We start from the raw sequence: 40,691 nt of genomic DNA, 5'->3' as shown, positions 1-40,691 counted from the left end.
AAGACATAGGTTCAGTACCGAAAATGCGGGTATTTCTATTTCAAGAGATAACATCAACCAACTAACAGGTAGGCAGCGATTAGATCCTAGCTTTGTAAATGATGTACATTATGAATTGATGCAGTATGGAATGGCATTTGTGACAGACACCGGCCGGGAAATTTTTATCTCGTACCTGTATCACAGTCGATAAATTGGCGAGAGCGACTCGAATATCAATTTGAAAAAGAGTTATTCTGCAACATTTATCCCATGGAGAAATCCGGATAAGAAAAAGGTTCAACTTATTGATTAAGTTGAACCTTTTCTTTATTAGGTCAAGCCTTGAATGATAACAAACTTTTCTAGCAGCTCGTCTTCAGTTTCAATATGATTTGGATCAGTGATGATGCACTTGGTAATTGGGCATACAGACTGACACGTTGGCTTCTCATAGTGACCTTTACATTCAGTACATAAATTTGGGTCTATTTCGAAGATGCTGTCACCCATCGTGATTGCGCCATTTGGACATTCAGGGTCACACATATCGCAGTTTATGCACTTGTCAGTGATTAACAGAGCCATTGCTTACTTCTCGGTTTTCTAAGTAAAGTTACTTCCCTGATGCATTGCGTGTGTCTTGGCCTTCGCTCAAGTTACGCATCAACAGGCCGAACTCTAAGTCTAGATCTGCTGGTACAGGAATAAATACAAAGTGACCGTTACCTTTTGCGTCTTCAACGGCTTCAGATTTACGATTTTCCATCATCTCTAGTGTGAAAACAACGTTACCTTTCGGTGTCATCATTTCTAAGCTGTCACCTACCAGGAACTTGTTCTTCACTTCTACTTCCGCTAGATCGCCACGGCGTTTACCTGTGAATTCACCAACAAATTGTTGAGTATCAGAGATAGAGTAACCGTACTCGTAGTTTTGGTAAGTGTCGTGAGTGTGGCGACGTAAGAAGCCTTCAGTGTAGCCACGGTGCGCCAGGCTCTCTAGTGTACCCATTAGGCTTTCATCAAATGGTTTGCCTGCTACAGCATCATCGATAGCTTTACGGTAAACTTGTGCAGTACGAGCACAGTAGTAGAAAGACTTAGTACGGCCTTCAATTTTCAGTGAATGAACACCCATCTTCGTTAGACGCTCAACGTGCTGGATTGCGCGAAGGTCTTTTGAATTCATGATGTAAGTACCATGCTCATCTTCAAACGCAGCCATTTTCTCTTCAGGCTTGTGTGACTCTGAAAGTAGAACCACTTCATCTGTTGGTTTACCTAGACCTAGTGTGTTGTCTGGACGTTCATCTTGAACTTCAACATCCTGAATCTCAACACCAGTAGGGTTTGCTTCAACGATTTGACCGTGTTCGTCTTCTTTTGCCGCTTCTGTTTTGTATTCCCAACGACAAGCGTTAGTGCAAGTACCTTGGTTAGGATCGCGCTTGTTCATGTAACCAGAAAGTAGACAACGACCAGAGTACGCCATACAAAGTGCACCGTGAACAAATATCTCTAGTTCTGTTTCTGGGCAGTATTCGCGGATCTCTTCGATCTCTTCAAGTGATAACTCACGTGATAAGATTACACGCTCAACGCCTTGTGTAGCCCAGAATTTTACAGTTGCCCAGTTTACAGCGTTAGCCTGAACTGAGAGGTGGATAGGCATTTCAGGGAATGCTTCACGAACCATCATGATAAGACCAGGATCAGACATGATAAGAGCGTCTGGGCCCATATCAACCACTGGCTTAAGGTCGCGAATGAAAGTTTTTAGTTTAGAGTTGTGTGGCTGAATGTTACATACAACATATAACTTTTTGCCTTGAGCATGAGCTTCATCGATACCGATTTGTAGGTTTTCGTGGTTGAACTCATTGTTACGAACGCGAAGGCTGTAACGTGGCTGGCCCGCATAAACTGCATCTGCGCCATAGGCGAATGCGTAACGCATGTTTTTAAGGCTTCCTGCCGGTGATAATAGTTCAGGTACAAATGGTTTTTGTGTAGTCATTGCTTCGCTCTCTAATCTGATCTCAAGTCAGGTTGATACCACCAAGTGATATCAAAGGGGCGCAAATTTTACGCTAAAATGAGTCTGGTTGATAGCCCTAAAGATAGCAATGATATTAAGAAGAGAGTGAAGGGATAAATATACAGCGGGAAATGCAGGGAAAATAAGCTCAGGCACGGAGTACCTGAGCTTTGGAGATACCGATTAAGCGTTCGGTTGAGTTAATCCACCTAGCGATTCGAATAGGTTCGGAAGGAACACGCTGAACTCACCACATAGCAATGAGAAATCTGCATCAAAGCGTGCAGCTTGGTCCTCACGAGGAATATCGTCGTTCTCATCTTTAAGTTCATCGCTGAACTTCAGGCGTTTGATACTGCCGTCTTCAGCCAGGATAAATTCAATGCGATCTTGCCAGTTGATAAGCAGCTTGGTTACCACTTTGTTCGCCTCAATGTGGTTTTTAATCTCGTCGGCTTCTAGCTCTTGTTTCTTAACTCGAACAATACCACCGTCTTCTTGGATTGATTTAAGCTCAGCTTCATCAAGCATTGTAATGCCTTGAGGCGTATCGCCTGACTTAACCCACTCGGTTAGTGTGGCTTCGATCGCTTGCTCAGGAATGGCAGGGACAACCGGTAGGCTACCCATTGTTTTACGCAGCAGAGCTAACACGTCTTCTGCTTTTTTGTAGCTGCTTGCATCAACCACAATGAAGCCCTCTTTTGGCATGATCAGCGCGTATGTGAAGTTACTGCGGCTAAATGCACGAGGAAGAAGGTCAATGATAATGTCTTCTTTTAGGCTGTCTTTCTCTTTCTTTTTAAGAGGTGTGCCAGACTCTGCTTCAAGTGTTTCAATTTTTGCATTCAGTGACTCTTTAATCACAGATGCTGGCAGCATTTTCTCTTCTTTCTTTGCACAGATAAGAATGCGGTTCTCTGATACGTGCGTCATCATATCGCCATGTTTACCCATTGCGTGCACCCAACCAAACTTCTGTTTGTCTTGGCTACCACAAGGAGTAAAGCGGAATTCTTCAAGTTGTTTCTCTAGCTGATCTGCGTTGAAATCAATATCACGGTTGAAGCGATAGACTAGGCAATTTTTAAACCACATATATTTTTCTCATACCTTTTTAGAAGTGCCTCATGATATGAGATCTAATTCGATTTGTCCTTAGCTCTGTATCAAAAGTTATAAAGTGAAACGTTTGAGACAGTTATATGAAAATTTGTTTTCAAAGGTCACAAAAGTGTCATAATTAACTCAGATAATGCAATGCGTTGATTAAATACAAAGGCTATTCAATTATGTCGAGAAGGATTCTGGTCGTTGAAGATGAAGCACCTATTCGTGAGATGCTGTGTTTTGTACTTGAACAAAAAGGCTACCAAGCAGTAGAGGCTGAAGATTACGATACAGCGGTAAACAAGCTATGTGAACCTTTCCCAGATCTAGTATTACTAGATTGGATGCTACCTGGTGGTAGCGGGATAAACTTTATCAAGCACATGAAGCGTGAAGAGTTAACTCGCAACATCCCAGTGGTGATGCTAACGGCTCGTGGTGAAGAAGAAGATAAGGTTCGCGGTTTAGAAGTTGGCGCTGACGACTACATTACCAAACCATTTTCGCCAAAAGAGCTTGTGGCTCGCCTGAAAGCGGTTATTCGCCGTGTAACACCAACGGCATTGGAAGATGTGATTGATGTTCAAGGTCTTAAATTAGACCCTGTATCACACCGTGTTACCGCAAGTGAAGGTCCAGTTGATATGGGACCAACAGAATTCAAAATGCTGCATTTCTTTATGACGCACCAAGAACGAGTATACAGCCGAGAGCAGCTGCTTAACAACGTTTGGGGTACTAATGTTTACGTTGAAGACCGAACGGTTGATGTACACATTCGACGCCTGCGTAAAGCGCTTGAGTCTGCAGGTCACGATAAGCTCATCCAAACGGTTCGTGGCGCTGGCTACCGTTTTTCTATAAAGGCTTAATTTGGCTTCGCTGCCCAGTTTACGGAGTCCTGAATGGTTGAAAAGTTAACCTGGAAAAAGCTGGCTTGGGAGCTGGCTTTTTTTTACGCACCATGGGTTTTAGTCGGATGGATATTCGGTTATCTACCTTGGTTACTGCTGGCTGCTACGGTATTGCAGCTCGGCTGGCACCTACACAACCAAATGCGTTTGTCCGCATGGTTGTGGGATGAGAAGCGTCTAACTCCACCTTCAGGCTCTGGAAACTGGGAATCTCTGTTTAACGGTATCTATCGTATGCAGCAGAGACAGCGTCGTAAACGTAAAGAGCTGACTAACCTTATCCGCCGTTTCCGTAACGGTGCTGAGTCTCTTCCCGATGCCGTTGTGGTATTTCGTGGTGAAGGCAATATCGTTTGGTGTAACAAGCTTGCTCAGTATTTGTTGGGCTTTCGTTGGCCAGATGATTCAGGTCAACCGATCTCGAATTTGATTCGTACTCCAGATTTTATTAAGTACCTTAATAAGCAGGATTTCTCTGAGCCATTAGAAATGCCTTCTCCTCTGAATGTGGAGCGTATGCTTGAATTGCGTATTGTGCCGTATACCGAGGGCGAACACCTGATGGTGGTGCGTGATGTCACCCAGCTTAAGCAGCTAGAGGGCATGCGCCGTAACTTCTTCGCTAACGTCTCCCATGAGTTGCGTACACCAATGACCGTCCTTCAAGGTTATCTTGAAATGACGGAAGACCCAGACATGATTGTTGGCCCAATGTGGACCAAGGCGCATGGCGTAATGACTGAGCAATTGAATCGTATGAACAGTCTGGTTAATCAGTTGCTCACACTTTCGAAAATTGAAGCAGCGCCGATGCATGAGCTGGATGAAGTAGTGAACGTTCCTGCGATGCTTGAAGTTCTTGAGAAAGAGGCGGTGAGCCTTAGCGGTGAGCGCGAACATAAACTTGAATTTGATATCGATAAGAGTTTGCGTGTTCTTGCTGATGAAGACCAATTGAGAAGTGCGATTTCGAATTTAGTTTATAACGCGGTTAAATACACACCCGCAGGGGCAACGGTCAAAGTTCGTTGGTATCAAACAAGTCAAGGCGCATGCTTAGATGTGTCAGATACCGGTGATGGTATTGAGCCTCAACACTTACATCGACTCACAGAGCGCTTCTATCGTGTAGATAAAGCCCGCTCTCGTGATACCGGTGGTAGTGGTCTTGGATTGGCGATTGTAAAGCACGCACTTAGCCACCACGATTCACACCTCGAAATTCAAAGTGAAGTGGGCGTTGGCAGTCGTTTTCATTTCACGTTGCCAAACCGGTTGACCGTGTCATGAGTGACTTAATACGCAGGATGCGTTTGCCGATTAGTTCTATGTTAGCGATGGTATTGGCGTGGCCCAGCTTCGCTGAGCAGAGTGTTGAATCACTGCCCGATTATTCCAAGGTTCCAGGTATATCTGGAAGCCTGTTGTCGGTCGGTTCTGATACTTTGGCTGGAATGTCGACACTCTGGGTAGAGGAGTTTAAATCCTATTATCCGAATGTAAATGCTCAGGTCCAAGCATCGGGCTCTTCTACTGCACCTCCTGCACTGACGGAAGGGACAGCACACCTTGGTCCTATGAGCCGACCAATGCGTTTACGTGAAGTGGAAGCTTTTGAAAGAGAGCATGGATATAAGCCAACTGCATTACGAGTCGCTATTGATGCAATCGGGCTGTTTGTCCACCGAGACAACCCTATTGAAGGGCTTAACTTTCGTCAGATTGATGGCATCTTTTCTGAGACCTTACGCTGCGGAGCAACGAAGCCCCTCAAAAACTGGCAAGATCTCGGAATCGATCAGCCATGGGCGAAACATCGATTCCAACTGTTCGGTCGCAATTCTGTATCGGGGACTTATGGATACTTCAAACAGAATGCACTGTGCAGCGGTGACTTTAAAAATCGTGTGAATGAGCAACCTGGCTCGGCTTCTGTCGTTCAGTCGGTCGCTTCATCCATTAGTGGGATTGGCTACTCAGGCATTGGCTACCGTGTAGCAGGTGTTAAGTTGATTCCTATTGCAGAGCACGGCTCTAATTATGTTGAGCCTACGCGTGCGAATATCTTGAGCGGTGATTACCCTCTATCTCGTTTCCTCTATGTGTATGTGAATAAGCATCCGGATAAACCACTTTCTCCGGTTGAAAGAGAGTTCCTTACTTTTGTATTCTCAAAGCAAGGGCAAGAGCTTGTAGAAAAAGATGGCTATCTAGCAATACCGTCTGAATTTGCAGAACAAGAGCTCGCAAAAGTTGGGTTATAGCTCAAACTCAAGATACAGATAGACTACTTGCGGTAGGCTATTTTCCTCAGTTCAAATCTAAACTCCAACCGGCATTTTTCCAGCGCTGCTGTTCTTCTTTTAATTCATAATCGAGTAGTTGGTTTGTATCTAACCAGTCACCATTTTTGCCAGTCAAACTCCAATGGTCATCCATTTTTATGGTTAGCTTTATATTGGGTACTGGTGCTTGGCTTCTTTGTCGGTTGAGTAAGATTGCCAGTCTGAGTATTCGGATCATCAGCGTCACTTGCTGCGACGAAAACAGTGATAATGTTGGCAAGTCTTGCAGCTTGATCGCTTTTCTCTGATATCGGACGATAAGGGAAATTAGACGTTGTTGCTCGGCATTAAAGCCGGGCATGGTGGTGTGTTTAATTAGATAGGCTGAGTGGCGATGATACCCCTGGAATGCCACGCTTTGGCCTACTTCATGCAACAGTGCAGACCAACCAAGTAGGTCAAATAACTCGGTGTCTAAAGCGCCTTTTAGTTGTGTTTTTGCTTGTAGTAATAGGGTTTGAGCTGTCTGTTTAACTTTTTCGGCGTGTGTTAAATCAACACGATAGCGAGAGAGTAATGTTTCTGCGGTACGAGACCTTATATCAAGGCTCTTGAACTTATCTTCCATATCATAAAGCACGCCTTCTCTTAATGCTCCATCAGAGACATACAGCTCATCTATACTTAGGCTATCCATAACAGCGGAAAGAATCGTTATACCTGCAGCAAACACGGGCTTCCGCTCATCGCTTAAACCTAACAGTTGGATACTTTCGATAGAGGAAAACTCCATTAGGTGGTTTTTTAGATAAGTAAGCCGTTGCGGAGTAATGTACTCATCGATAAAGCCTAGCCCCTTGAGCACCTCTTTGATTGATTTTGCCGTACCAGATGAGGCAAAAGCGATTTCCCAAGAGGCGGCTTGGTAGCGCTTAATGACAGGGGTTAATAGGTGAATCGCTGCGGTATAAGCGGTAGCAAAATGCTGTGAAGTTAAATGACCATCACTAAAGAAACGCTGAGTAGAGGTGACGCACCCCATCGGTAAGCTATGCACTACTTCGGGTGTGAAGCCCTGTCCGGTCACTATTTCAGTGCTTCCTCCACCAATATCGATAACGAGCTTTGATTTGGATGCGGTCTGAGTATGTTCAACCCCGTTGTAAATCAATCGCGCTTCCTCTTGCCCTGAAATGATCTCGATGGGAAAAGGAAAAATGAGTTTGGCTTGTTCTATAAAGGTATTTGAGTTCTTTGCCTTTCGCAGCGTATGGGTAGCAACGACTCTGACATTATCAATCTCAAAATCAGTGAGTCGCTCTGCGAAGACTTTTAGACAATCTAGCCCGCGATTAATCGCTTGATCTGATAGCTGATGGTACTCATCTAGCCCATTGCCTAACTGTACTTTCTGTTTATGTCGACTGACCAGTTGTAGATGTTTGCCAAACACTTGAGCGACCACCATGTGAAAGCTGTTCGAGCCTAAATCGATAGCTGCAATGCATCTTGATTGTTTGTCGTCACTTAGCGGCATGATTTTTTCTCTTGCTTGTACTTCTTACGAGCTTGCTTCTCTATATGTTTAATATAGTGGTAAGTAGCGAGTTGTGATGTGGAATGCGTAAGTTGAGCGTTGGGTGACGGCTTATACTGATTGCTCATCGCATGATCGATCATCCGAGCCTTACGTTTATCGTCAAAATGAAACTCGGTGATATCGATGATGGTTTGCTTGATCTTCGAGTCTAGGATTGGTGTTGCTACTTCAATCCTATGGTCAAAGTTGCGAGTCATCCAATCAGCGGAAGATATGTAAACCTTGGGCTTTCCTGCATTGTGAAAGATCATCACTCTTGGGTGCTCAAGAAAACGATCGACGACACTGATGACCTCAATGTTGTCACTTGCGTTTGGTATTCCCGGAACCAGTGAGCACATACCTCGAATGATCATTCTAACTTTGACGTTGGCTTGACTGGCTAGATAGAGCTTTTCAATGATTTCGCGATCCACTAAGTTATTGAGCTTTAGAGTTATACTCGCAGGCTTACCCTCTGAGGCATGCTGAATCTCTTTATCGATCAGTTGATACAGACGCTTTCTAGTATTTTTAGGTGAGACTATCAGCTGTTTGAACTGCGTTTTCTGGTATGGATTTTCGATGTATTTGAAGACTTGGCGAACTTCATGCGTGAGCTCTGAGTTTACGGTAAGCAAGGAGAAGTCTGTGTAAATACGAGCGGTGATTTCATGAAAATTACCTGTACCGATATGAACATAACTCTCCATAGCCTTGCCGTTCTTACGCCTGATGAGTAGTAATTTTGAGTGGATTTTTAGGCTGGGGATACCATAAACCACCTTCACTCCGGCTTCTTGAAGTGTCTTTGCCCACTGAATGTTGGCTTGCTCGTCAAAACGGGCTTGAAGCTCGACCACGACGGTGACTTTTTTACCATTGTGGGCCGCATCAATGATCGAGTTGAGTAACTTAGAACCTTCAGCAACACGGTAAACGTTGATCTTGATGACCGTTACTTTGGGATCAAACGACGCCTGCCTGACCAGTTCGGTAATGTGATCGAAAGTATGGTACGGGTAGTGCAATAATATATCGCGAGCTTTGATTGCTTCAAAATAGTTACTGTAATGAGCAAACGGCGCACACTTAATTGGTGAAAGAGGCGCATTAACGAGATCTTCTCGATTGAGGGCTGGAAAATCACAGAAGTGCCTAAAGTTTTGATAACGACCTCCAGAGAGTACGCTGTCATAGTCTGATAGCTTGAGCTTGACTCGTAAGAAATTCAGCATCTTTTGTGGCATCTCGGATTCATAGATCAAGCGTATCGGTAGTGCTGTTAAACGTTGCTCAATCCCTATCGACATCAATTCTAAAAGGCTGCAGTTACTGTCTTCTTGCAGGTCATAGTCTGCATCACGTGTCATTTTGATGGCGAAGCAACGCAGCGAATCGTATTCGAAGAAGCCTTTAAGTAAGTCGTCTAAGCAGAAGCGAACTATATTATCTAATAAGATCAGGGTAGTACGTTGTGAGTCTGACGGGCTCGGTAGTTTGACAAATCGAGGTAAAGCGTCAGATGGAATCTCTAACAGAGCGTATTGAGATGACCCATTGTGCTCAATATCGATAGCTAAATAACTTTGTTCGTCTTTGAGGATATTGAGTAGTTGACTATCTTCGTTAAGTAGCAAAGGCGTGAGATGCGGGAGTATTTTCTTTCTAAAGTATTTTTTAAGCCAATCACTCTGCTCGGCATTAATTTGCTGTTCATTAACCAAAAAAATACGATTACGTGCTAATTCGAGCAACAGCTCTTTGTAAAGTGAATGAAAACGAACATCCAGCTCATTCGCCTTCTGTTGCATCTGAGTCAGCAAGGTTTTTGAGGTGTTAGAGTTTGACTCAGGATCTTGCAATAAGATCTTGCGTTTTACGTCGGAAAATCGGACTTTGTAAAACTCATCGAGGTTTTTCGAGTAGATCCCTAGAAAACGAACTCTTTCGATCAAAGGGACAGACTTGTCAGCTGCCTCTTGAAGCACTCTTTCGTTGAACGCTAACCAGCTAAGTTCTTTTGCGACATAGTCTTTTTCCATCGTATTGTTGATCCTTGAATGCTGACTATTGGGGTGACTAGTTTAATTTATAACGTTAGCGCTCACAAAAGTAATGATCTTAGGATAATAAAAAGGGTGAACAAACTTGTTATTAGTTTCAGTTGTTTAACGTAGCTTGTAATATAATTGTCATCTAAGGTACATATTATGTCAGCAGCTAAAAAAAGGTAGATAAATAGATGGCTTCACCCCAATTTTCATTGAAAGAGCGCGACAAAAAAAGATGGTTGAAAGATCGTCTCGTCCGTTTTTCGGTGACATGCGGTGGTGTCAGTGTTCTAGCTGCCTTGGTTTTGATTTTCGTATATCTAGCAATGGTCATTTTACCGGTATTTTCCGATACTGGTTTAGAGACTGATCAAGCGGTTAAAACCGTAGCGGTAGATAAGCCTATCGCACTATCGGTTGATGAGTACGGTAAACATGCCTTTACTGTCGAAAAGTCTGGTTTGGTTCAGTTATGGGACCTAGACTCGCAAAATACACACTCTTATTTCGAACGAAGTATATTAGCAGATCCTATCGCCTTCTCTCGAAATACCCCTGCTGAAAATTGGTTTGCTTTTGCCGATAGCGTAAGCAATATCACTTTTTTCTATCCTGAGTATAGTGCGCCTGTGCTCCAAAAGGGCGCTGAAGCTCAACCAAAAATCAAGCAAGTTACTCTACCTCAGCCCTTCTTAGCCGACGAACCAGCGAACGGTGCGTTGATCGATAAGTTCGTATTTTCTAAAAGCAGGCGTGATATTACTATTGCCGCTCAGTTAACTAACCAACGAGTGCTAGTGAAGTGGTACCAAAGCGACTTGGCTGGTGGCTATGTATTAAAAAATAGTCAATGGTTATCGGATAAGCTTGGCGCGCAGCAACAGTTATTGATGACACCTGATGGGCAGACTTTATACCTTCGAGCAAAGTCTGACTTAGTGGTGCTAAAGCTAACTGACAAAGGGTTTGATGTCCGTGAGGTGATCGACCTGAGTTTGAATGACGTCAAACACGGTGTGAAAAGTATCGATTTGTTGTCTGGTGCTTATTCGTTGTTGGTTACGCATCAGGATGGACAAGTTTCTCAATGGTTTGATGTACTTAAAGATGAAAAACGCAGCCTAACCCATATCCGAGATTTCCAGCTCGCTGAAGAAGTACAATTTATCTTGCCGGATACCTACCGAAAAGGGTTCTATAGTTTCTACAAAAACGGCACATTACAGAGCCATTATACGACCAGTGAAAAGTTGTCTCTGTTTGAGCGTGCGTTTGATAAGTCCCCTCAGTTAGCTGCGATGTCGGCTAATGAGCTGCATTTGGCAACATTGATTGATGATAAAATCAGTGTGGCGAAAGTCGACAATGAATACCCTCAGATCTCATTTTCATCGCTGTGGCAAAAAGTCTGGTACGAGAGCTATCCAGAGCCGCAGTATGTATGGCAATCAACCTCTGCCAATGATGACTTTGAAGAGAAGTTCAGTTTAGTTCCTATCACGTTTGGTACCATCAAAGCTGCGCTATTTGCCATGATGTTTGCAGTGCCTGTTGCGGTGTTAGGTGCAATTTATACCGCTTACTTTATGTCGCCACGCATGCGACGAGTGGTGAAGCCGTCGATTGAATTAATGGAAGCTTTGCCTACGGTAATTATTGGTTTCCTCGCGGGTCTATGGTTTGCGCCAATCGCTGAAACCCACTTAACCGCTGTATTCTCTTTGATGGTAATGTTGCCTCTGAGCGCTTTGATTACAGGGCTTGTTTGGTTTTATTTACCCAAGGTTGTGACACGTCGTTTCTCTAATGGTTGGCACGCACTCATCTTGATTCCGGTACTGATTGCAACGGTCGTTATAGTATTCGCAGCGGGCAACAGTATCGAAGCCTTGTTGTTTGACGGTGATATACGCACTTTCCTAGCTGGTTATGGGATTGATTTTGACCAACGTAATGCTCTATTAGTCGGTTTCGCGATGGGTTTTGCTGTCATCCCAACAATTTTTACGATTGCCGAGGATGCGATTTTCTCGGTGCCAAAGCACTTGTCTGATGGTTCACTCGCGCTTGGTGCTACCGCGTGGCAAACCCTAATTTATGTTGTTTTACTGACAGCTAGCCCCGGTATTTTTTCGGCGGTTATGATGGGATTAGGACGAGCGGTTGGTGAAACCATGATTGTCCTGATGGCGACAGGTAACACGCCAATTCTTGATTGGAATATTTTAGAGGGGATGAGGACACTATCCGCAACCATTGCTGTCGAACTTCCTGAATCGGAAGTGGGTGGGTCGCATTTCCGTTTGCTGTTCTTAGCTGCGCTATTGCTGTTTATTTTTACCTTCGCTGTGAACTCGCTAGCGGAGTGGGTTCGTCAAAGATTGAGAGATAAATATCGTGCTTTGTAGTGTTAATGTGTTACCTCAATCTGAATTTACGCCTATAAATTTTTGGGGATTAGCGAGCTGCGTACATCGTTACTCGCTGAATCACTCTCAGGTAGCACATGATGAATAGACTCAAGTCATTACTATCATGGGTTAAATCTGGCTCGCCATGGATCTGGCTAACTGGTGGGGCAGTGAGCATCAGTATGCTTTCGGTTCTGGGGTTGATGCTCTTGATCGGCTGGAAAGGGCTGACCTACTTTTGGCCTGCGCCTTTGTATCAGTGGCAAGTCGACTCTAAAGATCTGTCTCTGGTTGTTGATCTTGATGAAACCGTCTCTCAACAAGATGTGTTGATCGGTCAGCTGTATGAACGCAAATACATTCCAATAGAGCAAGTTCCGCAAGCTCACGATCTACTATCACCCCAAAACATTGCTACAGGGTTGATACAACGTTTGAGCATCAAGGTGGCTAATAGAGAACTCTATCCTGCTGATTTTGTATCGATTCTAGATGTGAACCTATTAGAGCCAACCATGCCTCGAGATTGGGCTGTGATAGATCGTAGTCGCGGTGGTTACTTTTTTGGTAAGCCGGTTGGTTTTAAAACGGCATCGGGAACTTTTTATACCGATATCGACCAAAAGCTTAAAGATGGTTTAGCTTTCGCTGACACCTTGCGCGCTGAAACGTCACGTGTGGTAAACCAAGAGATTCGCAATATCAGTTGGCAGTTGGAAAACTTACGTCTAGAAAAGCGCAAATTAGAACTGAATGAGTCTGTGAGCGATGAGTATCTTAAAACTTATACCGCAACTAGGCTCGAGCTCAATAAGCAGTTAGATGAAGCCGAAATCAAGCTAGAGCACCTCAGAACACAGCTAAATGTTGAGAGTCTGCTTGTTGAAGATATGACGGGTAAGCAGGTTGAAATATCGCTCAGTCATATCCTAGATTATTGGTACCCGAATAATATGTCTTACCTTGAAAAGGTTGGACATTGGGGGCACCAAGTGTGGAAGTTTTTATCAGAAAATCCACGCGAGTCCAATTCAGAAGGCGGTGTCTTCCCTGCTATCTTTGGTACAGTGTTACTGGTTATTCTGATGTCGATTGTGGTGATGCCTCTTGGGGTAGTTGCGGCGATCTACTTACATGAATACGCAAAAAATAACGCGCTCACACGTTTGATTAGAATTGCGGTTATCAACCTAGCCGGTGTACCTTCAATCGTGTATGGCGTTTTTGGTTTAGGCTTTTTCGTTTATACCATTGGTGGCTCGATCGATACTCTGTTTTATGCAGAGCGACTACCTGCGCCTACCTTTGGTACGCCAGGTCTACTTTGGTCTGCACTGACTTTGGCGGTACTCACGCTGCCAGTTGTTATTGTTACTACCGAAGAGGGTCTAACACGCATCCCAAGTTCGGTAAGGCATGGTTCTTTAGCGCTCGGCGCGACTCAATTTGAGACCTTGTGGCGCATTGTTCTGCCTATGGCAAGCCCTGCGATAATTACCGGCTTGATCTTGGCGATTGCAAGAGCAGCAGGTGAAGTGGCTCCATTAATGCTGGTGGGGGTTGTAAAACTCGCATCAAGCTTGCCTGTTGATAGTCAGTTTCCGTACATACACTTAGATCGAAAGTTCATGCATTTAGGCTTTCATATCTATGATGTTGGATTTCAAACATCGAATATAGAGGCTGCGCGCCCATTGGTGTATGCGACTTCGTTTTTATTGGTTACGGTTATCGTGGGGTTGAATTTAACGGCGATTAATATCCGTAATAACTTACGTGAAAAGTACCGAACCTTAGGACAAGATTAAGATGTTCTCAATTAATGAAACCTTGGGTTACCAAGCACCTTTAGATGTACATAATCTAAAGGAAGAACAAATTGCTATCTCGATCGAAGGGCTAAATCTTTACTACAAAGAAAGCCAAGCGCTCGATGATATCTCTATGAAGATACCCACGGGGCAGGTGACTGCGTTTATTGGCCCTTCTGGCTGCGGTAAGTCAACCTTACTGCGTTGTATCAATCGTATGAACGATCTTGTCGAAGGCTGTAAAGTTTCCGGAAAAGTGAAACTTCATGGCAAGAATGTCTATCACCCAAAGGTTGATGTTGCGACACTGCGTCGCCGTGTCGGTATGGTATTTCAGCGCCCAAACCCGTTTCCTAAATCTATCTATGAGAACGTGGTTTACGGACTGAGGCTGCAAGGAGTAAGTAACAGTCGAGATCTTGATGATGCCGTAGAACGATCACTGCGTGCTGCTGCATTGTGGGATGAAGTAAAAGATCGTTTACATGAAAATGCTTTTGGTTTATCTGGTGGTCAGCAACAGCGTTTGGTGATTGCTCGCGCCGTTGCGATTGAACCGGAAGTCTTGTTGTTGGATGAGCCGACATCGGCATTGGATCCTATTTCAACATTGACGATTGAAGAGCTAATCAACGACCTCAAGACGCAATATACGGTCGTTATCGTCACACATAATATGCAGCAGGCTGCGCGTGTGAGTGATCATACTGCCTTTATTCATATGGGAAAATTGATCGAGTACTCAGATACGGATTCAATATTTACGTCGCCATTGAAAAATCAAACGGAAGACTACATTACTGGTCGATACGGTTAACGTTACCGTTCTCATCATTGGAGCTAAGTCACTCCAATATAAATGACTTATCCAATTCTTTTAAGGAGCTGACATGCAATTTGGTCGCCACATCTCAGGACAATTTAATGTCGAGTTAGAGTCTATCCGTACACATGTATTAACTATGGGTGGATTAGTGGAGCAGCAGCTCTCTTTTGCGATGCAGGCACTCCACAAAGATGATTTGGAACTAGCGAAGAAAGTGATTCGTGATGACCATAAAGTGAATGCGATGGAAGTGTCGATTGATGAGGCATGCACTCGCATTATTGCCAAGCGTCAACCAACGGCAAAAGATCTGCGTTTAATCATGGCGATCATCAAAACGATTACCGACCTAGAGCGTATTGGTGATGTTGCCTCGAAGATCGCGCAGGGTGCGATTGATATCCCTTCGACAAAAGAACAAAAATTCCATGTATCGCTAGAGCCTTTATGTCGACAAGCGATCACCATGCTACACCAAGTTTTAGACGCATTTGCTCGCATGGATGTGGATGCGGCAGCCGAGGTACACAAACTCGATGACAAGTTGGATGCTGAATACGAGGCGGTGATACGTCAGTTGATGACTTATATGATGGAAGACCCGAAGAATATTCCTAACATCTTACAAGTGATGTGGTGTGCAAGAGCCATAGAGCGAGTGGGGGACCGTTGCCAGAACATTTGTGAGTACATTATCTACTTTGTTAAAGGTAAAGATGTACGCCACCTAGGTGAGCAAAGCTTAGATGACGCTTTAAGGTAACGTATTCATCGACCCGATCTAATTTTATTTTTTGATGCCAGCCCTTTATCGATGAGGGCTCCTCTCACACTAGATATCTTGCTAGCATCCGTTACAGGTATTTGATAATCATCAATATCATCACTCCCCATTTGAGCATTCGAATTGCTTTCCATTAGGCTAGGTCTTGGCGATTTACCTGAAAGGTGGAGTGCAGGTACTTGGGTGGTGCTTTGAATAATTTTTGCGTTGTGAGCGGTAACGCCGGCCCCTGCCATGATATCGATTCTGCCATTCGCTTGTTTGACCATCTCTTGCAATATATCGATACCCTTCTCTGCATTGCTCGCTAGCCCAGACGTTAAAACACGTTCACAACCAAGTTCGATAATCTGTTCTAGTGCTTTTTGGTAATCCTTAAGTTGGTCGATAGCACGGTGAAATGTTACGCCAAGTTTTAGCTGGTGGGCCTTTGAGGTTAATACTTTCATCGTAATCATATCTATTTCACCTTGAGCGGTAAGTACACCTAACACTACACCATCTAAACCAACATCGGCAGCGGCTTGAATATCATCAAGCATGCACATCACGTCGTCATTGTCGAAGATGAAGTCGCCTTGTCTTGGGCGAATCATTGCATACACGGGGACCGATGAGATGCGAGCGGCTTGCTTCATCATTCCGACGCTCGGGGTTAATCCACCAAGTGCTAGTGAAGAGCAGAGCTCAATACGACTCGCTCCGCCTGCAAGGGCATTGTGTAGGGATTCTAGGTTATCGATACAAACTTCAACTTCGATGTTCATGATATTTAACTCGTTCAAATTGAGACTGTGGACATCATAGCAATCTTGAGACGATTCTGAATAGGTAGCGATAGAGGAAAATAGAGGTAAAGTTTCGCTTTGCGGTTACCCCTATTCGTAGTGGATATGGGCAAGGAATAAACCATTGTTGAAGCAATAGATACAAAAAGCCCGAAGCGTTAACTTCGGGCTTTGAATAAGACTTTACTTCTTAACTGATTGGCGGTGCGCTTTACGCTACAGCTTATGCTTTATTTCTCTTTATAGAGAGTCATCCAACCATTCACCCGTGTTGAGTCGGGCTTAAGAATGTAATTACTTGCTTAGGTCGTCAGCGTGCTCAGATAGGAATGCTGCAACACCTTTTGGAGATGCGTCCATACCTGATTTACCTTCTTCCCATTGTGCAGGACAAACTTCACCGTTCTTCTCGTGGAAATTTAGTGCGTCTACCATGCGTAGCATTTCGTCGATGTTACGACCTAGTGGAAGATCGTTAACAACTTGGTGACGTACAAGACCGTCAGCGTCGATTAGGAAAGAACCACGGAAAGCAACGCCTGCTTCTGGGTGCTCAACATCGTATGCTTTGCAGATTTCGTGCTTAACGTCAGCAACTAGTGGGTATTTAACTTGACCGATACCGCCGTCAGCGATAGCAGTGTTACGCCATGCGTTGTGAGAGAATTGAGAATCGATAGAAACACCGATTACTTCAACGCCTTTAGCTTGGAAATCTTCTAGACGGTTGTCGAAAGCGATTAGCTCTGAAGGACAAACGAAAGTGAAGTCTAGTGGGTAGAAGAAAACAACCGCTTTCTTACCTTTAGTGAATTCTGCGAAGTTGAAGTTATCAACGATCTCACCGTTACCTAGAACAGCTGCTGCAGTAAAGTCAGGGGCTTGACGACCTACTAGTACCATTTTGGAATCTCCTAAAAAATTAGTTGGCCCAACACATCTTTGTTTGGGCTCCGTTTCTACGCGACAAACTATAGTACAATCGGTACTATAGAAAAAAGCGAATTAAATAGATTAAGTTCATCGAAAAAAGCGATAAGCTTATTCTTTGTCCTTTTCTCAGGTCTTCGGACCTTCTTGTAACTTATCCTACTCATATTACAAAGTAATTTCATGAATAAATGGCCAAGTCTTAAGCAACTTCACTATCTTGTTACTCTTCACGAAACGCGCCACTTTAGCGATGCCGCTGATCGCTGTTTCGTCAGCCAATCTACTCTTAGTAAAGGTATCCAAAATCTAGAAGAGCTGATTGGTTGCCCTCTGTATGAGAAGAAGGATAAAAAAAGCCCACTCGTTTTCACTCAAGCGGGAGAGCTGGTGGTGAAGCATGGTCGAGAGTTATTGGCGAAAGGGCAGGACTTGGTTGAACTCGGTAACCTATGTAATGGTGATGCGATGCAAGGTCAGTTGCGAGTAGGGTGCATTCCTACCATTGCGCCATTTCTTTTGTGCGATTTAGTACAAGAAGCCAACCAACGCTTTCCTCAGCTAAATCTGCTGTTGCGCGAAGACACCACAACGAACTTACTTGCGGCACTGCGCCATGGTGAGTTAGACGTGTTGATTCTGGCTCTCCCTGTTGATATCGACAACATGGAGAGCAAAGTGGTTGGGCAAGATCCTTTTAGAATGGTCATCAGCCGTAATCAAGCAGATGGTATTCGTGTCCCAATTAAATATGACGACCTACCAGACGAATCGGTATTCTTGTTGGAGAACGAGCACTGTTTAACTGAGCACGCGGTGTCAGCCTGTAAGTTAACCGACAAAGAGAAAATAAACCCGTTCACCGCCACAAGCCTCCATACATTGGTGCAAATGGTCGCGAACGGTTTAGGAACCACCTTTATTCCACAAATGGCTATCGACCATGGCTTGCTGGAAAATCAAAACCTGGTGGTTATTGATCCGCCTGGTCAACAAGCCTACCGCGACATCGGCCTTGTTTGGCGACCAAGCTCGTCACGCCGTGAAACTTTCCACCAATTAGCCGATGTGGTATCTGAGTTGCTGTAGGAGACATCATTGATCAGCGTATTTAATTTATACTTTTGAGCGGCAATTTTAGCCGCTCTTTGTTTTGCACACTCAACGGTTAATCCACTTCAGCTTCTTCTGGCTCTACTTCTTCTTGTAGTTCAAGCAAGTTAATCGCGATGGTGACGAAGTCACTGTCGGTGATGATGCCAACCAGTTCGCCGTGGCTGACCACTGGTAAGCAGCCCACTTTGTGTTTCTGCATGTAAATAGCAGATTCTTTTAACCCTGCTCGAGACTCTACAGATATAACGTTTTTGTGCATGATGTCGTTGAGAGGAGTAGATAGGGTAAAAGATTGAGCTGGCGGAATGTTTTGTAGGCTAGATTCTTGGGCGGCGAGAACGTCTCTTTGGGTGACTACGCCCAATAGTTTTCTATCGGCATCGACGACTGGGATATGGCGGATATCAAGCGCTTCCATGGTGTGCTTAGCATCGGCCAATGAATGTGAGCGCAATAAAGTATGAGGGTTGCGAGTCATCATATCTTCAACCTTGATCATACGAACATCCTTATTATTTATTTGTTGTTCTCACTATAGTTTTTTATCCAAAAAATAACTGAGAGCTGGCGCATTTTTGAGTGAGCTTTACACAACTATTTCATTTTATCGGAGAGCGGATTAAGTCGCATAATTTTACGCCTCCTAACAATAATCCATTGCTGTAAACCTTGCTATTGCGGCTCGTGTGCCTATACTAGCCCACTGCGAAATTTTTAGTCGCGTCTACTCATTCATCAACCAAACAAGACCAGAAAAATGCAAGTTTCAGATTTTCACTTTGACCTACCAGATGAACTCATTGCTCGCTACCCTCAAGAAGAGCGTACAGCAAGCCGCCTGCTTAAATTAGATGGCAATAACGGCAACCTAACTGATGGTTCGTTTAAGGACGTTTTAGATTTGGTGGAACCAGGCGATCTGGTTGTTTTCAATAACACGCGCGTTATCCCTGCTCGTGTATTTGGTCGCAAAGCTTCAGGCGGTAAGCTTGAGGTGTTGGTTGAGCGTATGCTGGATGAGAAAAGCATTCTGGCTCATGTCCGTTGTTCTAAGTCACCAAAGCCGGGAACTAAGCTGTTCCTTGGTGAGAATGATGAGTACGAAGCAGAAATGGTCGCGCGTCATGATTCGTTATTTGAAATCCATTTTACATCTGATCAAAGCGTTCTAGAGATTCTGAACAGCGTTGGTCACATGCCACTGCCTCCTTATATTGATCGTCCAGATGAAGACGCAGATAAAGAGCGTTACCAGACGGTCTATAATGAAAAGCCAGGTGCGGTAGCTGCACCAACAGCCGGTCTTCACTTTGACGACAAGTTAATGGCCGACATGAAAGCTAAAGGCGTTGAGTTTGCATATGTAACGCTGCACGTTGGCGCGGGCACATTCCAGCCAGTAAAAGTAGACAACATCAACGATCACCACATGCATGCAGAGTACGTTGAAGTACCGCAAGAAGTGGTGGATGCGGTTGCGGCAACGAAAGCACGTGGCGGACGTATTATCGCAGTGGGTACAACATCGGTTCGTTCTCTAGAAAGTGCAGCACAAGATGCTCTGAAAAATGGTACAGAATTAGTGCCATTCTTTGGTGATACAGAAATCTTTATTTTCCCTGGTTACGAATACCAGTTGGTCGATTGCCTTATCACTAACTTCCACTTACCTGAATCGACTCTGATTATGTTGGTGAGTGCGTTTGCAGGTTACGACCATGTAATGGCTGCATACGATCATGCAGTGAAGAGCGAATACCGCTTCTTCAGCTATGGTGATGCCATGTTCATCAACAAGAAAACCAGCTAATTTAAGCTGGTTATAAGCGATATAAATAAGAATTTACGGGTGCTAGCAGTAAGCTAGGAGTCGGGCAGGGTCTCTGTCTAATCTCTCGCAAGGAATACGCGACCGCTCCTCATAGAGTATTAAGGTTAACTTAAGCTCTGAATTAACAGTCAGATTGTTTCTCTGGCATATTGGAGGCTTCGTGAAATTAAAATACGAACTTAAAAAAACAAACGCTGGTGCACGTCGTGGTCAACTTCAGTTTGAACGCGGTACCGTTGAAACACCAGCATTTATGCCTGTAGGTACTTACGGTACTGTAAAAGGTATGACCCCTGAAGAAGTAAAAGACACAGGTGCTGAAATCCTACTAGGTAATACATTCCACCTATGGTTACGTCCTGGTCAAGAAATCATGAAAATGCACGGTGACTTGCACGACTTCATGAACTGGCAAGGTCCTATCCTGACCGATTCAGGCGGCTTCCAAGTATTCAGCTTAGGTGCGATGCGTAAAATCACTGAAGAGGGTGTTCACTTCCGTAACCCTGTAAACGGTGACAAGATCTTCATGGACGCTGAGAAGTCGATGGAAATCCAAAAAGACCTAGGTTCAGACATCGTAATGATCTTCGATGAGTGTACGCCTTACCCTGCGACACACAAAGAAGCGAAAGACTCAATGGAGATGTCTCTTCGTTGGGCTGAGCGTTCTCGTAACCACTTCGACCAACTTGAAAACCCGAACTCACTATTCGGTATCGTTCAAGGTGGTGTATACGAAGACCTACGTGATGTATCTGTTAAAGGCCTAACTGAAATTGGTTTCGACGGTTACGCAGTTGGCGGCCTAGCAGTAGGCGAACCAAAAGAAGACATGCACCGCATTCTTGAGCACACATGTCCTCAATTGCCTGAAGATAAGCCACGTTACCTAATGGGCGTAGGCAAACCAGAAGACCTAGTTGAAGGTGTTCGTCGTGGTATCGACATGTTTGACTGTGTCATGCCAACGCGAAATGCACGTAACGGTCACCTATTTGTAACTGAAGGTGTGATCAAGATCCGTAATGCGAAGCATAAAACCGATACAACACCACTAGATTCAGAGTGTGACTGTTACACTTGTAAGAACTACAGCAAGTCGTACTTGCACCACTTGGATCGTTGCAACGAAATCCTAGGTGCTCGACTGAACACGATTCATAACCTGCGTTTCTACCAACGAGTAATGTCTGACATTCGTCAGTCTATCGATGAAGACCGCTTTGAAGAGTTTGTTGCAGAGTTCTACGCAAGAATGGGGCGTGAAGTACCACCACTAGGTAAAGAATCTTAGTATTTCTTTTTGCGAGCCCTGTCTCTCTTCGGAGGGATGGGGCTTGAAAATAAAGGGATACAACCCAATTAGACAAACAATTACGAAAATATAAATAGAGGATGTTTTAAATGTTTATTTCTCAAGCTCACGCAGCAGCAGAAGGTGCACCAGCAGGCGGCGGTTTCGAAATGCTTATCATGCTGGGTATGTTCGCTGTGATCTTCTACTTCATGATCTATCGTCCACAAGCGAAGCGCGTTAAAGAGCACAAGAACCTAATGGCTTCTATGGGCAAAGGCGACGAAGTTCTTACTAGCGGCGGTCTGATCGGTAAAATCACTAAGATTGCAGAAGACAACGACTACGTTGCGATCGAACTGAACGCAAACAACGAAGTAGTTATCAAGAAAGACTTCGTTACAGCAGTGCTACCAAAAGGTACTCTGAAATCTCTATAAACAGCTAGAGGATCCTCGCTGTGCTAAACCGTTATCCGTTATGGAAGTACCTGATGGTGGTGTTTACTATTGCCATCGCTGCGTTGTACGCACTTCCAAATATATACGGTGAAGATCCGGCAGTTCAAGTTACAGGGGCGCGTGGCGCCTCTGTAGATATGTCTACGCTGGATGCTGTCACCAATGCTCTTGAAGCAGAAAACCTTTCAACTAAATCCGTTGCTCTCGAAAACGGTTCCATTCTTGTTCGCTTTAACGACACAGACTCTCAAATTAGTGCCCGTGATGTTATCACTGAAGCATTAGATGAAGACGTTATCGTTGCATTAAACCTAGCGGCTTCAACACCGGATTGGCTTGAGTCTATTGGTGCTGCACCAATGAAGCTTGGTCTTGACCTACGTGGTGGTGTTCACTTCTTAATGGAAGTGGATATGGACGCTGCAATGGAAAAGCTAGTAGGCCAACAAGAAGAAGCGTTCCGTAGTGAACTTCGTGAAGAGAAGATCCGTTACCGTGCTATTCGTCCATCGGGCAAAGATGCGGTAGAAGTGATTTTACGTAATGAAGAGCAGCTTGCTGAAGCGAAATCGCTACTGCAATCTAAGCACCAAGATATGACATTCGTAGACTCTGACTCGAATGGTCGTTTTTCTTTGATTGCTAACTTCACTGAAGCTCGTCTTCAAGAAATCCGTAACTACGCGGTAGAGCAAAACATTACCATTCTACGTAATCGTGTAAACGAACTTGGTGTTGCTGAGCCTTTGGTTCAACGTCAAGGCGCTACCCGTATCGTAGTGGAATTGCCAGGTGTTCAAGACACGGCTCGTGCTAAAGAAATTCTTGGTGCGACTGCAACGCTTGAATTCCGTGAAGTTGATAGCAGTGCTGACTTAGCCGCTGCCGCTTCTGGTCGTGCTCCTGCTGGTAGTGAAATCAAGCAAGACCGTGATGGTCGCCCTGTGGTACTTAAGAAGCGCGTTATCCTAGGTGGTTCTAGCATTACAGATGCAAGCTCAAGTGTTGATGAATATGGTCGTCCTCAAGTTAATATCTCGCTAGACAGCGAAGGTGGTAGCAAGATGTCAGCGTTCTCTCGTCAAAATATCGGTAAGCTAATGGCAACCGTATTTGCAGAGTACAAAGACAGCGGTCGTAAGACACCTGAAGGTAAAGTGATTCTTACTAAGCATGAAGAAGTGATCAACCAAGCGACGATTCAATCTGCTCTTGGCCGTAACTTCCGTATTACTGGTATCGACTCTACAGCTGAAGCTCATAACTTGGCACTTTTACTTCGTGCAGGTGCTCTAATTGCGCCTATCTCGATTGTTGAAGAACGTACGATTGGTCCGTCTATGGGTCAACAAAACATCGATATGGGTATCATGGCGATGGTTTGGGGCATGGCTGCCGTAATGCTATTTACGCTGCTTTACTACCGTAGTTTTGGTCTTATCGCGAATGTTGCGCTGATGGCGAACTTGGTATTGATTATTGGTGTAATGTCGATGATCCCAGGTGCAACCATGACGCTACCAGGTATTGCCGGAATTGTATTAACGGTGGGTATGGCGGTAGATGCGAACGTACTGATCTTTGAGCGTATACGTGAAGAACTTCGAGAGGGACGCAGTCCACAACAAGCGATTCACCAAGGTTACGCGAACGCATTCAGCACAATTGCCGATGCGAACATCACCACGCTTCTAACAGCAATCATTCTATTTGCGGTTGGTACTGGTGCGATTAAAGGCTTCGCGGTAACACTGTCTATCGGTATCCTGACTTCTATGTTTACAGCTATTGTCGGCACACGTTGTATCGTGAACCTGATGTATGGCGGCAAACGCGTTAAGAAACTGTCGATCTAAGGCTAGGAATTAATATGTTTCAGATTCTAAAAGCACAAAAAATGATCGACTTTATGCGTTGGTCAAAGGTTGCCTTTGTTCTCTCTATCTTGATGATTGGTGCAGCTATCTTCACTCTTACAACGAAATCGTTGAACTGGGGTTTAGACTTTACTGGCGGTACTCTGATTGAAGTGGGTTTTGAACAACCAGCACACCTTCCTGATATCCGTAGTGCACTTGAGGCCGACGGCTTTGGTGATGCAACGGTACAGAACTTCGGTTCAGCTCGTGATGTAATGGTTCGTCTACGCCCTCGTGACGGGGTTGCAGGCGAGACACTTGGTAACCAAATTCTTTCAGCTATCGAGAAAGGCACAGGTGAACAAGTTGAAATGCGTCGTATTGAGTTCGTTGGCCCTAACGTAGGTGATGAGCTAACAGAAGCGGGTGGCCTTGCTATCCTAGTTTCTCTTATCTGTATATTGATCTACGTATCTGTGCGATTCGAATGGCGTTTGGCGGCAGGTGCGGTACTTGCACTGGCGCACGACGTTATCATCACGCTGGGCGTATTCTCTCTAATGCAAATTGAAGTAGACCTGACCATCGTAGCTGCCTTGCTAACGGTAGTCGGTTACTCGCTCAACGATACCATTGTTGTATTCGACCGTATTCGTGAGAACTTCCGTAAGATGCGTAAAGGCGAAGCTCCTGAAGTACTGAACAGCTCAATCACACAAACATTGAGCCGCACATTGATCACTTCTGGTACAACTTTGTTCGTAGTTATCGCACTGTTTGTTCAGGGCGGCGCAATGATTCACGGTTTCGCAACCGCACTTCTACTGGGTATTACGGTTGGTACTTACTCTTCTATCTACGTTGCATCTGCACTAGCGATGAAGTTGGGTATTACGCGTGAACACCTAATGCCACCAGAAGTGGAAAAAGAAGGTGAAGAGTTTGACGAAATGCCATAAGCCTTGGCTTAACAAGTTTCGTTAAACCCAAAAAACCGCTAGGTAACTAGCGGTTTTTTTATGCCTACATTTTGTAGGAAAACTTAATACAAATTACGTTCGAGGTGAGTTGCACTTAATGTCATGAGCGCTATTCTGCTCGAATCTCGAATCTCGAATCTCGAATCTCGAATCTCGAATCTCGAATCTCGAACTCCTGAACCACAGATACAAAAAAGCCCCGCATGTGCGAGGCTTTGAAGTTTTAGCTCTCTGTTGAATAGAGGCTATTAACGTAAGGCCTGAATTACTTCAGCATACCTTCGTTTGCATTCTCACGAACGTGCTTAAGAATAGACTTAACACCACGTGCGCTTGAAGCTACAACGTTACCAGACTTCATGTAGTCAGTACCGCCAGCGAAGTCAGTTAGGATTGCACCAGCTTCACGTGCGATTAGATCGCCAGCTGCTAGGTCCCAAGGTTTTAGGCCTAGTTCTAGGTAACCGTCAACACGACCCGCTGCTAGGTAACATAGGTCAAGTGCTGGAGAACCAGTACGGCGGAAGTCAGAACAGTCGACGAATAGACCAGAAATGATCTTCATGAAAGACTCAGAGTGTTGCTTAGCTTTGAATGGGAAACCCGTTGCTAGAACAGTACCTTGAAGGTCTTTAAGTTGTGTAACACGCATGCGAGCGTTGTTTAGTTGAGCACCAGCGCCACGTTGAGCTGTGAATAGCTCGTTTAGCATTGGGTCGTAAACACAAGCAACTTCTGTACGACCGTTCATGCGAACAGCGATAGATACAGAGAAGTGAGGGAAACCTTTTACAAAGTTATTGGTGCCATCTAGTGGGTCAACGATCCATTGTACGTCAGAGTCTTTACCTTCGATTAGGCCTTTCTCTTCAGAAATAATGCTGTGCTCTGGGTAAGATGCTTTGATTGTCTCAATGATCATGTACTCAGCTTCTTGAGCAATGTTAGTAACGTAATCGTTGTTACCTTTTAGAGACGTTTCGATCTTATCAGTTGTTTCTAGAGATTTAGCAATATGGTTGCCAGCTTTACGCGCAGCGCGTATCGCAATGTTTAGCATTGGATGCATATGGTTTTTCCCACAAGATGTTAAAGAACAATTTAAAGCGGCGGCGAGTATACCAAAGTTTTCCCAAAAGGGAAGTGGTTATTTTTTGAACTCTTAGATTCACATTACACGAAGGGTCTGACCATTTTACTTTGCGATGTGTTAATATCTCGCGATTATTTTTAAAGTGGTGTCATATAGCATGTTAGACAATGTAAAAGTCGTTCTGGTTGGTACGTCTCATTCGGGAAATATCGGATCAGCAGCTCGCGCAATGAAAGTGATGGGTTTGAGTCAGTTAATTCTTGTAGACCCTCAGTGTGAAGTTGACGAGCAGACCTTAGCACTGGCTGCCGGCGCTGGTGACATCGCTGAAAACGCGGTGATTGTCTCTACATTAGACGAAGCCGTAAAAGACTGCGGTTTGGTTGTCGGTTCAAGTGCTCGTTCACGTACTCTTGAGTGGCCAATGCTTGAGCCTCGCGAGTGTGGTGAAAAGTTTGCTGTTGAAGGCCAAAAGCACCCAGTAGCATTAGTATTTGGTCGTGAGCGCACAGGCCTTACGAATGAAGAACTGCAAAAGTGTCACTACCATGTATGTATTCCTGCAAACCCTGAATACAGCTCGCTAAACCTAGCGATGGCCGTGCAGACACTGAGCTACGAAGTACGTGTTGCGCACCTTGATATGGTGGCTAGCCAATACAAGCCACAGCCTCAAGATGAGTACCCTCGTCACGATGAACTAGAAATGTTCTATGAACACCTTGAAAAAGTCATCATCGATACCCAATTTATCTCTAAGGATAAACCTGGGCAGGTGATGAATAAGTTACGTCGCCTGTTTAGTCGTGCGCGTCCAGAACTTCAAGAGATCAACACGCTTCGTGGTATTTTGACTTCTATCGAGAAGAGCAAAAACAGCCAGTGAAAACCACGCTCTCTGTAAGGATGAATACCTGACTAAAATAGTCAGGTAAAATACTTGACCAATTTAGTCAGGTATGGGAAAATTCCAACCACATAAACAATGTGGATACGGTGTGATATGAAACTTACATCTAAAGGAAGATATGCGGTAACGGCTATGCTAGATGTAGCACTACATTCGCAAAAAAGCCCAGTTCCTCTGGCTGACATCTCAGAGCGACAAGGCATCTCGTTATCTTACTTAGAGCAACTTTTTTCTAAGTTACGTAAAGCTGGCTTAGTTGCTAGTGTTCGTGGCCCAGGTGGTGGTTACCGCCTTGGCGCTGAAGCGGGTGATATCGCTGTCGGAACTGTGATTGCAGCAGTTGACGAATCAGTAGATGCAACTAAGTGTCACGGTCGAGCAGATTGCCAAGGTGGCAGTCGTTGTTTAACTCACACCCTTTGGCGTGATTTAAGCTCCCGAATCAGCAGCTTCTTAAACGACATCACTCTTGGCGAGCTGATGAAAGATAACGAAGTTTTAGAGATTTCTGATCGTCAAGATATTGATCTTGCGGTTAACAATAGTTTTGCACAAAAAAATACGAGCACTACAACGATTAGTGCAGCACCTCACGGTGTTAATGCCCGCTCATAGCGGTCAGTTTTTACATTGGAGTCGAAAATGAAACTGCCTATTTACTTTGACTATTCAGCTACATGCCCAGTCGATCCACGAGTTGCTGAGAAAATGGTTCAGTGCATGACGATGGACGGTAACTTCGGTAACCCTGCATCTCGTTCACACCGTTACGGCTGGCAGGCAGAAGAAGCAGTAGATAATGCTCGTGAGCAAATTGCTGACCTATTAAATGCAGACCCACGTGAAATTGTTTTCACTTCTGGTGCTACAGAGTCAGATAACCTTGCTATTAAAGGTGCAGCGCACTTTTACGAGAAGAAAGGTAAGCACGTAATCACGTGCAAAACAGAACACAAAGCGGTTCTTGATCCATGTCGCCAACTAGAGCGTGAAGGTTTTGAGGTAACTTACCTAGAGCCAGAAGCAAACGGCATCATCGATTTAGACAAGCTACAAGCTGCAATGCGTGAAGACACAGTTCTTGTTTCTATCATGCATGTAAACAACGAAATCGGCGTTATCCAAGATATCAATGCCATCGGCGAACTATGTCGCTCTCGCAAGATCATCTTCCACGTTGATGCAGCTCAGTCTGCGGGTAAAATCCCACTAGACGTTAAAGAGACTAAAGTTGACCTAATTTCACTTTCAGCTCATAAAATGTACGGCCCTAAAGGTATCGGTGCACTTTACGTTCGTCGAAAGCCACGTATCCGTCTTGAAGCGCAAATGCACGGTGGTGGTCACGAGCGTGGCTTCCGTTCTGGTACACTTGCTACTCACCAAATCGTGGGTATGGGCGAAGCGTGTGCTGTCGCTAAGCAAGACATGCAGAAAGATTTCGATCACGCACTAGCACTTCGTGAGCGCCTATTGAAAGGTGTTCAGGATCTAGAAGCGGTAACTGTAAACGGTGACTTAGACCAACGTGTACCACATAACCTAAACGTAAGCTTTGCTTTCGTTGAAGGTGAGTCTCTGCTTATGTCTCTAAAAGACCTAGCGGTATCTTCGGGTTCTGCATGTACATCTGCAAGCTTAGAGCCATCATACGTTCTACGTGCTCTTGGTCTAAATGATGAACTGGCACACAGCTCAGTACGTTTCTCATTCGGCCGTTTCACAACGGAAGAAGAAGTCGACTACGCGATTGCACAAATTCGTGTAGCGGTAAACAAATTACGCGACATGTCTCCTCTATGGGATATGTATAAAGAAGGGATTGATCTGGACACTGTTGAGTGGGCACATCACTAATCTCACGGATATAGAGGATTCGAGGTAACTATCATGGCATATAGCGAAAAAGTAATTGATCACTACGAAAACCCACGTAACGTAGGTTCGTTTGACAAAGAAGACCCAAGTGTAGGTAGCGGCATGGTTGGCGCACCAGCTTGTGGTGACGTAATGAAACTGCAAATCAAGGTAACACCAGAAGGTATTATCGAAGACGCAAAATTCAAAACTTACGGTTGTGGTAGTGCAATCGCTTCTAGCTCACTGGTAACAGAGTGGGTTAAAGGTAAAAGCATTGATGAAGCGGCTGCTATCAAAAACTCTGAAATCGCAGAAGAGCTTGAGTTGCCACCAGTGAAGGTTCACTGTTCAATTCTTGCTGAAGATGCAATCAAAGCAGCAGTTGCGGATTACAAAAAGAAGCGTTAATCGTCTCCTTAAGTAATCCTCCAAAATAAGCAATATTTGGGAGCATCCTTTGTGCTCCCCCTGATTTCTCAATTTATATAAAACACAAGGTTGTAGTATGGCCATCACCATGACAGAGACGGCGGCAAGTCGAGTTCAAGCTTTCCTAGATAACCGAGGCAAAGGTATCGGGTTACGCTTAGCGGTTAAAACCACTGGCTGTTCGGGTATGGCGTATGTACTAGAATTCGTTGACGAGCTTAACGAAGAAGATCAAGTGTTTGAGCATTCAGGTGTGAAGGTCATTATTGATCCAAAGAGCCTAGTTTACCTAGACGGTACTGAGCTTGATTACGTAAAAGAAGGCCTAAACGAAGGTTTTGAATTCAACAACCCTAACGCGAAAGGCGAGTGTGGTTGTGGTGAGAGCTTCAATGTATAAGTGATTGAATCGTCAAGCGTTTATAGTAAGCGAAGAATAAAATTAGGCTCTGATTTAAGAGCCTAAACTTAGGACCACCGTTACATGAATCATTTCGAATTATTTGGGCTACCACTTCAGTTCCAGCTGGATGGTAGCCTTCTTTCTTCTCAGTTTAGAGATCTGCAACGCCAATTCCACCCTGATAAATTTGCCACAGCTTCTGAGCGAGACCGCCTACTAGCCGTGCAAAAAGCCGCGCAAATTAACGACGCGTACCAGGTGCTGAAGAATCCAATTAGCCGTGCAGAATACCTGTTAGTTCAACATGGTGAAGATATCCGTGGTGAACAACAGACCATGCAAGATCCAATGTTTCTTATGGAGCAAATGGAACTGCGTGAAGAGCTTGAAGATATCGCTGACAGTTCTGATCCGGAAGATGCCTTGTTTGCATTTGAGGGAAAGGTTAGCAAAATGTATAAACAACAATTAAGCGCTATCCAACAAGAACTCGACAGCCAAGCTTGGTTAGAGGCTGCAGACCGAGTAAGAAAGCTAAAGTTTATTGCAAAATTAAAGAATGAAATCGAGCTAGTTGAAGATCGTCTGATCGGCTAGTTGGTACAACAAGGACACATCCATGGCACTACTTCAGATTGCAGAACCAGGGCAAAGCGCCGCTCCTCACCAGCACAAGCTTGCTGTGGGGATTGATTTAGGTACAACAAACTCATTGGTTGCGTCCGTACGCAGTGGTGAGGCGAGCACGCTCGTTGATCAAGATGGTCGTAGCATTCTGCCTTCCGTTGTTCATTATCAGTCAGACTCACACACGACTGGTGATGAAGCTCGTGTAAATGCACAGACTGATCCTAAGAACACTATTATCTCAGTTAAGCGATTGATTGGTCGCTCACTGGCTGATATTCAGCAACGATACCCATCTCTGCCATATCAGTTTGAAGAAAGTGATAATGGCCTACCTGTGATTCGTACAGAGCAAGGTAACAAGAACCCGATTCAAGTATCTGCAGATATTCTGAAAGCGCTAGGTCAACGTGCTGAATCTACATTAGGCGGTGAGCTATCTGGTGCGGTGATTACCGTTCCTGCGTATTTCGATGATGCGCAACGTGCTGGTACTAAAGACGCCGCGCAGCTGGCTGGTCTTCATGTGTTACGTCTTCTAAATGAACCAACGGCGGCAGCGATTGCTTACGGTCTGGATTCAGGCAAAGAAGGGGTGATCGCGGTTTACGACTTAGGCGGTGGTACGTTTGATATCTCCATTTTACGCTTGTCTAAAGGTGTCTTTGAAGTTCTAGCTACTGGCGGTGATTCTGCACTAGGCGGTGATGATTTTGACCACCTTGTTGCTGATCATTTCCAAGAACAAATGGGATTATCAGAGCTAACAGCTGAGCAAAACCGTGCGCTTCTCGATGCAGCAACGGAAGCTAAAATTGGCTTGTCTGAATCAGAAAGCGTTGATGTTGAAGTACTAGGTTGGTCTGGTTCATTAACTCGTGAAGAGTTTGAAGAGATCATCAAGCCTCTAGTTAAGAAAACGCTACTTTCATGTCGTCGCGCTTTAAAAGATGCAGAAGTTGATGCGGATGAAGTGCTAGAAGTGGTAATGGTTGGTGGTTCAACTCGTACATTACTAGTACGTGAAATGGTGGGTGACTTCTTTGGTCGTACGCCATTAACCAGTATTAATCCTGATGAAGTGGTTGCGATTGGTGCGTCAATTCAAGCGGATATTCTAGTAGGTAACAAACCTGATTCAGAAATGTTGCTATTGGACGTAATCCCACTTTCACTAGGTATCGAAACCATGGGTGGCCTAGTAGAAAAGATCATTCCGCGTAACACCACGATCCCAGTGGCTCGCGCACAAGAATTTACTACGTTCAAAGACGGTCAAACTGCAATGACAGTACACACCGTTCAAGGTGAACGTGAAATGGTGGACGACTGTCGCTCACTAGCTCGTTTTGCTCTGAAAGGCATTCCACCAATGGCTGCTGGCGCGGCGCATATTCGTGTGACTTACCAAGTGGATGCTGATGGCCTGCTATCGGTTACGGCTATGGAGAAGAGCACAGGTGTTCAAGCTGAAATCCAAGTGAAGCCTTCTTACGGCCTGAGCGATGATGAAGTTGCTAACATGCTGAAAGACTCTATGACGTTTGCTAAAGAAGATATGCAAGCGCGTGCACTTGCTGAACAACGCGTAGAAGCAGATCGTGTTATTGAAGGCCTGATTGCAGCAATGCAAGCTGATGGCGATGAGCTACTTAACGAGCAAGAAAAGCAGCAACTTCTTCAGGCAATTGAAACCCTGATCGAAGCACGCAATGGCGACAATGCTGATGCCATTGAACAAGAAATTAAGAATACCGACAAAGCGAGCCAAGACTTTGCTTCACGTCGTATGGATAAATCAATTCGTGCTGCACTGTCAGGTCAGTCAGTCGATAATATTTAATAGTTAGAGAATAGATAAACATGCCAAAGATTATTGTTTTACCTCACGAAGATCTATGTCCAGAAGGCGCTGTTTTAGAAGCAAAAACTGGTGAAACGGTTCTTGATGTTGCACTAAAGGCCGGTATTGGTATTGAGCACGCATGTGAAAAATCGTGTGCATGTACAACATGTCACGTTGTGATTCGTGAAGGTTTCGATTCTTTAGAAGAGAGCGATGACCTAGAAGACGATATGCTTGATAAAGCATGGGGTTTAGAGATGGAGTCTCGCCTAGGTTGCCAAGCGAAAGTCGCTGACGAAGACCTTGTTGTTGAGATTCCAAAGTACACGTTGAACCTAGCGTCTGAAGACCATTAAGAACTTCTCTGCAGTCATGGTGGTGTCCGCCATGGCAGAGATAACGGTTTAACAAAACTGGCCTAGAATATAGATCATAAAATGACTAAGTGTCTCTGATAAATATAAGGAAGTGTTATGAGCTTGAAGTGGATTGATTCTCGCGATATCGCAATTGAGCTATGTGATTTGTACCCTGATACAGATCCTAAAACGGTACGTTTTACCGATCTGCACCAGTGGGTATTAGACCTTGAAGAGTTTGACGACGAGCCTAACCACTCGAACGAAAAGATCTTAGAGGCTATTATTTTGTGCTGGATGGATGAGATGGATTAATCATCATATCGATGATTTGGCTATGGAGTGAAATCAACCTCATATAAAACGCAGCCAAGTTAACAATTCTTACTAAAAAAAGCGGACCTTATGGTCCGTTTTTTTATCAAAATGACATTTTACTTCTACATAATGCTAACATCAGTGCGCTAATAAAAAATAATCAGGATCACTCAAGTAAGGTGGTTCTCAGACAAGGAGAAATCATGTCTACACAGATGTCAGTATTTTTAAGTCAGGAAGCTGCCCAGCCTCAGTGGGGAGCAAAAGCTATCTTATCGTTCTCGGAAACAGGAGCGACAATTCACATTGGTGAAGGCCACGATCTTGGTGCCGTTCAACGCGCAGGTCGCACACTTGATGGACAAGGTATTTCATTCGTTTCACTAAGTGGTGAAGGTTGGGGTCTAGAGAGCGTATGGGCTTTCAATCAAGGTTACCGTGGACCAAAGAAAAAGAATACATTGGAGTGGGACGCACTGCCAGAAGCAGACCAAGCTGAACTAGAGGCGCGTATTCGTGCTACAGATTGGACGCGTGACATTATCAATAAGACCGCTGAAGAAGTCGCACCTCGTCAACTGGCAACAATGGCAGCTGAATATATCAAGTCAGTCGCGCCAGAAGGCACAGTTAAAGCAAAAATCGTTAAAGACAAAGACCTACTAACTGAAGGTTGGGAAGGCATCTATGCGGTAGGTCGCGGCTCTGAGCGTACTTCAGCAATGCTTCAACTGGACTTCAACCCAACGGGTGACGAAAACGCACCTGTATTTGCCTGTCTAGTTGGTAAAGGTATTACATTTGACTCAGGCGGTTACAGCATTAAACCAGGTCAGTTCATGACTGCAATGAAAGCGGATATGGGTGGCGCAGCGACTATCACCGGTGGTTTAGGTCTTGCGATTGAGCGTGGCCTGAACAAGCGCATCAAGCTTATCCTATGTTGTGCAGAGAACATGATCTCTGGCCGTGCATTGAAGCTTGGCGATATCATCACATACAAGAACGGTAAGACAGTTGAGATCATGAACACCGACGCAGAAGGTCGTTTAGTTCTAGCTGATGGCCTGATGTACGCAAGTGAGCAAAATCCTGAGCTTATCATCGACTGTGCAACGCTGACGGGCGCTGCTAAAAACGCACTGGGTAACGACTACCACGCGCTAATGAGCTTTGATGACGAGCTGGCTCACCAAGCACTAACGGCGGCTAATCAAGAGAAAGAAGGCTTATGGCCATTGCCTCTTGCGGATTTCCACCGTGGCATGCTGCCTTCAAACTTTGCTGACCTTTCGAACATCAGCACGGGTGATTACACTCCTGGTGCAAGTACTGCTGCTGCGTTCCTGTCTTACTTCGTAGATGACTACAAAAAAGGCTGGATGCACATGGATTGCGCGGGTACTTACCGTAAATCTCCAAGTGATAAATGGGCGGCTGGTGCAACGGGCATGGGTGTTCGCACACTGGCTCGTATTCTTATCGACCAAGCAAAATAATAACGTGAGCGGTGTTTCGATACCGCTCATTGATTACCTTAGATCGAATGATCTTGGTAATTTCAGTATTTAATAACAAAAAAATGAAGTGAAGGAATCCCTATGGCTCTAGAAAGAACGTTCTCAATTGTTAAGCCGGATGCAGTTAAGCGTAACCTTGTGGGTGAAATCTACCACCGCATCGAAAAAGCAGGCTTAGAAATTATCGCTGCTAAGATGGTTCATCTGACTGAAGAGCAAGCGAGCGGCTTCTACGCAGAACACGAAGGCAAAGAATTCTTTGGTCCACTAAAAGAGTTCATGACTTCTGGTCCTATCATGGTTCAAGTACTAGAAGGCGAAAACGCAATCGCTCGTTACCGTGAACTTATGGGTAAAACAAACCCAGAAGAAGCGGCGTGTGGTACTATCCGCGCAGATTACGCAATCAGCATGCGTTACAACTCAGTACACGGCAGCGACAGCCCAGAGTCTGCAGCTCGTGAAATCGAGTTTTTCTTCCCAGAATCTGAGATTTGCCCACGTCCAGCTCAATAAGCGACACAGCAAATGATTCTAAAGGCTTTACTTCGGTGAGGCCTTTTTTGTATGTGGATTTTACGTTAGAGATTCCAGATATCTCGTCCCTCGATTTTGGAATGACGGGGCTGTGTCTTGTTAGCTTGTTGAGATTAGTCAGGGTTTACTAGTTAGTCTCGTCATTCCCGATAGTGACGAAGGAGCGTAGTCGGGAATCTCTGTCGTAGTTGTGGAGGCCAGATATTTAGCCCCAAATCCACTAAATCTCAGCTTACAAATGTGGCTGTTCAAATTTTAATCACTTAAGTTTGAATGTCTTAGTAAACACAGGGTTTTACAGCCCTTGTTGAACATGCGTAAAGGCTGTACAATTCGCGCCCTTAATTATTGTTCCGTCATTGAGAGGCATCATGACCACAGCTAAAGTCAATCTACTCGATTTTGATCGTAAAGGTCTTCGTAAATTTTTCACAGAAGAATTGAATGAGAAAGCTTTTCGCGCAGATCAAGTGATGAAGTGGATGTATCACTTCGGTGTCGATGACTTCGAAAATATGAACAACATCAACAAAAAGTTACGTGAAAAACTTCAACGCCGCTGTGAAATTGTTGCACCTGTTGTTTCTGAAGCTCAACACTCTTCAGACGGCACAATTAAATGGGCAATGAGCGTTGGCGACCAAGACGTTGAGACGGTATACATCCCAGACGGTGACCGTGCAACGCTGTGTGTATCTTCACAGGTTGGTTGTGCGCTAGAGTGTAAATTCTGCTCGACAGCTCAACAAGGCTTTAACCGTAACCTAAAAGTTTCTGAGATCGTGGGGCAAATCTGGCGTGCATCTCGTGAAATCGGTCTAGAGAAAGAGACAGGTCGTCGTCCAATTACTAACGTTGTAATGATGGGTATGGGCGAGCCGCTACTTAACATGAAAAACCTAATGCCATCATTAGAGATCATGCTCGATGACCTAGGTTTCGCACTGTCTAAGCGTCGCGTAACAGTATCTACTTCAGGTGTTGTATCTGGCCTTGATCAAATGACAGATAACATCGATGTAGCACTTGCTATCTCTCTGCACGCGCCAAACGATGAACTTCGTAGCCAAATTATGCCGATCAACGACCGTTGGGATATCCAAGATTTCCTAGCGTCTGTACGTCGCTACATTGCTTCTTCAAATGCTAACCGCGGTAAAGTAACGGTAGAGTACGTTCTATTGGATCATGTGAATGACGATATGGACCACGCTCGTGAACTTGCAGAGCTAATGAAAGATACGCCATGTAAGATCAACCTGATTCCATTTAACCCTTACCCAGGTTCACCATACAAGAAGCCAAGCAACTCTCGTATTGACCGCTTCCAAAAAACGCTAATGGAATATGACTACACAGTAACGGTTCGTAAAACGCGTGGTGACGATATTGATGCAGCATGTGGCCAGTTGGTAGGTGATGTTATCGATAGAACTAAGCGTACTAAAATGCTTAAAGCGGCTTCAGAAGCTAACTTGGTTGCCGGTGGTGTGATTGAAGTAAAAGCGGTTTAAAACGCGATTTGAATCTAAACAAGCCAGAAGTCTTACTTCTGGCTTGTTGCGTTTTTGGAACTTCGTTTTCTATTTTTTAGACTTCTTGCCCACGCTTTCTTACATTTTTCGTCAATTTTTGGACAAAAGCATGAGCTGACGGTAAATTTTGTTGAAAGTATTTTTGCCTTGTAATGGCATTGGCTTATGATTAACTAATCTTAAATTAATTTAAGTGCTCGCTTGTTACCGACCATCAATATGTCTATTTAGGTTGACTACTTGATAAACTAGCTTCCTGAGAACGTCATTAATAATAAAATGCATGTCGTTCGTCTTTAAGGGTTGATGAGTTGGGTAACAGGACAAATTCCACATAAGTGGGTTGCTAGAATGAGCTTAAACGACAATAAAAAACGCTCTCGTCGACCTGCGATAATATTTTAGAAGTTCACTCTCTATGAACACAGAAAACGACACACAAGCGCAAGAACCGATCGCTCCAGCTATAGAAGCGGGGACGCTACTGAAAAATCAACGAGAAGCTCTTGGTTTAACACAAAAGCAGATCTCGGATCGCCTAAAACTACGCATTTCTTTAATTCAACAAATTGAAGAAAACCAATTTGAGTCAGACCAAGTCGCAACCTTTATGCGTGGTTACATCCGTTCATACGCTAAATACGTCAATCTTGATGAAAAAGTGGTATTGAACGCGCTTCGCCACTCCGGTGATGCTCAACATGAAGATCAAGAAATGCTGAGCTTTTCTCGCAAGACGAAAACAGAAAAGCACAACAGCCGTATTATGCTGCTGACTTGGGGTATCTTTGCAGTTATCGTCGGTATCTCTTCACTGTGGTGGTGGCAGAATCAACAACAAGATACCCTATCTCAATCTCTGACTAACACTGAAAGCTCAGAAGAGCTTGCGGTGGAAGAGTCACTGGACCCTGAGTTCGCCTCTTTAGAAGTGATTGAAGCTGAGCAGAACGACGCTGCGGCTTCTGTAATTGAAGATACTGAAGGACTTACTGCAATCAGTGATGCGACAGATACTTCAGCTGCACTTGACGTGACTGATGAACAACCAGCAGTCGACGTAGAACCAGCTGTTGAATTAGAAACCGTTGAAGCAACACCTGCTCCTGAAACAACACCTGAAGTGGCAACCAAAGTGCTAACGATGCAGTTTACTGCAGACTGCTGGATTCAAGTTAAAGATGCGACCGGCAAAACCTTATCAACTGGCATCAAAAAAGCGGGTCAGTCACTAAATCTATCAGGAACAGCGCCATATAAAGTGATTCTTGGTGCGCCAGAAGGCGTATCCATGACATTTGCAAGTGAACCTGTCGACCTTTCTGGGTATACTTCAGGCAAAGTAGCCAGAATAACCTTACCTTAGAGTTAATATGCAACACGAATCTCCTATTATTCGTCGCAAATCAACCCGTATTTATGTGGGTGATGTGCCGATCGGTGATGGTGCACCTATTGCTGTGCAATCCATGACCAACACAAGAACAACAGACGTAGCCGCAACCGTTGCTCAGATCCGAGCTCTGGAAAATGTAGGCGCTGATATCGTTCGCGTATCTGTACCGACTATGGATGCCGCTGAAGCATTTAAGCAAATCAAGCAGCAGGTTTCTGTTCCTTTGGTCGCTGACATTCACTTTGACTACCGTATTGCGCTGAAAGTAGCTGAGTACGGTGTAGACTGTCTGCGTATCAACCCAGGTAACATCGGTAATGAAAGCCGTATCCGCTCAGTTGTTGATTGTGCTCGTGATATGAATATTCCGATTCGTATTGGTGTTAACGGTGGTTCTCTTGAGAAAGAGATTCAAGAGAAATATACAGAGCCAACAGCAGAAGCGCTTGTTGAATCAGCGATGCGTCACGTCGATATCTTAGACCGTCTCAACTTTGACCAATTTAAAGTGAGCGTTAAAGCATCTGACGTATTCCTAGCTGTAGGTTCATACCGTTTACTGGCGAAACAGATTGATCAACCGCTTCACCTTGGTATTACCGAAGCTGGTGGTGCACGTGCTGGTGCGGTTAAGTCTTCTGTTGGCTTAGGTATGCTTCTTTCTGAAGGTATTGGCGATACGCTACGTATCTCGCTAGCTGCGGATCCTGTTGAAGAGATCAAAGTTGGCTTCGATATTCTTAAATCTTTGCGTATTCGCTCGCGCGGTATCAACTTCATCGCGTGTCCGAGCTGTTCTCGCCAAGAGTTCGATGTTATTAACACCGTAAACGCGCTTGAAGAGCGTCTAGAAGACGTAATTACCCCAATGGATGTTTCTATCATCGGTTGTGTGGTGAACGGCCCAGGTGAAGCGGAAGTATCTCATCTAGGTCTAGCGGGTAGTGCTCGTAAGAGTGCCTTTTACGAAGATGGTAAGCGTCAGAAAGAGCGCTTTGACAACAACGACCTTGTTGATCAGCTTGAAGCTAAGATTCGAGCAAAAGCATCAGTGCTTGATAAAGCAAATCGCATTGATGTAGAAAACCTAGAAGATTAATAAAACGCGATGAGGTGCGGTTGTCTATTCGCATCAACACCTGATCGTGAGAAATTACGGAATAAATATTGTGGCTAAAAATATCCAAGCAATCCGAGGCATGAACGACTGCCTACCTACTCAATCACCACTGTGGCAGAAAGTAGAAAACGCAGTGAAGAACGTGGTGAGTGCACACGGTTACAACGAAGTGCGTATGCCTATCGTTGAAGAAACAAACCTATTTAGCCGCGCAGTGGGTGAAGAGACAGACGTTGTTTCAAAAGAGATGTACACCTTTGATGACCGTAATGGCGATAGTCTAACGCTACGTCCAGAAGGCACAGCGGGTTGTGTACGTTCATGCATCCAAAACAGCCTTATTAACCGTGATGAACAACGCCTATGGTACATGGGGCCAATGTTCCGTCACGAGCGTCCTCAAAAAGGTCGCTACCGTCAATTCCACCAGTGTGGTGTGGAAGTGTTTGGCCTAGACGGTCCAGACGTTGACGCAGAACTTATCATGATGACTGCACGTCTATGGCGTGAGCTAGGCATCGACAAGCACGTTCGTCTAGAGCTGAACTCAATCGGTTCTACTGAAGATCGCGCAAACTATCGTACAGCACTTGTTGCTTTCCTAGAACAGCACATTGATGTGCTAGACGAAGATTGCAAACGTCGCATGCACACAAACCCACTTCGTGTACTAGATACTAAGAACCCAGACGTTCAAGCGATCTTAGGTGACGCACCTCGACTTTCTGAATACTTGGGTGAAGAGTCGAAGCAACATTTTGCTGGTTTGTGTGAACTTCTTGATGCTGTTGGTATCGAATACCAAGTTAACGAGCGTCTAGTACGTGGTTTGGACTACTACAACCGCACAGTATTTGAGTGGATCACTGAAAGCCTAGGTGCTCAAGGTACCGTATGTGGCGGTGGTCGTTACGACGGTCTTGTTGAGCAACTGGGTGGTAAAGCAACACCAGCTGTTGGTTTCGCAATGGGCTTAGAGCGTCTAGTCTTAATGATGGAAACGCTAGAGCTAACAGAAGTTCGTCGCAGTGTTGACGTTTACATGGTTGCAGCTGGCGAAGGCACAATGATCGCGGGCATGCAACTAGCGAATCAATTACGTGATACCGTTGAGGGTGTACGTGTAATGAGCCACTTCGGTGGTGGTAGCTTCAAGAAGCAATTCAAACGTGCAGACAAAGTCGGTGCTGTAGTTGCTCTGGTACTGGGTGAAAACGAAGTAGCAGACAACACTGTGGTATTGAAAGATCTGGTTGGTGGTGAACAAGAAGTTGTTGCCCAAGCAGACGTTGCTGCCAAAGTAGCTGCGCTAATCTAATTAGCCTTAGAGCAAACGCTCATAACGAATATTTACGTCAGTACTATGCTGGTGTTTAAAGAATTAAAGAGGACAGGAAGTGGAACTTTACGATAGCGAAGAGCAGCAGGTTGAAGCCATTAAAGAGTGGTGGAAAGAGAACGGTAAAGCCGTAATCTTCGGTGCGGTTATTGGTTTAGGTGGTCTATTCGGTTGGCGCTACTACCAAGATTCAGTCGTTGAGGCGCGTGAAGCTGCTTCAGAAAGCTACACGACAGTGATCTCTGCTTTGGATGCAAAAGGCGTTGATGCTCAATCTGATATTCAAGCTTTTATCGACGCGAACAAAGACGCTGAATACTCAGTACTTGCGGCTATGCAGCTA

General features: G+C 44.7%; 38 protein-coding genes and 1 pseudogene (1 of these 39 only partly in view). 30 read left to right on the top strand and 9 right to left on the bottom strand.

Going from position 1 to position 40,691, the window contains the following annotated elements; translation table 11 throughout:
- Nucleotides 1-193 (top strand): annotated as a pseudogene (locus tag ACTRWI_RS00680) (hypothetical protein); the annotation flags it as partial.
- 119 nt (nucleotides 194-312) lie between these two features.
- Here ACTRWI_RS00680 and ACTRWI_RS00675 read toward each other — a convergent pair.
- The 3 genes from ACTRWI_RS00675 to rdgC all read right to left on the bottom strand — a co-directional run bounded on the left by ACTRWI_RS00675 (nucleotide 313) and on the right by rdgC (nucleotide 3,118).
- Entirely contained in the window at nucleotides 313-567 is a 255-nt protein-coding gene (locus ACTRWI_RS00675) for a YfhL family 4Fe-4S dicluster ferredoxin (protein ID WP_499128437.1), read from the bottom strand.
- Nucleotides 568-595: 28 nt separating this feature from the next.
- Nucleotides 596-1,999: a prephenate-dependent tRNA uridine(34) hydroxylase TrhP gene (trhP, locus tag ACTRWI_RS00670; protein WP_499128435.1), complete on the bottom strand. Its 1,404-nt coding sequence runs from the start codon at nucleotides 1,997-1,999 to the stop codon at nucleotides 596-598.
- Nucleotides 2,000-2,203: 204 nt separating this feature from the next.
- Nucleotides 2,204-3,118 carry a recombination-associated protein RdgC gene (rdgC, locus tag ACTRWI_RS00665; RefSeq protein ID WP_499128432.1) on the bottom strand — a complete coding sequence of 305 codons (915 nt, stop codon included), beginning with the start codon at nucleotides 3,116-3,118 and terminating at the stop codon, nucleotides 2,204-2,206.
- A gap of 194 nt (nucleotides 3,119-3,312) precedes the next feature.
- On the opposite strand from rdgC, the gene phoB reads away from it, so the two are divergent.
- From phoB to ACTRWI_RS00650, 3 genes are read left to right on the top strand one after another with little or no spacing between them, the layout of a single operon-like run.
- The gene (gene phoB, locus ACTRWI_RS00660; RefSeq protein WP_108021149.1) at nucleotides 3,313-4,002 is read left to right on the top strand and encodes a phosphate regulon transcriptional regulator PhoB; all 690 of its coding nucleotides are present in this window, start codon (nucleotides 3,313-3,315) and stop codon (nucleotides 4,000-4,002) included.
- A 33-nt stretch (nucleotides 4,003-4,035) separates the two neighbouring features.
- A complete protein-coding gene (gene phoR / locus ACTRWI_RS00655) occupies nucleotides 4,036-5,334 on the top strand; it encodes a phosphate regulon sensor histidine kinase PhoR (RefSeq protein ID WP_499128429.1) in 1,299 nt (432 codons plus the stop codon).
- Between the two features lie 38 nt (nucleotides 5,335-5,372).
- Nucleotides 5,373-6,308: a PstS family phosphate ABC transporter substrate-binding protein gene (locus ACTRWI_RS00650; protein ID WP_499128445.1), complete on the top strand. Its 936-nt coding sequence runs from the start codon at nucleotides 5,373-5,375 to the stop codon at nucleotides 6,306-6,308.
- 46 nt (nucleotides 6,309-6,354) lie between these two features.
- On the opposite strand, the gene ppx is transcribed toward ACTRWI_RS00650, so the two are convergent.
- On the bottom strand, nucleotides 6,355-7,866 hold the full coding sequence (gene ppx, locus ACTRWI_RS00645; protein WP_499128426.1) for an exopolyphosphatase: 1,512 nt from the start codon (nucleotides 7,864-7,866) through the stop codon (nucleotides 6,355-6,357).
- Nucleotides 7,857-9,953, bottom strand: a complete 2,097-nt coding sequence (gene ppk1, locus ACTRWI_RS00640) for a polyphosphate kinase 1 (RefSeq protein WP_499128423.1) — start codon at nucleotides 9,951-9,953, stop codon at nucleotides 7,857-7,859. The genes ppx and ppk1 overlap by 10 nt, the downstream gene beginning before the upstream one ends.
- 200 nt (nucleotides 9,954-10,153) lie before the next feature.
- Here ppk1 and ACTRWI_RS00635 point away from each other — a divergent pair, with 200 nt between their 5' ends.
- The 4 genes from ACTRWI_RS00635 to phoU all read left to right on the top strand — a co-directional run bounded on the left by ACTRWI_RS00635 (nucleotide 10,154) and on the right by phoU (nucleotide 15,773).
- Nucleotides 10,154-12,370 carry an ABC transporter permease subunit gene (locus ACTRWI_RS00635; RefSeq protein WP_499128421.1) on the top strand — a complete coding sequence of 739 codons (2,217 nt, stop codon included), beginning with the start codon at nucleotides 10,154-10,156 and terminating at the stop codon, nucleotides 12,368-12,370.
- A 98-nt stretch (nucleotides 12,371-12,468) separates the two neighbouring features.
- Nucleotides 12,469-14,181, top strand: a complete 1,713-nt coding sequence (pstA, locus tag ACTRWI_RS00630; RefSeq protein WP_499128418.1) for a phosphate ABC transporter permease PstA — start codon at nucleotides 12,469-12,471, stop codon at nucleotides 14,179-14,181.
- A gap of 1 nt (nucleotide 14,182) precedes the next feature.
- Nucleotides 14,183-15,001 (top strand): phosphate ABC transporter ATP-binding protein PstB, encoded by an 819-nt coding sequence (pstB, locus tag ACTRWI_RS00625; protein WP_499128415.1) that lies wholly within the window; start codon nucleotides 14,183-14,185, stop codon nucleotides 14,999-15,001.
- Nucleotides 15,002-15,074: 73 nt separating this feature from the next.
- On the top strand, nucleotides 15,075-15,773 hold the full coding sequence (phoU, locus tag ACTRWI_RS00620; protein ID WP_499128413.1) for a phosphate signaling complex protein PhoU: 699 nt from the start codon (nucleotides 15,075-15,077) through the stop codon (nucleotides 15,771-15,773).
- Between the two features lie 5 nt (nucleotides 15,774-15,778).
- Here phoU and ACTRWI_RS00615 read toward each other — a convergent pair whose 3' ends face one another.
- Together ACTRWI_RS00615 and ACTRWI_RS00610 are read right to left on the bottom strand one after the other, a co-directional pair.
- Nucleotides 15,779-16,561, bottom strand: coding sequence for a copper homeostasis protein CutC (locus tag ACTRWI_RS00615; protein WP_499128411.1), 783 nt, complete (start codon nucleotides 16,559-16,561; stop codon nucleotides 15,779-15,781).
- A gap of 315 nt (nucleotides 16,562-16,876) precedes the next feature.
- Nucleotides 16,877-17,485 carry a peroxiredoxin C gene (locus tag ACTRWI_RS00610; protein ID WP_004740353.1) on the bottom strand — a complete coding sequence of 203 codons (609 nt, stop codon included), beginning with the start codon at nucleotides 17,483-17,485 and terminating at the stop codon, nucleotides 16,877-16,879.
- A 210-nt stretch (nucleotides 17,486-17,695) separates the two neighbouring features.
- On the opposite strand from ACTRWI_RS00610, the gene ACTRWI_RS00605 reads away from it, so the two are divergent.
- Nucleotides 17,696-18,601, top strand: a complete 906-nt coding sequence (locus ACTRWI_RS00605) for a hydrogen peroxide-inducible genes activator (protein ID WP_017632986.1) — start codon at nucleotides 17,696-17,698, stop codon at nucleotides 18,599-18,601.
- 79 nt (nucleotides 18,602-18,680) lie between these two features.
- Here ACTRWI_RS00605 and ACTRWI_RS00600 read toward each other — a convergent pair whose 3' ends face one another.
- Nucleotides 18,681-19,127, bottom strand: coding sequence for a CBS domain-containing protein (locus tag ACTRWI_RS00600; RefSeq protein ID WP_499128408.1), 447 nt, complete (start codon nucleotides 19,125-19,127; stop codon nucleotides 18,681-18,683).
- A gap of 258 nt (nucleotides 19,128-19,385) precedes the next feature.
- Here ACTRWI_RS00600 and queA point away from each other — a divergent pair, with 258 nt between their 5' ends.
- From queA to secF, 5 genes are all read left to right on the top strand, one after another.
- Nucleotides 19,386-20,438 (top strand): tRNA preQ1(34) S-adenosylmethionine ribosyltransferase-isomerase QueA, encoded by a 1,053-nt coding sequence (queA, locus tag ACTRWI_RS00595; protein ID WP_499128406.1) that lies wholly within the window; start codon nucleotides 19,386-19,388, stop codon nucleotides 20,436-20,438.
- Nucleotides 20,439-20,619: 181 nt separating this feature from the next.
- Nucleotides 20,620-21,756, top strand: coding sequence for a tRNA guanosine(34) transglycosylase Tgt (gene tgt, locus ACTRWI_RS00590; protein WP_499128404.1), 1,137 nt, complete (start codon nucleotides 20,620-20,622; stop codon nucleotides 21,754-21,756).
- A gap of 110 nt (nucleotides 21,757-21,866) precedes the next feature.
- Complete coding sequence (gene yajC / locus ACTRWI_RS00585; RefSeq protein ID WP_004740347.1) at nucleotides 21,867-22,196, top strand: preprotein translocase subunit YajC; 330 nt, start codon at nucleotides 21,867-21,869, stop codon at nucleotides 22,194-22,196.
- A gap of 20 nt (nucleotides 22,197-22,216) precedes the next feature.
- Entirely contained in the window at nucleotides 22,217-24,073 is a 1,857-nt protein-coding gene (gene secD, locus ACTRWI_RS00580) for a protein translocase subunit SecD (RefSeq protein WP_499128402.1), read from the top strand.
- Nucleotides 24,074-24,087: 14 nt separating this feature from the next.
- A complete protein-coding gene (gene secF / locus ACTRWI_RS00575) occupies nucleotides 24,088-25,035 on the top strand; it encodes a protein translocase subunit SecF (protein WP_499128401.1) in 948 nt (315 codons plus the stop codon).
- A gap of 286 nt (nucleotides 25,036-25,321) precedes the next feature.
- Here the strand turns inward: secF and suhB are convergent, their stop codons facing one another.
- Complete coding sequence (gene suhB, locus ACTRWI_RS00570) at nucleotides 25,322-26,125, bottom strand: inositol-1-monophosphatase (RefSeq protein WP_499128399.1); 804 nt, start codon at nucleotides 26,123-26,125, stop codon at nucleotides 25,322-25,324.
- Between the two features lie 181 nt (nucleotides 26,126-26,306).
- On the opposite strand from suhB, the gene trmJ reads away from it, so the two are divergent.
- The 16 genes from trmJ to ACTRWI_RS00490 all read left to right on the top strand — a co-directional run.
- A complete protein-coding gene (gene trmJ, locus ACTRWI_RS00565; RefSeq protein WP_499128397.1) occupies nucleotides 26,307-27,035 on the top strand; it encodes a tRNA (cytosine(32)/uridine(32)-2'-O)-methyltransferase TrmJ in 729 nt (242 codons plus the stop codon).
- 117 nt (nucleotides 27,036-27,152) lie between these two features.
- Nucleotides 27,153-27,674, top strand: a complete 522-nt coding sequence (gene iscR, locus ACTRWI_RS00560) for a Fe-S cluster assembly transcriptional regulator IscR (protein ID WP_499128395.1) — start codon at nucleotides 27,153-27,155, stop codon at nucleotides 27,672-27,674.
- Between the two features lie 27 nt (nucleotides 27,675-27,701).
- On the top strand, nucleotides 27,702-28,916 hold the full coding sequence (locus ACTRWI_RS00555) for an IscS subfamily cysteine desulfurase (RefSeq protein WP_499128393.1): 1,215 nt from the start codon (nucleotides 27,702-27,704) through the stop codon (nucleotides 28,914-28,916).
- Nucleotides 28,917-28,949: 33 nt separating this feature from the next.
- On the top strand, nucleotides 28,950-29,327 hold the full coding sequence (iscU, locus tag ACTRWI_RS00550) for a Fe-S cluster assembly scaffold IscU (protein WP_004740340.1): 378 nt from the start codon (nucleotides 28,950-28,952) through the stop codon (nucleotides 29,325-29,327).
- 97 nt (nucleotides 29,328-29,424) lie between these two features.
- On the top strand, nucleotides 29,425-29,748 hold the full coding sequence (gene iscA / locus ACTRWI_RS00545; protein WP_061033300.1) for an iron-sulfur cluster assembly protein IscA: 324 nt from the start codon (nucleotides 29,425-29,427) through the stop codon (nucleotides 29,746-29,748).
- Between the two features lie 84 nt (nucleotides 29,749-29,832).
- Nucleotides 29,833-30,348, top strand: coding sequence for a co-chaperone HscB (hscB, locus tag ACTRWI_RS00540; protein WP_008222752.1), 516 nt, complete (start codon nucleotides 29,833-29,835; stop codon nucleotides 30,346-30,348).
- Nucleotides 30,349-30,370: 22 nt separating this feature from the next.
- A complete protein-coding gene (hscA, locus tag ACTRWI_RS00535) occupies nucleotides 30,371-32,221 on the top strand; it encodes a Fe-S protein assembly chaperone HscA (RefSeq protein ID WP_499128392.1) in 1,851 nt (616 codons plus the stop codon).
- Nucleotides 32,222-32,241: 20 nt separating this feature from the next.
- A complete protein-coding gene (gene fdx, locus ACTRWI_RS00530; protein WP_004740336.1) occupies nucleotides 32,242-32,580 on the top strand; it encodes an ISC system 2Fe-2S type ferredoxin in 339 nt (112 codons plus the stop codon).
- A gap of 117 nt (nucleotides 32,581-32,697) precedes the next feature.
- Nucleotides 32,698-32,898 (top strand): Fe-S cluster assembly protein IscX, encoded by a 201-nt coding sequence (iscX, locus tag ACTRWI_RS00525; RefSeq protein WP_004740335.1) that lies wholly within the window; start codon nucleotides 32,698-32,700, stop codon nucleotides 32,896-32,898.
- A 206-nt stretch (nucleotides 32,899-33,104) separates the two neighbouring features.
- On the top strand, nucleotides 33,105-34,400 hold the full coding sequence (gene pepB, locus ACTRWI_RS00520; protein ID WP_499128382.1) for an aminopeptidase PepB: 1,296 nt from the start codon (nucleotides 33,105-33,107) through the stop codon (nucleotides 34,398-34,400).
- 102 nt (nucleotides 34,401-34,502) lie between these two features.
- On the top strand, nucleotides 34,503-34,937 hold the full coding sequence (gene ndk / locus ACTRWI_RS00515; protein ID WP_004740333.1) for a nucleoside-diphosphate kinase: 435 nt from the start codon (nucleotides 34,503-34,505) through the stop codon (nucleotides 34,935-34,937).
- A gap of 392 nt (nucleotides 34,938-35,329) precedes the next feature.
- Nucleotides 35,330-36,472 (top strand): dual-specificity RNA methyltransferase RlmN, encoded by a 1,143-nt coding sequence (gene rlmN / locus ACTRWI_RS00510; protein WP_004740331.1) that lies wholly within the window; start codon nucleotides 35,330-35,332, stop codon nucleotides 36,470-36,472.
- A gap of 439 nt (nucleotides 36,473-36,911) precedes the next feature.
- On the top strand, nucleotides 36,912-37,859 hold the full coding sequence (rodZ, locus tag ACTRWI_RS00505; RefSeq protein ID WP_499128379.1) for a cytoskeleton protein RodZ: 948 nt from the start codon (nucleotides 36,912-36,914) through the stop codon (nucleotides 37,857-37,859).
- 7 nt (nucleotides 37,860-37,866) lie between these two features.
- Entirely contained in the window at nucleotides 37,867-38,988 is a 1,122-nt protein-coding gene (gene ispG, locus ACTRWI_RS00500; RefSeq protein WP_004740329.1) for a flavodoxin-dependent (E)-4-hydroxy-3-methylbut-2-enyl-diphosphate synthase, read from the top strand.
- A 70-nt stretch (nucleotides 38,989-39,058) separates the two neighbouring features.
- On the top strand, nucleotides 39,059-40,327 hold the full coding sequence (gene hisS, locus ACTRWI_RS00495) for a histidine--tRNA ligase (RefSeq protein ID WP_063522634.1): 1,269 nt from the start codon (nucleotides 39,059-39,061) through the stop codon (nucleotides 40,325-40,327).
- Between the two features lie 79 nt (nucleotides 40,328-40,406).
- Nucleotides 40,407-40,691: the start of a YfgM family protein gene (locus ACTRWI_RS00490; RefSeq protein ID WP_499128377.1), read on the top strand. Its footprint extends 330 nt past the window's final position; the window shows 285 of its 615 coding nt (coding positions 1-285); it begins with the start codon at nucleotides 40,407-40,409; its stop codon lies off the right edge, out of view.

The sequence above is a fragment of the Pseudoalteromonas sp. G5_S1_14_S5 genome (genome assembly GCF_054968605.1).
The sequence above is the reverse complement of the archived record's forward strand: the minus strand, read 5'-3'. Positions and strand labels throughout refer to the sequence as shown.

Coding starts and splice junctions, on each gene's coding strand:
- ACTRWI_RS00675 (WP_499128437.1), bottom strand. CDS start 567: ATGGCTCTGTTAATCACTGACAAGTGCATAAACTGCGATATGTGTGAC.
- trhP (WP_499128435.1), bottom strand. CDS start 1,999: ATGACTACACAAAAACCATTTGTACCTGAACTATTATCACCGGCAGGA.
- rdgC (WP_499128432.1), bottom strand. CDS start 3,118: ATGTGGTTTAAAAATTGCCTAGTCTATCGCTTCAACCGTGATATTGAT.
- phoB (WP_108021149.1), top strand. CDS start 3,313: ATGTCGAGAAGGATTCTGGTCGTTGAAGATGAAGCACCTATTCGTGAG.
- phoR (WP_499128429.1), top strand. CDS start 4,036: ATGGTTGAAAAGTTAACCTGGAAAAAGCTGGCTTGGGAGCTGGCTTTT.
- ACTRWI_RS00650 (WP_499128445.1), top strand. CDS start 5,373: ATGTTAGCGATGGTATTGGCGTGGCCCAGCTTCGCTGAGCAGAGTGTT.
- ppx (WP_499128426.1), bottom strand. CDS start 7,866: ATGCCGCTAAGTGACGACAAACAATCAAGATGCATTGCAGCTATCGAT.
- ppk1 (WP_499128423.1), bottom strand. CDS start 9,953: ATGGAAAAAGACTATGTCGCAAAAGAACTTAGCTGGTTAGCGTTCAAC.
- ACTRWI_RS00635 (WP_499128421.1), top strand. CDS start 10,154: ATGGCTTCACCCCAATTTTCATTGAAAGAGCGCGACAAAAAAAGATGG.
- pstA (WP_499128418.1), top strand. CDS start 12,469: ATGATGAATAGACTCAAGTCATTACTATCATGGGTTAAATCTGGCTCG.
- pstB (WP_499128415.1), top strand. CDS start 14,183: ATGTTCTCAATTAATGAAACCTTGGGTTACCAAGCACCTTTAGATGTA.
- phoU (WP_499128413.1), top strand. CDS start 15,075: ATGCAATTTGGTCGCCACATCTCAGGACAATTTAATGTCGAGTTAGAG.
- ACTRWI_RS00615 (WP_499128411.1), bottom strand. CDS start 16,561: ATGAACATCGAAGTTGAAGTTTGTATCGATAACCTAGAATCCCTACAC.
- ACTRWI_RS00610 (WP_004740353.1), bottom strand. CDS start 17,485: ATGGTACTAGTAGGTCGTCAAGCCCCTGACTTTACTGCAGCAGCTGTT.
- ACTRWI_RS00605 (WP_017632986.1), top strand. CDS start 17,696: ATGAATAAATGGCCAAGTCTTAAGCAACTTCACTATCTTGTTACTCTT.
- ACTRWI_RS00600 (WP_499128408.1), bottom strand. CDS start 19,127: ATGATCAAGGTTGAAGATATGATGACTCGCAACCCTCATACTTTATTG.
- queA (WP_499128406.1), top strand. CDS start 19,386: ATGCAAGTTTCAGATTTTCACTTTGACCTACCAGATGAACTCATTGCT.
- yajC (WP_004740347.1), top strand. CDS start 21,867: ATGTTTATTTCTCAAGCTCACGCAGCAGCAGAAGGTGCACCAGCAGGC.
- secF (WP_499128401.1), top strand. CDS start 24,088: ATGTTTCAGATTCTAAAAGCACAAAAAATGATCGACTTTATGCGTTGG.
- suhB (WP_499128399.1), bottom strand. CDS start 26,125: ATGCATCCAATGCTAAACATTGCGATACGCGCTGCGCGTAAAGCTGGC.
- trmJ (WP_499128397.1), top strand. CDS start 26,307: ATGTTAGACAATGTAAAAGTCGTTCTGGTTGGTACGTCTCATTCGGGA.
- iscR (WP_499128395.1), top strand. CDS start 27,153: ATGAAACTTACATCTAAAGGAAGATATGCGGTAACGGCTATGCTAGAT.
- ACTRWI_RS00555 (WP_499128393.1), top strand. CDS start 27,702: ATGAAACTGCCTATTTACTTTGACTATTCAGCTACATGCCCAGTCGAT.
- iscU (WP_004740340.1), top strand. CDS start 28,950: ATGGCATATAGCGAAAAAGTAATTGATCACTACGAAAACCCACGTAAC.
- iscA (WP_061033300.1), top strand. CDS start 29,425: ATGGCCATCACCATGACAGAGACGGCGGCAAGTCGAGTTCAAGCTTTC.
- hscB (WP_008222752.1), top strand. CDS start 29,833: ATGAATCATTTCGAATTATTTGGGCTACCACTTCAGTTCCAGCTGGAT.
- hscA (WP_499128392.1), top strand. CDS start 30,371: ATGGCACTACTTCAGATTGCAGAACCAGGGCAAAGCGCCGCTCCTCAC.
- fdx (WP_004740336.1), top strand. CDS start 32,242: ATGCCAAAGATTATTGTTTTACCTCACGAAGATCTATGTCCAGAAGGC.
- iscX (WP_004740335.1), top strand. CDS start 32,698: ATGAGCTTGAAGTGGATTGATTCTCGCGATATCGCAATTGAGCTATGT.
- pepB (WP_499128382.1), top strand. CDS start 33,105: ATGTCTACACAGATGTCAGTATTTTTAAGTCAGGAAGCTGCCCAGCCT.
- ndk (WP_004740333.1), top strand. CDS start 34,503: ATGGCTCTAGAAAGAACGTTCTCAATTGTTAAGCCGGATGCAGTTAAG.
- rlmN (WP_004740331.1), top strand. CDS start 35,330: ATGACCACAGCTAAAGTCAATCTACTCGATTTTGATCGTAAAGGTCTT.
- rodZ (WP_499128379.1), top strand. CDS start 36,912: ATGAACACAGAAAACGACACACAAGCGCAAGAACCGATCGCTCCAGCT.
- ispG (WP_004740329.1), top strand. CDS start 37,867: ATGCAACACGAATCTCCTATTATTCGTCGCAAATCAACCCGTATTTAT.